The 40,870-nt window shown below is 70.4% G+C and carries 36 protein-coding genes; 22 read left to right on the top strand and 14 right to left on the bottom strand.

The window, feature by feature from the left end; all coding sequences use genetic code 11:
• Positions 1 to 87: 87 nt before the first annotated feature.
• From ACFVH5_RS29750 to ACFVH5_RS29725, 6 genes are all read right to left on the bottom strand, one after another.
• The gene (locus ACFVH5_RS29750; protein ID WP_384812080.1) at positions 88 to 1,077 is read right to left on the bottom strand and encodes a zinc-dependent alcohol dehydrogenase family protein; all 990 of its coding nucleotides are present in this window, start codon (positions 1,075 to 1,077) and stop codon (positions 88 to 90) included.
• Positions 1,074 to 1,955, bottom strand: a complete 882-nt coding sequence (locus tag ACFVH5_RS29745; RefSeq protein ID WP_385836789.1) for a carbohydrate ABC transporter permease — start codon at positions 1,953 to 1,955, stop codon at positions 1,074 to 1,076. Before ACFVH5_RS29745 ends, ACFVH5_RS29750 begins: the two co-directional genes overlap by 4 nt.
• On the bottom strand, positions 1,952 to 2,893 hold the full coding sequence (locus ACFVH5_RS29740) for a carbohydrate ABC transporter permease (protein WP_385836788.1): 942 nt from the start codon (positions 2,891 to 2,893) through the stop codon (positions 1,952 to 1,954). The genes ACFVH5_RS29745 and ACFVH5_RS29740 overlap by 4 nt, the downstream gene beginning before the upstream one ends.
• The gene (locus ACFVH5_RS29735) at positions 2,890 to 4,260 is read right to left on the bottom strand and encodes an ABC transporter substrate-binding protein (protein ID WP_384812070.1); all 1,371 of its coding nucleotides are present in this window, start codon (positions 4,258 to 4,260) and stop codon (positions 2,890 to 2,892) included. The genes ACFVH5_RS29740 and ACFVH5_RS29735 overlap by 4 nt, the downstream gene beginning before the upstream one ends.
• Positions 4,261 to 4,394: 134 nt before the next feature.
• Positions 4,395 to 5,165 (bottom strand): DeoR/GlpR family DNA-binding transcription regulator, encoded by a 771-nt coding sequence (locus tag ACFVH5_RS29730; protein ID WP_384812067.1) that lies wholly within the window; start codon positions 5,163 to 5,165, stop codon positions 4,395 to 4,397.
• A gap of 299 nt (positions 5,166 to 5,464) precedes the next feature.
• Complete coding sequence (locus tag ACFVH5_RS29725) at positions 5,465 to 6,301, bottom strand: NAD-dependent epimerase/dehydratase family protein (RefSeq protein ID WP_385836787.1); 837 nt, start codon at positions 6,299 to 6,301, stop codon at positions 5,465 to 5,467.
• A 298-nt stretch (positions 6,302 to 6,599) separates the two neighbouring features.
• On the opposite strand from ACFVH5_RS29725, the gene ACFVH5_RS29720 reads away from it, so the two are divergent.
• Both ACFVH5_RS29720 and ACFVH5_RS29715 read left to right on the top strand, forming a co-directional pair.
• Positions 6,600 to 7,541 carry a 5-dehydro-4-deoxyglucarate dehydratase gene (locus tag ACFVH5_RS29720; protein ID WP_384812061.1) on the top strand — a complete coding sequence of 314 codons (942 nt, stop codon included), beginning with the start codon at positions 6,600 to 6,602 and terminating at the stop codon, positions 7,539 to 7,541.
• Positions 7,538 to 8,707 (top strand): hypothetical protein, encoded by a 1,170-nt coding sequence (locus ACFVH5_RS29715; RefSeq protein ID WP_385836786.1) that lies wholly within the window; start codon positions 7,538 to 7,540, stop codon positions 8,705 to 8,707. The genes ACFVH5_RS29720 and ACFVH5_RS29715 overlap by 4 nt, the downstream gene beginning before the upstream one ends.
• A 36-nt stretch (positions 8,708 to 8,743) precedes the next feature.
• Here the strand turns inward: ACFVH5_RS29715 and ACFVH5_RS29710 are convergent, their stop codons facing one another.
• Positions 8,744 to 10,009 (bottom strand): MFS transporter, encoded by a 1,266-nt coding sequence (locus tag ACFVH5_RS29710; RefSeq protein WP_385836785.1) that lies wholly within the window; start codon positions 10,007 to 10,009, stop codon positions 8,744 to 8,746.
• A gap of 90 nt (positions 10,010 to 10,099) precedes the next feature.
• Entirely contained in the window at positions 10,100 to 11,071 is a 972-nt protein-coding gene (locus ACFVH5_RS29705) for an NAD(P)-dependent alcohol dehydrogenase (RefSeq protein WP_385836791.1), read from the bottom strand.
• Between the two features lie 247 nt (positions 11,072 to 11,318).
• Between ACFVH5_RS29705 and ACFVH5_RS29700 the strand changes: the two genes are divergently transcribed.
• Positions 11,319 to 11,933, top strand: coding sequence for a TIGR03086 family metal-binding protein (locus tag ACFVH5_RS29700; protein ID WP_384812053.1), 615 nt, complete (start codon positions 11,319 to 11,321; stop codon positions 11,931 to 11,933).
• Between the two features lie 32 nt (positions 11,934 to 11,965).
• On the opposite strand, the gene ACFVH5_RS29695 is transcribed toward ACFVH5_RS29700, so the two are convergent.
• The gene (locus ACFVH5_RS29695; RefSeq protein WP_385836783.1) at positions 11,966 to 13,087 is read right to left on the bottom strand and encodes a sensor histidine kinase; all 1,122 of its coding nucleotides are present in this window, start codon (positions 13,085 to 13,087) and stop codon (positions 11,966 to 11,968) included.
• Positions 13,080 to 13,784: a response regulator transcription factor gene (locus ACFVH5_RS29690; protein ID WP_385836782.1), complete on the bottom strand. Its 705-nt coding sequence runs from the start codon at positions 13,782 to 13,784 to the stop codon at positions 13,080 to 13,082. The genes ACFVH5_RS29695 and ACFVH5_RS29690 overlap by 8 nt, the downstream gene beginning before the upstream one ends.
• Positions 13,785 to 13,871: 87 nt before the next feature.
• Between ACFVH5_RS29690 and ACFVH5_RS29685 the strand changes: the two genes are divergently transcribed.
• The 18 genes from ACFVH5_RS29685 (at position 13,872) to ACFVH5_RS29600 (ending at position 34,371) form a co-directional block, all read left to right on the top strand.
• A complete protein-coding gene (locus ACFVH5_RS29685) occupies positions 13,872 to 14,570 on the top strand; it encodes a M15 family metallopeptidase (RefSeq protein WP_385836781.1) in 699 nt (232 codons plus the stop codon).
• 23 nt (positions 14,571 to 14,593) lie between these two features.
• Positions 14,594 to 15,679: an endonuclease/exonuclease/phosphatase family protein gene (locus ACFVH5_RS29680; protein ID WP_385836790.1), complete on the top strand. Its 1,086-nt coding sequence runs from the start codon at positions 14,594 to 14,596 to the stop codon at positions 15,677 to 15,679.
• 175 nt (positions 15,680 to 15,854) lie between these two features.
• Positions 15,855 to 16,511 carry a GntR family transcriptional regulator gene (locus tag ACFVH5_RS29675; protein WP_384812038.1) on the top strand — a complete coding sequence of 219 codons (657 nt, stop codon included), beginning with the start codon at positions 15,855 to 15,857 and terminating at the stop codon, positions 16,509 to 16,511.
• Positions 16,508 to 17,425 carry a dihydrodipicolinate synthase family protein gene (locus tag ACFVH5_RS29670; RefSeq protein ID WP_385836780.1) on the top strand — a complete coding sequence of 306 codons (918 nt, stop codon included), beginning with the start codon at positions 16,508 to 16,510 and terminating at the stop codon, positions 17,423 to 17,425. The genes ACFVH5_RS29675 and ACFVH5_RS29670 overlap by 4 nt, the downstream gene beginning before the upstream one ends.
• Positions 17,422 to 19,185 (top strand): L-arabinonate dehydratase, encoded by a 1,764-nt coding sequence (araD, locus tag ACFVH5_RS29665; protein WP_385836779.1) that lies wholly within the window; start codon positions 17,422 to 17,424, stop codon positions 19,183 to 19,185. The genes ACFVH5_RS29670 and araD overlap by 4 nt, the downstream gene beginning before the upstream one ends.
• Positions 19,186 to 19,315: 130 nt before the next feature.
• On the top strand, positions 19,316 to 20,254 hold the full coding sequence (locus tag ACFVH5_RS29660) for a carbohydrate ABC transporter permease (RefSeq protein WP_384812029.1): 939 nt from the start codon (positions 19,316 to 19,318) through the stop codon (positions 20,252 to 20,254).
• Entirely contained in the window at positions 20,251 to 21,156 is a 906-nt protein-coding gene (locus ACFVH5_RS29655; protein WP_385836778.1) for a carbohydrate ABC transporter permease, read from the top strand. Before ACFVH5_RS29660 ends, ACFVH5_RS29655 begins: the two co-directional genes overlap by 4 nt.
• Positions 21,153 to 22,319 (top strand): Gfo/Idh/MocA family protein, encoded by a 1,167-nt coding sequence (locus tag ACFVH5_RS29650; protein ID WP_385836777.1) that lies wholly within the window; start codon positions 21,153 to 21,155, stop codon positions 22,317 to 22,319. The genes ACFVH5_RS29655 and ACFVH5_RS29650 overlap by 4 nt, the downstream gene beginning before the upstream one ends.
• Positions 22,319 to 23,161 carry a PmoA family protein gene (locus ACFVH5_RS29645; RefSeq protein WP_385836776.1) on the top strand — a complete coding sequence of 281 codons (843 nt, stop codon included), beginning with the start codon at positions 22,319 to 22,321 and terminating at the stop codon, positions 23,159 to 23,161. Before ACFVH5_RS29650 ends, ACFVH5_RS29645 begins: the two co-directional genes overlap by 1 nt.
• Complete coding sequence (locus ACFVH5_RS29640) at positions 23,158 to 24,768, top strand: family 43 glycosylhydrolase (protein ID WP_385836775.1); 1,611 nt, start codon at positions 23,158 to 23,160, stop codon at positions 24,766 to 24,768. The genes ACFVH5_RS29645 and ACFVH5_RS29640 overlap by 4 nt, the downstream gene beginning before the upstream one ends.
• Positions 24,769 to 24,948: 180 nt before the next feature.
• Complete coding sequence (locus tag ACFVH5_RS29635; RefSeq protein WP_385836774.1) at positions 24,949 to 26,010, top strand: polysaccharide lyase family 1 protein; 1,062 nt, start codon at positions 24,949 to 24,951, stop codon at positions 26,008 to 26,010.
• The gene (locus ACFVH5_RS29630; RefSeq protein ID WP_385836773.1) at positions 26,007 to 27,374 is read left to right on the top strand and encodes an ABC transporter substrate-binding protein; all 1,368 of its coding nucleotides are present in this window, start codon (positions 26,007 to 26,009) and stop codon (positions 27,372 to 27,374) included. The genes ACFVH5_RS29635 and ACFVH5_RS29630 overlap by 4 nt, the downstream gene beginning before the upstream one ends.
• A gap of 140 nt (positions 27,375 to 27,514) precedes the next feature.
• Complete coding sequence (locus tag ACFVH5_RS29625) at positions 27,515 to 28,315, top strand: rhamnogalacturonan acetylesterase (RefSeq protein WP_385836772.1); 801 nt, start codon at positions 27,515 to 27,517, stop codon at positions 28,313 to 28,315.
• Between the two features lie 147 nt (positions 28,316 to 28,462).
• Positions 28,463 to 29,791: a polysaccharide lyase family 1 protein gene (locus tag ACFVH5_RS29620; RefSeq protein ID WP_385836771.1), complete on the top strand. Its 1,329-nt coding sequence runs from the start codon at positions 28,463 to 28,465 to the stop codon at positions 29,789 to 29,791.
• A 2-nt stretch (positions 29,792 to 29,793) separates the two neighbouring features.
• Complete coding sequence (locus ACFVH5_RS29615; protein WP_385836770.1) at positions 29,794 to 30,915, top strand: pectinesterase family protein; 1,122 nt, start codon at positions 29,794 to 29,796, stop codon at positions 30,913 to 30,915.
• A 1-nt stretch (position 30,916) separates the two neighbouring features.
• Positions 30,917 to 31,957, top strand: a complete 1,041-nt coding sequence (locus tag ACFVH5_RS29610) for a pectinesterase family protein (RefSeq protein WP_385836769.1) — start codon at positions 30,917 to 30,919, stop codon at positions 31,955 to 31,957.
• On the top strand, positions 31,941 to 33,188 hold the full coding sequence (locus ACFVH5_RS29605) for a dienelactone hydrolase family protein (protein WP_385836768.1): 1,248 nt from the start codon (positions 31,941 to 31,943) through the stop codon (positions 33,186 to 33,188). Before ACFVH5_RS29610 ends, ACFVH5_RS29605 begins: the two co-directional genes overlap by 17 nt.
• A gap of 73 nt (positions 33,189 to 33,261) precedes the next feature.
• The gene (locus tag ACFVH5_RS29600; RefSeq protein ID WP_385836767.1) at positions 33,262 to 34,371 is read left to right on the top strand and encodes a right-handed parallel beta-helix repeat-containing protein; all 1,110 of its coding nucleotides are present in this window, start codon (positions 33,262 to 33,264) and stop codon (positions 34,369 to 34,371) included.
• A 5-nt stretch (positions 34,372 to 34,376) separates the two neighbouring features.
• Here ACFVH5_RS29600 and ACFVH5_RS29595 read toward each other — a convergent pair whose 3' ends face one another.
• The 4 genes from ACFVH5_RS29595 to ACFVH5_RS29580 form a co-directional block, all read right to left on the bottom strand.
• Positions 34,377 to 36,599: a family 43 glycosylhydrolase gene (locus ACFVH5_RS29595; RefSeq protein WP_385836766.1), complete on the bottom strand. Its 2,223-nt coding sequence runs from the start codon at positions 36,597 to 36,599 to the stop codon at positions 34,377 to 34,379.
• A gap of 235 nt (positions 36,600 to 36,834) precedes the next feature.
• Positions 36,835 to 37,662: a pectate lyase gene (locus ACFVH5_RS29590; protein WP_384811989.1), complete on the bottom strand. Its 828-nt coding sequence runs from the start codon at positions 37,660 to 37,662 to the stop codon at positions 36,835 to 36,837.
• 116 nt (positions 37,663 to 37,778) lie between these two features.
• Positions 37,779 to 38,636 carry a hypothetical protein gene (locus ACFVH5_RS29585; RefSeq protein ID WP_385836765.1) on the bottom strand — a complete coding sequence of 286 codons (858 nt, stop codon included), beginning with the start codon at positions 38,634 to 38,636 and terminating at the stop codon, positions 37,779 to 37,781.
• Positions 38,633 to 39,211 (bottom strand): SigE family RNA polymerase sigma factor, encoded by a 579-nt coding sequence (locus tag ACFVH5_RS29580; protein ID WP_384811984.1) that lies wholly within the window; start codon positions 39,209 to 39,211, stop codon positions 38,633 to 38,635. Before ACFVH5_RS29580 ends, ACFVH5_RS29585 begins: the two co-directional genes overlap by 4 nt.
• Before the next feature lie 120 nt (positions 39,212 to 39,331).
• On the opposite strand from ACFVH5_RS29580, the gene ACFVH5_RS29575 reads away from it, so the two are divergent.
• Positions 39,332 to 40,783 carry an NCS2 family permease gene (locus ACFVH5_RS29575; RefSeq protein ID WP_385836764.1) on the top strand — a complete coding sequence of 484 codons (1,452 nt, stop codon included), beginning with the start codon at positions 39,332 to 39,334 and terminating at the stop codon, positions 40,781 to 40,783.
• The last annotated feature ends 87 nt before the right edge of the window (positions 40,784 to 40,870 follow it).

Genomic DNA, 40,870 nt, shown 5'->3' with positions numbered 1-40,870 from the left:
GCGCGGGGAACTGCGCAAAGGGGGGCGAGGGGGCGCAGCCCCCATGCGGTGACGGGAAGGGTAGGGGCGGCGGGGGCGAGGAAAGGGTTAGGGGATCACCACGATCTTTCGGCCGATGCCTGACGCGAACTGGTCCAGGGCCTGGGGGTACTGGTCCAGAGGGAGACGGTCGCTGATGAAGATGTCCGGGTCCAGGACGCCCGTCGCGAAGAGTTCCGCCGCACGCTCGAAGCTGTGGAGCACGGCCATCGAACCCGTGATCGTGATCTCCTGGTTGTAGATGCGGTACGGGTCGATGGACACCCGCGTCGCGTAGTCGGCCACCCCGAACTGGAGGAACGTGCCCGCCTTGGCGACCCGCTCCAGGCCGTCCTGGATCGCCGCCGCGTTGCCCGTGGCGTCGACCACCAGGTCCCAGCCCTGCGGCCGGTCCAGTTCGTCGGCGCTGGTCGCGGACGCGGAGACGCCCAGCTTCTGGGCGGTCGTGAGGCGCTGCGCGTTGATGTCGACCATGTCGACGCTCGCCGCGCCCGTCCGCTTCGCCAGCTCCAGCATCATCAGGCCCATCGTCCCGGAGCCGTAGATCAGGACGTGGGAGCCGAGGCGGGAGTTGAGGACGTCGTAGCCGCGTACCGCGCAGGAGAGCGGTTCGATCAGGGCCGCGTCCTGGGTGCGTACGTGCTCGGGGAGCTTCACGCAGTTCGCCACCGGTGCGACCGCGTACTGGGCGGCGCCGCCCGCCGTGGTGACGCCGATCGCGGCCCAGCGCTCACAGAGGTTGTTGTGGCCCGTACGGCAGTAGCGGCACTCGTAGCAGTAGAGGGAGGGGTCCACGGCGACCTGGTCGCCGACCGAGAGTTCGGTGACCTGCCGGCCCACGCCGACCACCTCGCCCGCGAACTCGTGGCCGGGGACGATCGGCAGCTTGGGGGCGAACTCGCCCTGGAGGATGTGCAGGTCCGTGCCGCACAGCCCGCAGGCGGACACCTCCACGACGACCTCGCGGGGGCCCGGCGTCGGGTCCGGGACCTCGGAGACGACGGCCTTTCCCACGGACTCGATGACTGCGGCCTTCATTTCACGGCTCCCAGCGACAGGCCCTGGACCAGTTTGTCCTGGGCGGCGAACCCTGCGGCGAGCACCGGCAGGGAGACGACGAGCGACGCGGCGCACACCTTCGCCAGGAACAGGCCCTGGCTGGTGATGAAGCCGGTCAGGAAGACGGGGGCTGTCTCCGCCACCACGCCTGTGAGTACCCGGGCGAACAGCAGTTCGTTCCAGCTGAAGATGAAGCAGATGAGGGAGGTGGCCGCGATACCGGGGAGGGCGATCGGAGCTACGACGCGGGTGAGGATGGTGGGGAGTTTCGCGCCGTCTATCTGTGCCGCCTCGATGATCGCCACGGGGACCTCGGAGAGGAAGGACTGCATCATCCACACCGCGATCGGCAGGTTCATCGAGGTGTAGAGGATGACCAGGAGCCAGATGTTGTCCAGCATTCCGGTGTTCTTCGCGAAGAGGTAGATCGGGAGGAGGCCCGCGACGACCGGCAGCATCTTCGTGGAGAGGAAGAAGAAGAGGACGTCCGTCCACTTCTTGACCGGGCGGATGGAGAGCGCGTACGCCGCGGGGAGGGCGAGGATCAGGACCAGGAGCGTCGATGCCAGGGACGCCACTGTGGAGTTGATCAGAGACGGCCAGGGGCTCGCTCCGCCGCCCGTGCCGAAGAACTCGCGGTAGCCGTCGAGGGTGAGGGGCGCCGCGAAGGACGGTGGATTCGTCGCCGCGTCCTCCTCGGAGTGGAAGGACGTCAGCGCCATCCAGGCGATGGGCAGGAAGAAGACGATGCCGGCCAGCCAGGCGAGCAGGCCGAGGCCCCGTCCCTTGGGGCGGCGGGGGCCGGGATCGGCGGACTTGGTGCTGCTGGGGCGTACACGTACGGCTGTGGCGCTCATGCGCGGCCCACCTCCTCGCGGAACAGGGACGAGACCACGCGCAGCGCGAAGGTCGCGATGATGATGGAGCCGATGACGACCAGGACGCCGGCCGCGGAGGCGAGGCCGTTCTCGTGGGCCTGGTAGAAGGTCTGGTAGACGGTGTAGGGGAGGTTCGCCGTGCCCAGACCGCCCGAGGTGATGGTGAAGACCGCGTCGAAGTTCTGCACGATGTAGATCGAGCCGAGCAGGGCGCCCAGTTCGAGGTAGCGGCGCAGGTGGGGCAGCGTGAGGTAGCGGAAGACCTGCCAGTTGCTCGCGCCGTCGACCCTGGCCGCCTCGATCTGCTGGTGGTCCCGGCTCTGCAGGCCCGCCAGCAGGATCAGCATCATGAAGGGTGTCCACTGCCAGACGAGGGACGCCTCGATGGCGAGCAGCGGGGTGTTGGAGATCCAGTCGGGCTGTGGGCCGCCCACATAGTGCAGCAAGCCATTGAGCAGGCCGTACTCAGGGTTGTAGAGCACATGCTTCCAGAGCAGGGCCGCTGCTACGGGCACCACCAGGAAGGGGGCGATCAGGAGCGTGCGGACCAGGCCGCGGCCCCGGAACTTGCGGTCCAGGAGGAGGGCGAGGCCCAGGCCCAGGACCAGGCTGGCCAGGACGACGCCGACGGTGAGCAGGATGGTCGTCCAGACGGACTTGCGCAGGGCCGCGTCGGTGAGGACCTCCGTGTAGTTGCCGAAGCCCGTGAAGCTGCGGGCGTCCGGGTAGAGGGAGTTCCAGTCGAAGAAGGAGATCACCAGCGTGGCCACGAACGGCAGCTGGGTCACGGCGATCATGAAGATCAGGGCGGGCAGGAGCGGGGCTCGGGTCGCCCAGGCGCGCATGCGGCCGGAGGGCTGCTTCTTCTGCGTGTGTACGGATGGTGCGGCCACGGGGGCTGTCGTTGTCGCGGTCATCGTCCCTCGTACTCCTCGGCGATCTCCTCGGCCAGCTTCTGGGACTTCTTCAGGGCCGACTCGACGGACTGGCGTCCGGCGATGGCCGCGCTGATCTCCTGCGAGACCTTGGTGCCGAGATCGGTGAACTCGGGGATGCCGACGAACTGGATGCCGGGCGCGGGCCGCGGCTGTACGCCGGGATCGGTGGGCCGGGCGCCCTCGATGGCTTCCTTGGTCATCTCCTGGAAGGCGCCGGCCTCCTTGCGGTAGTCGGCGTTCGTGTACGTCGAGGCGCGCTTGCCGGCCGGCACGTTGGACCAGCCGATCTCGTCGCCCACCAGCTGCTCGTACTCCTTGCTGGACGCCCAGGAGACGAACTTCCACGCCTTGTCGGGGTTGCGGGAGGCGTCCTGGATGCCCCAGGCCCAGGTGTAGAGCCAGCCGGAGGACTCGGTCTTGTCGACCGGCGCCGGCACGTAGCCGATCTTGCCCTTGACCGGGGACTTCGCCGACTCCAGGGAACCGGCCGCGGAGGTGGCGTCGTACCACATGGCGACCTTGCCCTGGGTCAGGTTGTTGAGGCACTCGGCGAAGCCGGACTGGGCCGCGCCGGACTCGCCGTGCTTGCGGACGAGGTCCACATAGAACTTGGTCGCCTTCTCGAACTCGGGGGAGTCGAGCCGTGCCTTCCAGTCCTTGTCGAACCAGGTGCCGCCGAAGGTGTTCACGACCGTGGTGAGCGGGGCCATGATCTCGCCCCAGCCGGGCAGGCCGCGCAGGCAGATGCCCTTCATGCCGGACTCGGCGCCGTCGGCCTCGGCGGCGAGGTCGGCGACCTCGTCCCAGGTCGGGTGGTCGGGCATCGTCAGGCCCTTCGCCGCGAACACGTCCTTGCGGTACATCAGGAAGGACGACTCGCCGTAGAAGGGCTGTCCGTAGAGCTTGCCGTCCTCCGCGGTGAGGGACTGGCGCATGGGCTTGAGGACGTCCTGCTCGTCGTAGCCCGGGTCCTTGGCGACGTACGAGTCCATCTCGTGCAGCCAGTCGTTCTTGGCGTAGATCGGTATCTCGTAGTTGGAGAGCGTCGCGACGTCGTACTGGCCGGCCTGGTTGGCGAAGTCCTGGCTGATCTTGTCGCGGACGTCGTTCTCCGGCAGCACGGTGAAGTTCACCTTGATGCCGGTCTCCTTGGTGAAGTGCGCGGCGGTGAGCTTCTGCAGCTCCACCATCTGCGGGTTGTTGACCATGAGGACGTTGATGGAGTTGCCACCGGAGCCCGCACCGCCCGCTCCGGCCCAGCAACCGGAGAGCAGCGGGGCGAGCAGCGTCCCTGCGGCGGCCGCGGCGAACATCGCGCGCGGCCTCCGTCGGCTCTGGGTTCGCATGGATCACTCCTGGATGTATCAGTACAAATGGGATGGCAAGGGGATGGCAGAGGGATGGACAGGGACTTGCGAGGGACTGGCAGGGGGAGGATGGTGCCGCTGTAGTGGGTCGGTCGGGTGTGCGGACTCCGGGGTCAGACCCGGATGACCTGAGGGCCCTGCATCGAATAGCGGTGGGCCTCGGAGGTGGGGAGGAACGTGCTGGTGACGATCGCCTCCAGGGCGCTGATCTCCGCGAAGCGGCAGAAGCTGACGGCACCGAACTTGGTGTGCACGCCCGCGAAGACCGTGCGGCGCGCGGCCCGGATGGCCTGTGACTTGACCTCGCTGACGGCCGGATCGGGGGTGGTGAGGCCGTGTTCGCGCGAGATGCCGTTGGCGCCGATGAACGCCAGGTCGATGACGAAGCCCGCGAGCATCTTCGTCGTCCAGTGGTCGACGGTGGCCAGCGTGCCGGGCCTGACCCGGCCGCCGAGCAGCAGGACCGTCTTGTTGTCGGCCTCGGCGAGCGCGCCCGCGGTGGCCAGGGAAGCGGTGACCACGGTCAGCGGTCGGTCCCTGGGCAGTGACTCGGCGATGAGCTGGGGGGTGAAGCCCTCGTCGACGAAGACCGTCTCCGCGTCCCCGAGCAGCTCGGCCGCCGCGGCGGCGATCCGGCGCTTCTCGGGTACGTGGCTGGTGGCGCGGAAGGCGAGCGTCGTCTCGAAACCGGCGCTCTCCACGGGGTAGGCGCCGCCGTGGGTGCGGCGGACGAGGCCGTGGTCCTCCAGGGCGCGCAGATCGCGGCGCACGGTCTCCCTGGCGACGCCCAGCTCGGCCGCGAGCTCGTTCACGTCGACGGCGCCCGTGCGTCGGGCGGTCTTCACGATCGCCCGCTGCCGTTCTTCCGCGCTCATGCCCGACACCCGCTTCCGCTCCCTTGCGTACGTGCCTACTGCCCGTTCGGGCCCGTTCGACCCATGGGGGAAGTTCTACAGCCGGTACGCGCCACTGACCAGGTCTGTTGCGGGTCCGATGACGCCCGTGTGTGCCCGTTGGGTGAGACGGGCGCCCGCGGCGGACCTGCGGCGGAGCGTAATTCGGGCAGGGGGCGTGCCCGAACGGCGGGGCGGACGGGCCCGTTCGGTGCCCGTCCGCCCTGTGGGGTCGTCCGTGTGGAGTGGCTTGAAGTGTCGGCGGGGCCCGCTGCGGCCGGCCGGGAGCGTCAGTGGGGCCACACCGGGGGGTTGGTGACGAAGGCGCCGCCGAGGCGGGCGTGGTCCGGGTTCGCCGGGTCCAGTTCGCCCTGGTCCGCGATCAGCTTCTCGGCGTACTGCTCGGAGTCGTCCTGCGGCTCGTAACCCAGCGCGCGGGCGGTCGACAGGTCCCACCACAGGCGGGTGTTGGCGGAGGAGCCGTGGACGACGCTGTGGCCGACGTGCTCGGCGGTCAGGGCCGCGTGGAAGAGGCGGGCGCCGTCGCCGGGGCTCATCCAGACCGACAGCATGCGCACGGTGGTCGGCTCCAGGAAGCAGGAGCCGATGCGCACGGAGACGGTCTCCAAGCCGTGCTTGTCCCAGTAGAACTGCGCCAGGTCCTCGCCGAAGGACTTGGAGAGGCCGTAGAAGGTGTCCGGGCGGCGGGGTGTGTCGATGGGGATGAGCGCGCCGGGTTCGTGGGGTGCCTCGCCCTCGGGGCGCGGGGTGAAGCCGACCGCGTGGTTGGAGGAGGCGAAGACGATCCGCCCGACGCCCTCCTCGCGCGCGGCCTCGTACAGGTTGTACGTGCCCTCGATGTTCGCCTTCAGGATCTTCTCGAAGGTGGATTCGAGGGAGATGCCCGCGAGGTGGATGACGGCGTCCACGCCGCGGACGGCCTCGCGCAGGGCCTCCTTGTCGCCGAGGTCCGCGGTGATCGCGTCCGGCTCGCCCTCGATGGGCCGCATGTCGAGGAGGCGCAGTTCGTAGCCGTAGGCGGGGAGCAGTCCGCGCATCAGGGTGCCGAGGCCTCCGGCGGCGCCGGTGAGCAGGACGGTGCGGGGAGCGGTGCGCGGAGCGGGCATCCTCGGGTCTCCTAGAATCAGCAGCCGTATGCATATGCGTAAGCGTGTACGGCATTCACATCCATGGACACGCTATGGATCGTTCGCCGCTCGCGTCAAGTGTCGCGCGAAGGGTGGGGATCCGCTGTCGGTCGGTTTGATTTCCGGTCCTTTCTTGCTCCGGAATTGCTCCGGGAATGCGGGTTTGCCCGCTTGACCGGTCCCGACGGCGAGCTCTAGCGTGGGCGAGTTCAGAGATATGGACGCAAATCAGAAACGTGCACGGGTGGCGTGTACGTACATGCTCTAGGGAGAGCCCGTGTCGTCAGCCCCCCTCGCCGCTCGACTCAGTATCCCCAGCGGGCCGCTGTTCTTCCCCGTCACCGCGTACGACCGTGACGGAGCCATCGATCTGGACGTCTACCGCGAGCACGTCCGGCGGGGCGTGGAGGCCGGTGCCGCCGCCGTCTTCGCCTGCTGCGGCACCGGCGAGTTCCACGCGCTCACGCCCGAGGAGTTCCAGACCTGCGTCCGGGCCGCCGTCGAGGAGACCGCGGGCCGGGTGCCCGTCGTCGCGGGCGCGGGCTACGGGACCGCCCTCGCGGTGCGGTACGCGCGGCTCGCCGAGGAGGCCGGCGCCGACGGGCTGCTCGCCATGCCGCCGTACCTGGTGGTCGCCGGGCAGGAGGGGCTGCTGCGGCACTACACGGAACTGGCCGGCGCCACCTCGCTCGACATCATCGTGTACCAGCGCGACAACGCCGTGTTCACCCCGGAGACCGTGGTCGCGCTGGCCCGTACCGAAGGGGTCATCGGCTTCAAGGACGGCACCGGCGACCTCGACCTCATGCAGCGCATCGTCAGCGCCGTACGGTCCGAGGTGCCGGGCGAATTCCTGTACTTCAACGGGCTGCCGACCGCCGAACTCACCGGCCTCGCCTACCGGGGCATCGGCATCACGCTCTACTCGTCCGCCGTCTTCTGCTTCGCGCCCGAGATCGCCCTCGCCTTCCACCGCGCCATGGGCTCCGGCGACGACGCGACCGTCAACCGGCTGCTCGACGGCTTCTACCGGCCGCTCGTCGAACTGCGCGCCCAGGGCCGCGGATACGCCGTCTCGCTCGTCAAGGCCGGGGTACGGCTGCGGGGGCTCGACGTGGGCGAGGTACGGCCGCCGCTGCACGAGCCGGCCGAGGATCACCTCAAGCAGCTCGCCCAGCTGATCGAACGCGGCCACGCGCTGCTGGAGGAGGCCAAGTGAGGGCGTCGGCCTTCGTCTACCCGTGGGACGTCAACGGCGACCCCGGGGCGGCGGCACGCGTCGCCGGGCTCGGCGTACGGCAGGCGACCCTCGCGTCCGCGTACCACTCCACGCGCGCGCTGACCCCCCGCCACCCCCGCCACCGCATCGTCACCGCGCTGCACGCCGCCGTCCTCTACCCGCCGGACGCCGGACGCTGGCAGGGGCGCAGACTGCGGCCGTACGCGGCCGGGGACTGGGCGCCCGGTGACGCGTACGGGGAGGCCGCCGAGGCGCTCGCGGGCGCGGGGCTCGACGTGCACACCTGGGTGGTCCTCGCCCACAACTCCCGTATGGGCGAGGAGTTCCCGGACATCTCCGTCACCAACGCGTACGGGGATCGCTATCCGTGGGCTCCTTGCATCGCGCAGCCCGAGACCCGCGCCCATCTGACCGACCTGGCCGTGGAGGCGGCCGTACGGCCGGGAGCGGCGGGCACGGAACTGGAGTCCCTCGGCTGGTACGGGCTCCCGCATCTGCACGCCCACGACAAGACGTCCGGTGTCGCACTCGGGGACGCCGGGACGTACCTGATGTCACTGTGCTTCTGCCCGTCGTGCCGCGACGGGTATACGCAACTGGGTCTCGACGCCGATGAGTTGGCGGCCTCGGTCCGGCGCGCCCTGGAGCCCGTGTGGCGGGGGGAGACGCCCGCCGGGGGCTGGGAGGCCGTGGAGAAACTGCTGGGCGGCGAGCTCGCGACGGCCACGCGCGCGTGGCGCGACACCGCTGCCCGCTCCCTCCAGACGGACGTCGTCGGCGCGGTCCGGGCGGCGGCCCCCGAGGGCTTCCGGATCCTGCTGCACGCGGACCCGGACTCGTACCACGTGGGCGCGAACGCCGGCGTGGACCCGCGGCACATCCTGACCGTCGCCGACGGCGTGGTCGTCCCGTGCGGGGGAGGGCCGGCGCTGCTCACCCCCTTCGCGGCGCACGCCGCAGAGGGAAACGTGCTGGCGGCCAACTTCCCCGTGGTGGCGGGAATGGGCGGCAGCCCGGCAACCCTCTACGAGGACGCGACGCGCGCGGTCGACCGAGGAGCCACTGAACTACGTCTCTACCACGCGGGGTTGGCGTCGGAGGGGGATCTGACGCTGGTGACGGAGGCGCTGAGGCGACTGGGCTGACGGCAGCGCTGAAAGGCAGGGGCGGAGCCCCGCCTTTCAGGGGCGCGGGGAACTGCGCGGCCAACCGCACCCGGGCAGCACCGTGACGAGCCGCGCAACCCCCACGGCCACCAACAGCCCCTGATACGGAACGAGTTCCACCAGCCCCGCGCCGAGCGCGAGCCCCACCGCGTTCGGCGCGAACAGCACCGTGTTCGCGGTCGCCGCCGTACGGCCGAGCAGCGCGCCCGGAGTCTCCCGCTGCACCGCGGTGAGCGCCGCGACCAGGACGCACGGCAGCCCGACCCCCACCCCCACGGCCGAGGCGAGCGCCACCGCGTCGTACGGGAGCGCGCGAGCCGTCACGGCCACGGCGGTCAGCGCGATGCCGTACCGCGCGAACCGGCGTTCGCCCAGCCGCCGCAGGAGCGGCCCCGAGACCAGGCCGACCGCCACCGAACCGGCGCCCTGCGCGACGTACAGCAGCCCCACGTACGCGGGGGAGTGGCCGAGGCCCTCCGCCACCGCGTAGACCGTCGCGCCGTTGACGCCCGCGAAGAGCATCGTCGTGCCGCCGGCGAGGACGAGCGGGCGCAGGACCGGGTGACCCCACAGGTGGCGGGCGCCCTCGACGGTCCGGGCACGCCATCCGTCGGCCCCCTCCGCGAGGTGCGGCGGCCGCTCGTGGACGCGCAGGAGTGTGTAGAGGCCCGCGGCGAGGACGAAGGTGACGGCGTCCAGGAGGGCGACGCGGGCGCCGCCGTACGCCGCGTACAGGCCCGCTCCGGCGAGCGGGGCGATCAGCTTCATGCCCTCGTTGGCGGTCATCCGCAGCCCGTTGAAGTCGCCGAGGAGCCGCTTGTCGACGGCGGTGGCCACCAGCGCCGCCTCCGCCGCGTCGTGGACGACGCCCGCCGCCCCGTAGAGGAGGAGCACGGCGAACAGGATCCACAGGGTGTCCGGTGAGCCGACCGCGAAGAGCGGCAGGAGGAGCGCGGCCAGGCCCAGGTTCGTCCACACCAGCAGCGGCCGGCGGCGGGTGCGGTCGGCGAGGGCGCCCAGGGCCGGGCCGATCAGCGTGGGCGCCCACAGGGCGAAGACGCAGAGGGCGGCCAGGCCGTCCGAGCCGGTCAGGTCCTTCACCCAGATCCCGGCCACCAGCCACATCGCCGACGAGCCGAACCCGGAGACCACGACCCCGCCCAGATAGAGGCCGGCGTTGCGGTCCCGCAGGACACGGACCACCGCCCACGTCGGCCGGGCAGCCCGGGACGGCCCGGCCGCACGAGACGTCCGCGGTGCCCGCGGTGTTTGTTCCGTCATGCCTGGTCATCGTGGGGCTAAGGCCCCGGGGCGGGGATCGGGCAGGTGCCTTAGGCGGGGTACGCGGCAGGAGCGCCGGGGGGACGGGCCCTAAGGGACGGTGATGACGAGTTTGCCCCGCGGGTGGCCCTTCTCCAGATGGCGGACGGCCTCGGCGGTCTCGGCCAGGGGGTAGGTGCGGTCGACGGGCGGGACGAGTGTGCCGCTCTCGGCGAGGTCCTTGAGGGCCAGCAGGTCCTCGCGGCGGATGACGGCGACGAGATTGCGGAGGTTCTGCCCGGTGAACGGCGAGAGCAGGACGGCCCGCAGTCCGCGGCTCAGCCCGCCGAACAGCGCGGTGCCGCCCTCGCCGCCGACGATCACGAGGGTGCCGCGCGGCGCCAGGACACGGCGCAGCACGGACAGGGGACGCTGGCCCGCGTTGTCGACGATGACGTCGTAGCGGTGCGGGCCGTCGGTGATGTCCTCGGTGGTGTAGTCGATGACGTGCGCGGCGCCCTGGGCCCGTACGAAGTCCGCGCCGCCGGGGCCGCAGACACCGGTGACCTCGGCCCCGTACATCGCGGCGAGCTGGACGGCGTAACAGCCCACCCCGCCGGACGCGCCGATGACGAGGACCCGCCGGCCCTGCTTCGGGCGGGCCGGGCCGCTCAGGGCCTGGAGGGCGGTCGCGGCCGACACGGGGAGGGCGGCGGCCTGCTCGAAGGTGAGGCCGACCGGCTTGAGGGCGAGCTTGGCGGCCTTGGCACGCGCGAACTCGGCGAACGAACCCTCGCAGTTGCCGAAGACCTCGTCGCCCGGCTTGAAGTCGGTCACCTTCGCCCCGACGGCCTCGACCCGTCCGGCGCCGTCCCAGCCCCGTACCGGGTTCTTGGGTTTGCGGAGCCCGAGCACGGCGCGTGCCACCAGCGGGCGGCCCGTCATGAGGTGCCACACCTCGGGGCCGAGACCGGCGGCGCGGATCTCGACCAGCACCTCGTCGTCGCGGGGGACGGGACGCTCGATCTCCCGCAGTTCCAGCAGGTCCGCCGATCCGTAGGCATCCTGGACGATCGCCTTCATGACGTGGCTCCCCTCGTGGTCCCCGGCGCCGGGAATCCCGGTCATCCCGAGCATCCCGGCGGTTCGGGCGTCTGGCCAGATTCCTGAGCACGATCTTGGGGGCGGAAGCGATGAGTTTCCGTACGGCCGACGGTCTACCCCCTGACGACCCCGATACGAGCCCCGAGGACTCCCCGATGAGTCCCTGACGACCCCCTGATCACCTCAGGACGACCGCATGACGACCCTGTGACGAGAGGAACCCACCATGGGCGACGGCGAGAGCACCGAGACGACCCTCGACCTGGGGCCGCAGGCCCTGATCGTGGCGCGCATCGCGGACGCGGTGCGCGAGGACCAGCTGGAGGACGCGACGCCGTGTCCGGATTACGCGGTACGCCATCTGGTCGGGCATCTGACCGGCCTCGCCGCGGCCTTCCGCGACGCCGGACGCAAGGAGCTCGGGGCCACGACGGACACCGCGCCCACCGCCGGTCTGCCCGACCTGACACCCGGGTGGCGCGGCGAACTGCCCAAGCTGCTGGTCGAGTTGGCCGAGGCCTGGCGTGACCCGGCCGCGTGGACGGGTCAGACACGGGCGGGCGGGGTGGACCTCCCCGGCGAGATCGCGGGCATCGTCGCCACCGACGAACTCGTCGTGCACGGCTGGGATCTGGCCCGCGCGACCGGACAGGAGTACGTGCCCGACGAGGCGGCCCTGCGGGCGGCGTACGGGATGCTGGCCGCGTCCGTCGACGACCCGTCGCGCGGCAGCATCTTCGGCCCGGTGGTGGCCGTCCCGGAGGGCGCGCCCCTGCTGGACCGGGTGATCGGGCTGAGCGGACGGGACCCGGGGTGGCGGGCTGCCGCCGGGGAGCGCTGAGGGATCTCAGGACCCGGCCTCAGCCTCCGGTCTCAGGCTCCGGCCTCAAGCTCCGCGCCCGTGACCCCGGGCAGTTCCACCGTGACGAGCAGTCCGCCGGCGGGGCGCGGGGTGAGGGCGAGCGTTCCGTCGTGTGCGTGGGCGATGGTCCTGACGATCGCCAGGCCGAGGCCGACGCCTCCGTGATCGGTGTGGACGCGTTCGGCGCCGCGCCGGAACGGCTCGGTGAAGGTCGACGCCAGTTCCGGGGAGATCCTCTCGCCGGAGTTCTCGACCGTGAGCACCACACCGCCGGGCCGGACGGCGGTCCGCACCCACACCCTGCCGCCGTCGGGCAGATTGTGGACGATCGCGTTCTGGACGAGGTTGGTGGTCAGCTGAAGGAGGAGCGCGGGCGATCCGACGGCGGGGGTGACGTCGCCGCGGGTCTCCAGGGTGACGCCCCGCTTCTCCGCGAGGGGCAGGAGCGTTTCGGCGGCCTCCTCGGCCAGGAGCGACAGGTCGACGTCTTCGCGCGCGAACGTCCGCTGCTCGGCGCGGCCGAGCAGGAGCAGTGCCTCGGTGAGGTCGATGGCCCGGGTGTTGACGGCGTGGAGGCGTTCGACGACCTCGCCGGGGTCGTGGTCCGGGTCGGTGCGGGCCACATCGATGAGGGCTTTCGAGATCGCCAGCGGGGTGCGCAGCTCGTGCGAGGCGTTCGCCGCGAACCTCCGCTGTTCGGCGACGTGTTCTTCGAGCCGGGCCAGCATCGAGTCGAAGGCGTCGGCCAGTTCGCGGAACTCGTCCTTGCGGCCCGGCAGCCGGATGCGGTGGGAGAGCGCCCCGGCCGAGGCCAGCCGGGTGGCGCCGGTGATGCGGGTCAGCGGGGCGAGCATCCGGCCGGCCAGGATCCACCCTCCGACCAGGCCGAACACCAGCAGGAACGCCAGTACCGCGGCTGCCCTCGGGGCGAACACGCGCAGCAGGCCGGACCGGATGGGGAAGACACCGTGCGTGGTGTTGTCCTCGGCGTTGATGAGCATCGCGCGGTCGGGGACGTACCGCAGGAGGAACAGCCACACCGCGGCGAGCAGCAGAACACCGGCGAGCATGAGGAATCCGGCGTAGCTGAGGGTGAGTCTGGCGCGCACGCTCAGACCGGGGGCCCTATCCACGTCCGTCTCCCTCGTGTTCGGCATCCGCCGCCTCCGGTCGTGCCTCGATGCGGTAGCCGACGCCCGGCACGGTGATGATGATCCAGGGTTCGCCGAGTCGTTTGCGCAGGGCCGAGACGGTGATGCGCACGGCGTTGGTGAACGGGTCGGCGTTCTCGTCCCACGCGCGTTCCAGCAGCTCCTCGGCGCTGACGACACCGCCCTCGGCGGCGACCAGGACCTCCAGCACGGCGAACTGCTTCCTGGTCAGCGCGACATAGCGGCCGTCGCGGTGGACCTCGCGGCGGAACGGGTCCAGGCGCAGACCCGCGATCTCCCGCACGGGAGGCCTGCTGTGGGCGCGTCTGCGGTCGAGCGCCCGGAGCCTGAGGACGAGTTCCTGGAGGTCGAACGGTTTCGTGAGGTAGTCGTCGGCGCCCAGCTCGAACCCTCTCGCCTTGTCGTCGAGGCGGTCGGCGGCGGTCAGCATCAGGATCGGCGTACCGCTGCCCGAGGCGACGATGACCTTGGCGACCTCGTCACCGGACGGCCCGGGAATGTCGCGGTCGAGTACGGCGATGTCGTACGCGTTGACGCCCAGCAGCTCCAGCGCGGTGGCGCCGTCGCCCGCGATGTCCGCCGCGATCGCCTCCAGGCGCAGGCCGTCGCGGATGGCTTCCGCCAGATAGGGCTCGTCCTCGACGATCAGCACACGCATGTGCTTGAGGCTACGAGCCGACGCCTGTCGTCGGCGTATCGAAAACCGGATACATGCGGGCAACATCGCGCCGCCTTGACTGGCGCCATGACTCGAACCCCACCACCTGCGCGATTACCGACCCGCCGGAGCCGCCCGACCCGCCGGAGCCGCCCGACCCGCCGGAGCCGCCGGATCCGCCCGATCCGCCGGCTCCTCCTCGTCGTCGTGGCGGGCGCCCTGACCGGCGTCGTCGCCGGCGTGGCGGCGATCGCCATGGCCCTCGGCCCCCGACTGCCGATGTCCTGGTTGTCGTCGAACCCCTCGTCGAAGCTCTCGTCGGATTCCCCGCTCTCCTCGGCCGACGGTGTCGTCCCCGACGGTGTGACGGTCTTCGACGACACCCTCGACGCCGTGACGAAGCTGGATCGGGAGCTGCTCGACGCCCTGCGCCGGGCCGCGACGGCCGCCGCGGCCGACGGGGTCGAGTTCTACGTCAACAGCGGCTGGCGTTCCCCGAGGTACCAGAACCGGCTGCTGCGCGAGGCGGTCGCCGCCCACGGGTCCGCGGACGAGGCCGCCCGCTGGGTGGCCACCGCGGCGACGTCTCCGCACGTGTCGGGGGACGCCGTCGACATCGGGCACTCCGACGCGGCGAAGTGGCTGTCCGCGCACGGCGCCGACCACGGGCTGTGCCAGATCTACCGGAACGAGCCCTGGCACTTCGAACTGCGCCCCCAGGCGATCGGCCGTCGTTGCCCACCCATGTACGCCAACCCCACCCAGGACCCGAGGATGCAGCAGTGACCGACAGCGAGCGGGGACGGACGATGACGCAGGTCGACACGGCTGACGTGACCGGCACAGCGGGCACAGCGGATAGAGCAGGCACAGCAGGCGCGACGGTCGCGGCCGGTGTCCGCCGCGTGATCCGCGCCGGCCTGCGCCCGGACCCCTGGAAGCGCGGCCCGTTCCTCGCGGCCCTGGCGCTGCTGCTCGGCCTGACCCTGCTGCTGCACGCGAGCATCCCGAACCGGATCGGGAACCTCGGCAGCCTGGTGGAGACCTTCCTGCCCTGGCTGGGCCTGTTCGTCCCGGTGCTGCTCGCCGGGGCACTGTGGCGCCGCTCCGCGTCCGCCGTGGTCGCGCTGCTGCTGCCGGTCACGGTGTGGCTGAACCTCTTCGGCGGGCTGCTCGGCGACAGGTCCCACCCGGGCGGCGACCTCACCGTGGCGAGCCACAACGTCGGCGCCGGCAATCCCGATCCGGCCGGTACCGCCCGCGCCCTGGCCGCCTCCGGCGCGGACGTGCTGGCGCTGGAGGAACTGACCCCGCGGGACCGGGGCACGTACGAGAAGGGGCTGGCGAAGACGTACCCGCACCACACGGTGCGGGGCACGGTCGGGCTGTGGAGCAGGCTGCCGCTGTCGGACACCCGGCCGGTCGACATCCAGACGGACGTCGGACCGCTGGCGGACACCAAGCCGGCCGCGGACAGGATGGCCGACAACCGGGCGCTGCGCACCACGGTGGCCACGGACCACGGGCCGCTCGCGGTGTACGTGGCCCACCTCGGATCCGCCCGGGTGAACCCCAGGTCGGGTTTCTGGACGGACTCGCGCGACAGGAACGCGAAGGCCCTCGGCGAGGCCGTCGCCGCCGAGCCGAACGAGCGGATGGTGCTGCTGGGGGACCTGAACGGCACCCTGGACGACCGCGCGTTCGACGGGATCACTTCGCGGTTGCACTCGGTCCAGGACGCGGCCGGGGACGCCTTCGGCTTCACCTGGCCGGCGAGCTTCCCGGTGGCGCGGATCGACCAGATCCTGGTCCGCGGAGTGGAGCCGAGGAGCGCGCGGGTCCTGCCGTCCACGGGCAGCGACCATCTGCCGGTGGTGGCCTCGATCGACTGGTGACCCCACAGCCGCCGGACGTCCACGGCAACTTCTTTTGTCGGAAGCATTGACGAAACACAGAGGCGCTTCTAGCTTCATCGCGTCGTACTTCGTACGTCATATATGAGACGCGATACGCGAGATCAGATACGCGAGCCCTCGATCCCTGGGGGCTCCGCGCCACCGAGAGGCGAGCATGACCTCTGTGCCCACGCCGATCCCCTCCCGCACGCAGTTCGTGCAGGAAGGGATCAAACACCGCATCCTCACCGGGCAGTTGACCCCGGGGCAGGCTCTGGTCGAGACCGAGCTCGCCGCACAGTTCGGGGTGTCCAAGACCCCGGTGCGCGAGGCGCTCAAGACCCTGGCCGGTACCGGGCTGGTCGTGATGAACCAGTACAAGGGCGTCACGGTGCGCATGGTGGACGCGGACATGGCGCGCGAGGTGTACGACGTGCGGCTGCTGCTCGAACCGGAGGCCCTGCGGCGTTCCGTCCTGCGCGGCACCTCCCTCGACACGGCGCGCGAGGCGCTCGAACGCGCCGACGCCGCCACCGACACCGCCCAGCGGTCCCTCGCCAACCGCGAGTTCCACCGCTCCCTGTACGTCCGCTGCGGCAACCCGCTGCTCGGCCGGATGCTCGACGAGGTCCGGGACCAGGCCGCCCTGGTCTCCGCGGTCGCCTGGGCCGCCGACCCGTCCTGGGAGCGCGAGGCCGCCGAGCACCGGGAGATCCTGCGGCTCGCCCTCGACGGCGACTCGGACGGCGCGGCGCGCGCCCTGCACTCGCACATCGCCTCGTTCGTGCAACGGGCCTTCCCCGAGGCCCAGGGAAAGGGTGAGCAGGAATGACCGCGACCACGACCACGTTCGAGGCCCAACGGGCCGCCCTCGCCGACGTGGTGGCGATCCCCGTGACCCCCTTCGCCGAGGACGGCTCCGTCGACCAGGACGTGCACCGCGCGCTGCTGCGCCGGGCGCTCGACGGCGGTGTCCGCATCGTCACCCCGAACGGCAACACCGGCGAGTTCTACGCCCTCAGCCCCGACGAGCGGCGCCTGGTCACGGAGTTGACCGTCGACGAGGCGCGGGGCCGGGCCACCGTCCTGGTCGGGGTCGGGCACGACCTGCCGACCGCCGTCGCCTCCGCCCGCCACGCCCGGCAGCTCGGGGCCGAGATGGTGATGGTCCATCAGCCCGTGCACCCGTACGTGTCGGAGGACGGCTGGGTCGACTACCACCGGGCGATCGCGGAGGCCGTTCCCGAGCTGGGCGTGGTCCCCTACATCCGCAACCCGGTGCTCGCCGGCGCCCGGCTCGCCGAACTGGCCGACGCCTGCCCGAACGTGATCGGCGTGAAGTACGCCGTGCCGGACGCGGCCCGCTTCGCCGCGTTCGCCCGGGACGCGGGACTCGAACGCTTCGTGTGGGTGGCCGGGCTCGCGGAGCCGTACGCGCCCTCGTACTTCTCGGCGGGCGCCACGGGCTTCACCTCCGGGCTCGTGAACGTCGCCCCGGCCGTCTCGCTGAACATGATCGAGGCGCTGCGCTCCGGTGACTACGCGGGCGCGATGAAGGTCTGGGAGCAGATCCGCCGCTTCGAGGAACTGCGCGGCGCGAACGGCTCCGCCAACAACGTGACGGTCGTGAAGGAGGCCCTGGCCTCGCTCGGCCTGTGCCGCCGGGACGTCCGCCCGCCGAGCAGGCAGCTGCCCGAGTCCGAACGGGCCGAGGTCGCCGCCATCGCCGGGGGGTGGTCCATATGACCGACGTCGGCCCATCGACGCCCGAGGCAGGTGAAACCCCGTCTCCGGAGCGGCAGTTGCGCAGCCACCAGTGGTACGGCACCGAGGGTCTGCGCTCCTTCAGCCACCGAGCCCGCACCCGTCAGCTCGGCTACCTCCCCGAGGAGCACCTCGGCAAGCCGGTCATCGCGATCCTCAACACCTGGTCCGACATCAACCCCTGCCATGTCCATCTGCGCGACCGTGCCCAGGCGGTCAAGCGGGGTGTGTGGCAGGCCGGCGGCTTCCCCCTCGAATTCCCGGTGTCGACGCTGAGCGAGACCTTCCAGAAGCCGACCCCGATGCTCTACCGCAACATGCTCGCGATGGAGACCGAGGAGCTGCTGAGGTCGTACCCGGTGGACGGGGCCGTCCTGATGGGCGGCTGCGACAAGTCCACGCCCGCCCTGCTGATGGGGGCCGCGTCCGTCGACCTGCCGACCGTGTTCGTGCCCGCCGGGCCCATGCTGCCGGGCCACTGGCGCAACGAGATCCTCGGCTCGGGCACCGACATGTGGAAGTACTGGGACGACAAGCGCGCAGGGCTCATCGGCGACTGCGAGATGACCGAACTGGAGAGCGGTCTGGCGCGCTCGCCGGGCCACTGCATGACCATGGGGACGGCGTCCACGCTCACCGCGGCGGCCGAGGCGCTCGGGGTCACCGTGCCCGGTGCCTCCAGCATCCCCGCGGTCGACTCGGGGCACGACCGGATGGCCGCCGCCTCGGGTCTCAGGATCGTCGAACTGGTCCGCAAGGACCGGAAGTTGTCGGACATCCTCACCCAGGAGGCCTTCGAGGACGCGGTGACGACCGTCCTCGGACTCGGCGGCTCCACCAACGCCGTGATCCACCTCATCGCCATGGCGGGACGCGCCGGAGCCCGGCTCACCCTCGACGACTTCGACCGCGTCGCCCGTACGGTGCCGGTCCTCGCGAACGTACGGCCCGGCGGTCGGAGGTACCTCATGGAGGACTTCCACTTCGCCGGCGGACTGCCCGGGTTCCTCTCGCGGATCACCGATCTGCTGCACCTGGACCGGCCGACCGTCTCGCACGACACCCTGCGCGAACAGCTCGCCCCGGCGCAGGTGCACAACGACGAGGTCATCCGCACCCGCGAGAACCCCGTCGCCGCCGAGGGGGGCGTCGCCGTCCTGCGCGGCAACCTCTGCCCCGACGGCGCGGTCATCAAGCACATCTCCGCCGAGCCGCACCTGCTCAAGCACACCGGCCCCGCGGTCGTCTTCGACGACTACCGGACCATGCAACGCACCATCAACGACCCGGAGTTGGGCATCACCGCCGACACCGTACTGGTGCTGCGCAACGCCGGCCCCAAGGGCGGTCCGGGCATGCCCGAGTACGGGATGCTGCCCATCCCCGACCATCTGCTGAAGCAGGGGGTACGGGACATGGTGCGGATCTCCGACGCCCGGATGAGCGGGACGAGTTACGGCGCCTGTGTGCTGCACGTGGCACCGGAGTCGTACGTCGGCGGGCCGCTCGCCCTGGTCCGCACCGGCGACAGCATCACGCTCGACGTCGACGCGCGTTCCCTTCAACTCAACGTTGATGAAGAGGAGTTGGAGCGGCGGCGGGCGCAGTGGACCGCGCCGCCCGAGCGCTTCGAGCGTGGCTACGGCGCGCTCTACAACGACCAGATCACCCAGGCCGACACCGGCTGCGACTTCGCCTTCCTGGCCCGGCCGGGCAAGGTGCCGGACCCGTACGCGGGCTGATCCGTACCACCCGGGACCGCTTCGCCCCTCGCGGTCCGGCTTCCGCACACCGTACGTGAAAGCGCTTGCCATCAAGATCGCGCGCCCGTACCACCGGCTCGACCCGCACACCCGAGAACGGAGAACAGTCATGGCACAAGCCGCAGCCGTGGCGAAGCAGCCCGCGCCACCGAGGCGGCGCCGTGGCTCGGCGACGCCCCGCAGGCTCCCGTATCTGCTGATCGCCCCGGCGGGACTGCTGATGCTGGGCTTCATCGCCTACCCGGTGCTCAGCGTCTTCTACTACAGCCTGCAGAACTACAACCCCACCAAGCCCTGGCGCAACGGCTACGCGGGCTTCGACAATTTCACCCGCATCTTCACCGAGGACCCGCAGTTCTGGGACACGCTGGTCTTCAGCGGCAAGTGGGTCGTCGTCGAGGTCGGGCTCCAGCTGATGTTCGGCCTGGCCCTCGCACTGATCGTCAACCAGACCTTCGTGGGCCGCTCGCTCGGCCGCGCCATGGTCTTCTCGCCCTGGGCCGTCTCCGGTGTGCTCACCTCCGCGATCTGGGTCCTGCTCTACAACTCCCAGACGGGCATCACCCGTTACCTCGCGGACATGGGCATCGGGGAGTACGGCACGAGCTGGCTCTCCGACACCTCCACGGTCTTCCCCGCGGCGGTGGTCGCGGACCTGTGGCGAGGTGTCCCCTTCTTCGCCATCCTCATCCTCGCCGACCTCCAGTCCGTGTCGAAGGACCTCTACGAGGCCGCCGAGGTCGACGGCGCCAGCCGCTTCCGGCAGTTCCTGCACATCACCCTGCCGCACCTCAAGGACGCGATCATCCTCTCCACGTTGCTGCGCGCGGTGTGGGAGTTCAACAACGTCGACCTGCTCTACACCCTCACCGGCGGCGGACCCGCGGGGGAGACGACGACACTCCCGCTCTACATCGCCAACACCAGCGTCGACGCACACAACTTCGGCTACGCCTCGGCCCTGACCACCGTCGCGTTCGTGATTCTCCTCTTCTGCTCGATGGTCTATCTGCGGCTGAGCAAGTTCGGAGTGGGTGGGGACAAGTGATCACCAAGGACATCGACACCATCACTCCGGCCGAGCGGTCCGTGCCGGTGGCCGACGAACCGCCGCAGCGCCCGCACAAGGGCAGGCGCGCCTGGGACGAGGCCCCGCGCTGGCAGATCTACCTCCCGCTCGGCATCTACCTCGTCTTCACGCTCGTCCCCTTCTACTGGATCCTCCTCTTCGCCCTGAGGCCGACCGGCTCCACCTCGCTCGTGCCCTGGCCGATGACGTTCGAGCACTTCGACAAGGTGTGGAACGACCGCAGCTTCGGCACGTACTTCGAGAACAGCGTGTACGTCGGTCTCGCCACGCTCTTCATGACGACGCTCGTCGCCCTGGCCGGCGGCTACGCCCTGGCCCGCTTCGACTTCAGGATCAAGCGTGCCTTCATGCTGGCGCTGCTCTGCTCTCAGTTCGTGCCGGGCGCGCTGCTCCTGGTGCCGCTGTTCCAGATCTTCGCCGAACTCCAGATGATCAACTCGCTGGGCAGTGTCATCATCGCCGAGACCGTCTTCCAGCTGCCGCTGTCGATGATCCTGATCAGCGGGTTCATCCGGAACGTGCCCTACACCCTCGAAGAGGCCGCCTGGGTCGACGGCTGCAACCGCTTCACCGGCTTCCGGGTCGTCGTCCTGCCGCTGCTGCGGCCCGGACTGATCGCGGTCGGCTCCTTCGCCTTCGTGCACTCCTGGAACCACTTCCTGTTCGCCCTGATGTTCCTCAGCAACCAGGAGAAGCAGACGATCCCCGTCGGCCTCAACAGCCTGATGAGCGCCGACAGCGTCGACCTCGGCGCACTCGCCGCGGGCGGCATCGTCGCCGCCGTACCCGTCGTGATCGTCTTCGCCTTCATCCAGAAGTGGCTGATCACGGGCTTCAGCGCCGGGGCGGTGAAGGGATGAGCGACCACGGGGGACCCCTTCCCGTCGTTCTCGCTGGCGCCCGCGGACACGGCCGCTGGCACCTGGAGAACATCCGGCGCCTCCAGGACAAGGGCCTGGTGCGGCTCGCCGGGATCTGCGAGCTGACTCCGCTCACCCCGGAGGAACTGGCCGGCTTCGCCACGGCCAATGAACTCCCCGAGCAGTCAGCCGACTTCGGGGCCCTGCTCGACTCCACGGGCGCGGCCGTCGCCGTGATCTGCACACCGATCCCCACCCACACCGACCTGGCGCTGACGGCCGCCGCCCGGGGCGTGCACCTGCTGCTGGAGAAGCCGCCCGCCCCGTCGTACGCCGAGTTCCGCCGGATGGCCGACGGGGTCGCGGCGGCCGGGGTGGTGTGCCAGATCGGCTTCCAGTCGATGGGCTCGCACGCCGTGCCCGCGATCCGGGAACTGATCGCGAAGGGCACCGTCGGCCGTGTCGACGGCATCGGCGGGGCCGGGGCCTGGGGCCGCGCCGAGGAGTACTACCGCCGCGCGCCCTGGGCCGGACACCGCAGGCTGAACGGCGCCGACGTCGTCGACGGTGTCCTGACGAACCCCCTCGCCCACGCCGTGGCCACCGCCCTCGCCCTCGACGGCGCCACCCGCGCCGAGGACGTCGCCGGCATCGAGACCGAACTGCTGCGGGCCAACGACATCGAGTCCGACGACACCTCCTGCGTCCGCGTCACCACCACGGGCGGCAGCCGGATCACCGTCGCCGCGACCCTGTGCGCCGAACACCCCGACGAGCCCTACGTCGTCGTGCACGGCAGCAGCGGCCGCATCACCTTCTGGTACAAGCAGGACCGCGTCCTCGTCCAGCGCTCGGGGCACGGCCCGCAGGAACTCACGTACGGCAGGACCGATCTGCTGGAGAACCTGGTCGAACATCTCGAAGGCCGGGCCGCGCTGCTGGTCACCCCCGACGAGACGGGCGCCTTCATGAAGGTCGTCGAGGCGATCCGGCGGGCGCCGGACCCGGTCGCGCTGCCCGGCGACGCCTGGTACCTCGACGCCGACGAGAACCGTCGGGTCGTGCCCGGGGTCGACGGACTCGTCGCCGCTGCCGCCGACACCCTCGCCCTCTACTCCGAACTGGGCGCGTCGTGGGCACTGTCGAAAGAGGTGAGCACCTGATGAACAACGAGTCGCTGGTCCTGCGCGTCGCGGGCCGCCCCGTCGGCCGCTACACCGCCCGGCCCGAACTGGCGCCGACGCTGTCACCGCGTCCGTACCTCCACCCCGTCACCACCCTGGCCGGCACGGCTGTCACCGAACTCAGCCCCGCCGACCACCTCCATCACCTCGGCGTCGGTGTAGCCGTTCCCGACGTCGAGGGTCACAACTTCTGGGGCGGGCGCACCTTCGTACGCGGCCAGGGGCCGACCGAGCTGGACAACCACGGCGCCCAGCGGCACACGGCGTTCCAGCTGTGCGACCCGGACGGCTTCGTGGAGGAGCTGCGCTGGGTCGCCGCGGGAACCGAGCTGCTGCGGGAGCGGCGTACCGTCGCCGCGACCGAACTCACCGACACCGCCTGGGCGCTGGACTTCACCTTCTCGCTCACCAACACCACCTCCGCACCCCTGTCGATCGGCAGCCCGGCGACCAACGGCCGCCCCGGCGCGGCCTACGGCGGCTTCTTCTGGCGGGCCCGCAAGGAGGCCGAGCCGCCCGCCGTGTTCACGGCGGACACCGAGGGGGAGGACGCGGCGCACGGCACCCGCGCCGGCTGGGTGGCGCTCGCGGGGGACGGCTGGACGCTGGTGTTCGCCGGGGCCACCGACCGCACCCGCCGCGACCCGTGGTTCGTGCGCAGCACCGAGTACCCGGGCGTCGGCTCGTCCCTGGCCCACGAGGAGCGGCTGCCGGTCCCGGCCGGGGAGACCGTCGTACGCCGGGTCGTCACCGTGGTCGCCGACGGCCGGCTCGACCGGGCCGACGCGGCGGCGCTCGTCCGAAAGGCAGTGAGTCCATGACCGGCCAGGAGAAGCCCGCCTTCACCGCCGACCTCGGCGACGGCACGTACCGCAATCCGGTCCTGAACGCCGACTGGTCCGACCCCGACCTTCTGCGCGTCGGCGACGACTACTACCTGACCGCGTCCAGCTTCGGCCGGGCCCCGGGTCTGCCGCTGCTGCACTCCCGCGACCTGGTCAACTGGACGCTGATCGGCCACGCGCTCCAACGCCTGGAGCCCGCACGGGAGTTCAAGAAGCCCCGGCACGACTGCGGGGTCTGGGCCCCGGCGTTACGGCATCACGACGACCGCTTCTGGATCTTCTGGGGCGACCCCGACCACGGTGTCTTCCAGGTCAACGCGCCCGAGATACGCGGCCCTTGGACCCGCCCCCACCTCATCAAGGCGGGCAAGGGACTCATCGACGCGTGCCCCCTGTGGGACGAGGACAGCGGCGAGGCGTACCTCGTGCACGGCTGGGCCAGATCCCGCTCCGGCATCAAGAACCGGCTCACCGGACACCGGATGCGGCCCGACGGCACCGGCCTGCTCGACGAGGGCAAGCTGATCGTGGACGGCGACCGCATCCCCGGCTGGTTCACCCTCGAAGGGCCGAAGCTGTACCGGCACGACGGCTGGTTCTGGATCTTCGCCCCCGCGGGCGGGGTCGAGACCGGCTGGCAGGGCGCCTTCCGCTCACGCGGCTTCTTCGGCCCGTACGAGGAGAGGGTCGTCCTGGAGCAGGGCGACACCGACGTCAACGGCCCCCACCAGGGCGGCTGGGTGACCACCCCGTCCGGCGAGCACTGGTTCGCCCACTTCCAGCACAAGGGCGCGTACGGGAGGGTCGTGCACCTCCAGCCGATGCGCTGGGGCCGGGACGGCTGGCCGGTCATCGGCGACGAGGGCACCCCCGTGACCGTGCACCGCAAGCCCGACCTGCCGCCGCAGCCGCTCTCCGCGCCCGCCACCGACGACGACTTCCCCGGCGGGCGGTTCGGCCGGCAGTGGCAGTGGACCGCCAACCCGCAGGACGGCTGGGCGACCCAGCACTCCGGCGACGGGCTGCGGCTGAGCTGTGTGCGCTCGGCGGACGCGGACGATCCGCGCAAGCTGGCGAACGTGCTCACCCAGCGGCTGCCCGGCACCCCGTGCACCGTCGAGGTCGAGCTGCGGCTCGACGCCGAGGAGCCCGGCGCACGGGGCGGACTGACCGTACTGGGCGACGCGTTCAGCTGGATCGGGCTCGAACGGGGGGCCGACGGGACGGTCCACCTCGTGCACCGGTTCGGCGACCCGGTCGCCGAGCGCGAGCGCGACGCCGCGCATCCGCGGATGGCACCCGAGGGACGGGCCCGGCTGCGGATCGAGGCGGGAGCGGGGGCGCGCTGCCGCTTCTCGTACGACCTCGGCGGCGGCTGGGAGTCCTCGGGACAGGTCTTCGCCGCCGCGCCCTGGCGCTGGGTCGGCGCCCTGCTCGGCCTCTTCGGGGTCGCGCCGTCCGGCGGGGGACACGCCGGGGCGGCCACGTTCACGCGGTTCCGCGTCACCGCCCGCGAGACCGGTGGTGGCACTGCCCGTGAGACCGGTGGCGGCACCGGCCGTACCACCGCGTCACCTGTCTGACCGCACCACGTCATCACCGTTGTAAGCCTGTGGGGAGCCGCAATGACGCACTTCCGGAGCAAGCGCTTGCCGAGACCGGGGCCCAGGTCGGGACCGAGGTCGGGGCCCGGGTCGGTACCGAGGCCGGGTGCCGGGTCGGGACCCGGCGCGGGACGGGTCCTGGTCACGGTCGCCGCGCTGGTGGCGGCGCTGGGGCCGGGGGCCCTGACCCCGGCCGAGGCGGCCTCCGAGACGATCTCCGAGGGAACTTCCGAGGCGGTGTCCGAGGGGTACCCGGCGGGGTCCGCCGACACCGCGCACGGCTTCGCCTCGCTCGAAGGCGGTACGACGGGAGGCGCCGGCGGCGAGGTCGTCACCGTGACCACCCAGGCCGACCTGGAGCGCTACGCGGCGGCCGAGGAGCCGTACGTCATCCGGGTGGCCGGGGCGATCACGGCGGAGCCGTTCGGCGCGAACATCGCCGTGGCCCCGGACAAGACGATCATCGGCGTCGGCACGACGGGAGAACTCGTCCAGGGCGAACTGCACCTGGCCCCCGGCACCCACAACGTGATCATCCGCAACCTCACGATCCGCGACTCGTACGTCGAGGGCGACTGGGACTGCAAGGACACCGACTTCGACGGCATCCAGATGGACACCGTCCACCACGTCTGGATCGACCACAACCGCTTCTCGCGGATCTGCGACGGACAGCTCGACATCCGCAAGGACAGCGAGTACGTCACCGTCTCCTCCAACCGCTTCGAGGACAACAACAAGACCTTCGGCATCGGCTGGACGCCGAACGTGAAGACGCAGATCACCATCGACCACAACTGGTTCCGCGGCACGAAGCAGCGCAACCCGTCCGCCGACAACTGCGCCTACGCCCACCTCTACAACAACTACATGACCGCGCAGGCGGACCCCGGCGACCCGGTGTGGACGTACGGCAACTGGTCCCGCGGCGCCACCAGGATGGTCATCGAGAACAGCTACTACGACGGCGTCCAGCACCCCTACCAGGCGGATGCCACCGCCGAGTTGGTGCAGCGCGGATCGATCCTCAGGAACACCACCGGGCGGCACGACGCGTGGGGCGCGGCCTTCGAGCCGCGGGACTTCTACGCCTACCGGCTCGACCCCGCGGCGGCCGTACCCGCGCTCGTGTCCCGATTCTCCGGGCCGCAGCAGCGGCTCGGTCACCACTTCACAGCGACACAACCCTCGTTGGATCCAGAAGAAGAGAGCCGATCATGAAGAGCAGCATTCGCAGCAGCAGAGGAGCGCGCCGCTCCGCAGCCGCCGTCGCCGTGAGCGCCGTCCTCGCGCTGACCGCCACCGCCTGCGGTGACGACGGCAGCGGTTCGTCGGGCGACAAGGGCGCCGAGGGCAGTGGCAAGGGCGAGATCACCTTCTGGGACAACAACGGCGGTGTCCGCACCGACATCTGGAAGGAGATCATCGCCGACTTCGAGAAGGCGAACCCGGACATCGACGTCAAGTACGTCCCGATCGCCGCCACCGAGTACCAGTCGAAGGTCGACACCTCCATCCAGGCCAAGGGGCTGCCGGACGTCGGCGGTGTCGGCGCGGCGATGCTCGCGGGCTTCGCCGCGCAGAACGCGCTGGAGCCGCTGGACGACCGCCTCGGCAAGTCCTCCCTGAACGGCAAGCTCAACGAGGACATGGTCAAGTCGCTGAAGGCCGCGGGGGGCGGCGGCGCCGACGACAGCACGCTGTACTCGGTCCCGACCTCCGCCAACAACGGCGTCCTCTACTACCGCACCGACCTGTTCACGTCGGCCGGCCTGGACGCGCCGACCACCTGGGACAAGTTCTACGACTCCGCCGACAAGCTCACCGACAAGGACAAGAACGCCTTCGGTTACACCATCCGCGGTGGCGCCGGTTCCATCGCCCAGGCGCTGGACGCGATGTACGGGCAGTCCGGCATCACCTCGTTCTGGGACACCGGCAACGAGAAGACCACGGTCAACGACCCGAAGAACGTGGCGGCCCTGGAGAAGTACACGGGCCTCTTCAAGAAGGTCACCCCCGCCGCCGACCTCAACAACGACTTCACCAAGATGGTCGCGCAGTGGGACTCCGGCACGATCGGCATGCTCAACCACAACCTGGGCTCCTACCAGGACCACGTGAAGGCGCTGGGCGCCGACAAGTTCCGCGGTATTCCGCAGCCGATCGGGCCCGGCGGAAAGCGTGTCCAGGTCTCCAACCCCGTGGACGGCCTCGGCATCTTCAAGACCTCCAAGAACAAGGACGCGGCCTGGAAGTTCATCGAGTTCGCCACGGAGAAGGCGCAGAACTCCAAGTTCAACGAGTCCGCGGGGCAGGTGCCGTCGAACAACGACGCCGCGAAGGACGCGTGGGTCTCCGAGGCCGAGCCGACGAAGCTGGCGGCCGAGGCGTTGACCGACGGTTCCACGACCATCGTTCAGCTGCCGTACTACCTGCCCGACTGGAACACCATCTCGAAGACCGACAACGAGCCGGCCTTCCAGAAGGTGCTGAACGGGTCGCTGAGTGAGAAGGAGTTCCTGGACACGTTGGCCGATCAGCTCAACACGGCTCAGACGGAGTGGAACGAGCAGAAGGGCTAACCCTGGCCGGGGTTGGCTTGCTGGTCGGGGTTGTGGGGTGACTGCGGGGCCGTCGTGGTTGGTCGCGCAGTTCCCCGCGCCCCCAAAGACAGAAGACTGCGCTGTTCCCCGCGCCCCCAAGAGATGAAAGGCATCCTGACGTGAGTCTCAGTCGTAGACAGGTCGCCGGCGCCGCGCTCGCCGCCGTACCGCTCGCCGTTGCCGGGACCGGGCCCGCCGTCGCCGCCTCGCGGGGGCGGCCCCGTGGGCGCACACTCTTCATCGCCGGTGACTCCACCGCCGCCCAGAAGTACGCCGATGCCGCGCCCGAGACCGGGTGGGGGATGGCTCTGCCGTTCTTTCTGCGGGAGGGGGTCGCCGTCGCCAATCACGCGGTGAATGGGCGGAGTTCGAAGAGCTTCATCGATGAAGGGCGTCTTGACGTCGTTCTTGCCGCTGTTCGGCCCGGTGATCTTCTGCTCGTGCAGTTCGGGCACAACGACTCCAAGGTCGCCGACCCCACGCGGTACACCGAGCCGTGGACGACGTATCAGGACTATCTCCGGCAGTACGTCGACGGGGCGCGGGCGCGGGGAGTGCGGCCCGTGCTCGCCACATCCGTGGAGCGGCGGAAGTTCGACGCCGACGGGAATGCCGTGGCGACCCACGGCGCCTATCCGGCGGCCGTGCGGGCCCTCGCCTCGGAGGAGGGGGTGGCCCTGCTCGACATCCAGGCGCTGTCGATCGCCCTCTGGCAGGAGTTGGGGGTCGAGGAGACGAAGAAGTACTTCAACTGGACCGATGTCGAGCAGGACAACACGCATTTCAATCCGCCCGGGGCGATTGCCGTGGCCCGGATGGTCGCGGGGGAGTTGGTGCGGCGAAGGGTGCTTTTGCCGCGGGATGTTCGGCGGCTCGGTGAGGTGATTCCTGAATCGTGGATCACCTGGCCCGCGGCCTGATCCGTCGGCTGGATCGTTCGTATGTGCCGGTCCGTCGTGGCTGGTCGCGCCGTTCCCCGCGCCCCTCAAGGCAAAAGCAAAAGACTGCGCCGTTCCCCGCGCCCCTGGGTAAGTCGCCCCACTCTCCGCTTGGAAGGAACCGTACTCATGCGTGCTCATGGATGGCATGTACATGCCATAACCGTCTTCGCCGGATGCACCGCGCTCGCTCTCGGAGCGACAGCGACCGTCGCCCATGCCCAAACCGGACAGGCCTCCCAAGTTCGTGATCTCGGGCGGGAGACCCTTGCCGTCGGGGACGGGTGGGGCGCCGAGGGGGCCGGGACCACCGGAGGTTCGGCCGCTGACGCCGCGCACGTCTACACCGTCACCACCTGGGACGCGTTCAAGGCCGCACTGAAGGCCGGCGGGGACGCGCCCAAGATCGTCAAGGTCAAGGGCGTCATCGACCCGGTCGCCGAGGGGTGTGCCTCCTTCGCCGCCCCCGGGTACGACTTCGACGCCTATCTGGAGAAGTACTCGCCCGAGAACTGGGGCCTGGACACCGATCTGTCCGGGGAGCCCGCCGACAGTCCCGAGGGGCTGCGGGCCGCCTCCGCCGCCGGTCAGGACGCCGCCATCAAGGTGAACGTGCCCGCCAACACCACCATCGTCGGCGTCGGCAAGGGCGCCGGCATCAGAGGGGGCAGCCTGCAGATCAAGGGCGTCGACAACGTCATCCTGCGCAACCTCACCATCGAGGCCCCGCTGGACTGCTTCCCGCAGTGGGACCCGACCGACACGGCCACCGGCGCCTGGAACTCCGAGTACGACGCGGTCGTCGTGTACGGCTCCACCCATGTGTGGGTCGCCGACAACACCCTGACCGACGGCCGTTACCCGGACAGCACCCTGCCCACGTACTTCGGCCAGATCTACCAGCAGCACGACGGCCTGCTCGACATCGTGCGCGGCGCCAACTACGTGACGGTGTCCTGGAACGCGGTCGAGGACCACGACAAGACCATGCTCATCGGCAACAGCGACAGCGCCGGAGCGACCGACACCGGCAAGCTCAAAGTCACCCTGCACCACAACAGGTTCGAGGGCATCGTCGAGCGGGCGCCCCGGGTCCGCTTCGGGCAGGTCGACTCGTACAACAACCACTTCGTGGTGAGAGAGGGCCAGTCGTACGGCTACACCTTCGGCGTCGGGATCTCCTCACAGCTGTACGCCTCCGACAACGCGTTCTCGCTGCCCACCGGTGTCAGCGCCGCCAAGACCCTGAAGAAGTGGAGCGAGGCGCCGCTCACCGCCGAGAACAACTACGTCAACGGCCGCAAGACCGACCTCATCGCCGTCCACAACGCGGAGATCCCCGCCGAGACCCTCCGGTCCGGCGCCGGCTGGACACCCACCCTGCGGACCAGGGTCGACCCGCCGCGTGCCGTGCCCGGCATCGTCGACGGCCGCGCGGGCGCCGGAAAGGTCTGCTGACCATGACCCTGCCGACAAGGGCGAGCAGACGGTCCTTCGTCGTCGCGAGCGTCGGGGCCGCCCTCGCGCTGGGCGCCGGAGGAACCGCCCACGCGCGCGGCCGGTCCCCCTTCGGACGGTACGGTTCGCCGACGGCCCGGCTCGACGAGCGGACCCTGTACGTCCACCCCGGCGGCCTCGGCGACCACACCACGGTCCAGGCCGCCGTGACCGCCGCGAGCGGAACCGGACACACACTGGTCATCGCCCCGGGAACGTACCGCGAGACGGTCGCCGTCAGCGCCGCGCGTACGGAGCTGACCTGGCTCGGGGCCTCCGAGGACGCGCGTGACGTCGTGATCGTCTACGACAACGCCAACGGGACCCAGAAGCCGGACGGCTCCGGCCCCTACGGCACGACCGGCTCGGCCACCACGACCGTGCAGGCCGACGGGTTCACCGCCCGCGACATCACCTTCGCCAACGACTGGCTGCGCGCCGACCACCCCGAGATCACCGGCACCCAGGCCGTCGCCATCAAGGTGCAGGGCGACCGCTCGGCGTTCCTCCACTGCCGTTTCCTCGGCCATCAGGACACGCTGTACGCCGACTCCATCGCGCTCACCGCCTTCGCCCGGCAGTACTTCGCGCACTGCTACGTCGAGGGGGACGTGGACTTCGTGTTCGGGCGGGCCACCGCCGTGTTCGAGCACTGCCACTTCCGCACGCTGGAGCGCACGGACCTCGCCGGGGCCCCGTACGGCTTCGTCTTCGCGCCCTCGACCGCGGTCGCCAACCCGCGCGGCTGTCTGGTGACGGACAGCCGGGTGACGAGCGAGGCCCCGGACGCCTACTACAAGCTGGCCCGGCCCTGGGTGCCCGGCTCCGACAGCACCGCACGGCCCATGCTGACCGTGCGCGAGACCCGCCTCGGTGCCGGGATCGACGCCGTGGAGCCGTACACCAACATGTCGGCCGGCTATCCGTGGCAGAGCCAGCGGTTCGCCGAGTACCGCAACAGCGGTCCGGGCGCCGAGATCACCGTCCCCGCGAACCGGCCCCAGCTCACCCGCGCCGAGGCCGCCTCGCACACCCGGCGGACGTACCTCGGCGACTGGGCCCCCTGGTCCCGGGAGGGGTGCTGAGATGCGGCGGCGGAGCCTGATCACCGGGGCCGTCGGCGTGCTCGCGGCGGCCGGTGCCTCACCGGCCGCCGCCGAGGGCCCGCGCCGCCGGGTGCTGCACGTCCGCCCCGGCGACGCCGTCCAGGCAGCCGTCGACGCGGTCGACGGCCCCGGCCGGACGATCGTCGTGCACCCGGGCACCTATCGCGAGACCGTCAACATTCCCTCAGACGTACGGGACTTGACGCTTCTCGGCGCCTCCCGCGACCCCCGGGACACGGTCGTCGTGTACGACAACGCCAACGGGACGCAGAAGCCGGACGGCACGGGCACCTACGGCACCGCGGGCTCCGCCACCTTCACCTCGGCGGCGCCCGGACTGACCGTGCGGGGGCTGACGATCGCCAACGACTGGCTGCGCGCGGACCACCCGGAGATCACGGGGACCCAGGCGGTGGCCGCGTACGTCACGGGGGACCGGTCGCGCTTCGAACGGGTCCGGTTCCTCGCCCACCAGGACACCCTGTTCGCGGACACCACCGCACTGGACTCCTTCGACCGGCAGTACTACCGGGACTGCTACGTCGAAGGAGACGTGGACTTCGTCTTCGGGCGGGGGCGGGCGGTCTTCGACGGCTGCCACCTCCACACGCTCGACCGGGACGTGACCTTCAAGCCGGAGGGCATGGTGTTCGCCCCCGCCACGGCCCGCGCGAATCCGTACGGCTTCCTCGCCGTGCGGTGCCGTGTCACCTCCGGTGCCGAGGACGGCGCGTACAAGATCGCCCGGCCGTGGGTGCCGTCGTACGAGACGACCGCCTGGCCGTCGCTCGTCGTGCGGGACACCTGGCTCGGGCCGGGCATCGACGCGGTGGCGCCGTACACCGACATGCGCGAGGCGTACCCCTGGCAGACCATGCGCTTTCGCGAGTACGCCAACTCCGGTCCGGGGGCGGTCATTCCGGTGCCGGACAACCGGCCGCAGCTCACGGCCGCGGAAGCCGCGGAACACACCCACGGAACGTATCTCGGGGACTGGAGGCCGTATGAACAGCGGTACTGAACCCGCGCCCCTGGGCCAGTCGCCCCTGGGCCGGCGGTCGTTCGTGGCGGGTGCCGGGGCGGCGGCGCTGCTGGGTGTGGCGGGAGCCGGAGCGTCCACGGCCCATGCCACGCAGGCCACCACCCCCGCCGCACAGGCCACCGCCCCCGCGGCACAAGTGACGGGCATCGTGGAGGGCAACCTGCCCGACTTCCACCCCCTCCTCAAGGACGAGCTGCGCTTCCCGCTCGCCTGGGGCACCTCCCCGGTCCGGGACTTCCGGGCCTGGCGGCGGGCGGCCCGCTCGAAGGTCGAGGAGCACCTGCTCGTCGAGCGGGACCACACCCCGTACGAGCCCGTGTTCGACGAGGGTGATCGCGTCGAGGCCGACGGGTACACGCGGGAGTCGGTGACCCTCTCCCTCACCCGGTACGAGCGCGTCCGCGGCTCCCTGCTCACCCCGCACGGCACCGGGCCCTTCCCTGCCGTCCTCCTGCTCCACGACCACGGCGCCAAGTTCGACATCGGGAAGGAGAAGCTGGTCAGGCCCTGGGACGACGACACACGGCTGGCCTCCGCGCAGGCCTGGGCGGACCGCTGCTTCAGCGGGCGGTTCGTCGGCGACGAACTGGCCCGGCGCGGTTACGTGGTCCTCGCCCTGGACGCGCTCGGCTGGGGCGACCGCGGCCCGGTCACGTACGAGCAGCAGCAGGCCCTGGCGAGCAACTTCTTCAATCTGGGGTCCTCGCTCGCCGGGCTGATGGCCCGCGAGGACGTGCGCGCCGCCGGTTTCCTGGCCGGTCTCGACCGGGTGGACCGGCGGCGGGTCGCGGCCGTCGGCTTCTCCATGGGCGCCTTCCGCGCCTGGCAGACGGCCGCCCTCAGCGACGACATCGCGGCCACCGCGAGCGTGTGCTGGATGACCGGGCTGAAGGAGGTCATGGTGCCCGGCAACAACATCCTGCGCGGCCAGTCCTCGTACTGCATGCTCCAACCCGGGCTCGCCCGGCACCTCGACTTCCCCGACGTGGCGAGCATCGCCGCGCCCAAGCCGTCGCTCTTCTTCCACGGCGCCCAGGACACCCTGTTCCCCGCGGAGGGTGTCCGGGTCGCCCACGAGAAGCTGCACGCGGTCTGGCGCTCACGCCATGCCGGGGAGCACCTGCGCACCAAGGTCTGGCCCGACCTGGGCCATGTGTTCACCGCACCCCAGCAGGACGAGGTCTTCACCTGGCTCGACGCCGTCCTGTGACCGACGCACCCCCCACAGCTCCACAGCACCTGAGAACAACACCACCCGCCGAACGACGAAAGGTCCCCCCACCATGTCCCGTCGTACCGCTCTCTCCTTGACCGCAGTCCTCGCCCTCGGTGCCGGACTCGCCGTGATCCCGACCCAGGCGCAGGCCGCCACCGTGGTCGTCAGCACCACCACCGACCTGACCAACGCCATCAAGAACGCCACCGCCGGTACGGTCATCCAGGTGCGTGCCGGTACCTACTACCCGACGGCGACCCTCCAGTCGACCGCCAACGGCAGCTCCTCCAGCCGCATCTACCTGCAGCCCTACGGCTCCGAGACCGTGAAGATCGACGGCTCGAACCTCCCCGACGGGGACTGGATCTTCAAGCTCACCGCCGACTACTGGACCGTCTCCGGCATCACCTTCCAGAACTCGCCGGACAGCGCGGTCGTCTGCCAGTCGTGCGCCTCTACGGTCTGGGAGAACATCAAGACGATCAACGGCGGCGACTCCGGTTTCACGCTCACCGGTGACAGCACCACCAACAACACGGTCCGCAACATCGACTCGTACGGTCACTACGACGCCGCCACCCACGGGGAGAACGCGGACGGCATCGCCGTGAAGTTCGGCTCCGGCAGCGGCAACCTGATCACCGGGGCCCGCCTCTACAACAACTCGGATGACGGAATCGACTTCTGGTCGTTCTCGTCCCCCGTCACCGTCGAGCACACCTGGGCCATGGGCAACGGCAAGAACCGGTGGTCGGACTCGGCGTTCGCGGGCGACGGCAACGGCTACAAACTCGGCGGCGACGGCGAGGTGGTGGCCCACGTCGTCAACAACTCGGCGGCCTGGGACAACGCGGGCAGCGGCTTCACCGAGAACAGCAACACGGGCGCCATCGTCATCAACCGCACCACCGCGTACGCCAACGTCAAGTACGGCTACTACTTCGCCACCGGCGCGGCCAGGCTCGGCAAGAACCTGGCCGTGAGCAACGGGACCTCGGTCAGCAAGGGCGGTTCGGTCGTCTCGGCCGGCAACAACTGGGACTCCGGCATCTCGACGCCCTCGTTCCGCTCCACGGACGCCTCGACGACGTACAACAGCCGCCAGTCGAACGGCGCGCTGCCCGTGACCACGTTCCTGACCACGGGCAGCACGACGATCGGCGCGACGATGGACTGAGGGCGTCAGCCCTTCCGTACCGGCCGGACCGACTCCAGGGTCGGTACCACCGGGTCGATCGTCCCGTCGGCCGCGAAGGTCATACGGTCGACGGTCGTCTCCCGGTGGGTGCCGTCCCCGCCGGCCCGGCCGGGCCCGTTCAGGCCGAACCGGTGGTAGACGATGTACCAGTCGTCCGTGCCGGGGGTGTTCACCACCGAGTGGTGACCGGTGCCCTTGATGCCGTACTCCGGGCGCTTGGACAGGATCGTGCCCCGCTCGGTCCACGGGCCGAGCGGGGAGGGCCCGGTCGCGTACGCCACGTGGTAGTTCTCGCTGCGGGTGTCGTCCTCGGACCACATGAAGTAGTACGTGCCCCCGCGCTCGACCACGAAGGAACCCTCGCGGAAGTCGCCCTGGGTGATGTCCCGCACCTTCGACGCGTCGAAGGACACCATGTCGTCGTTCAGCGGGACCGCATAGGCGTGCCCGTTGCCCCAGTAGAGATACGCCCGACCGTCGACGTCCGTGAAGACCGCCGGGTCGATCATCTGGCCCTGGAACGAACCGCCCTTCGCCACCAGGGGTTTGCCGAGGGCGTCCTCGAAGGGACCCGCGGGGGAGTCGGCCACCGCCACGCCTATCTGCTGCTCGGCGCAGAAGTAGAAGTAGTACGTGCCGTCGCGCTCGGCGATCGCGGGCGCCCACGCGTTCTTGTCCGCCCAGGACACGTCGGGGCCCAGGTCGAGGATCTCGCCGTGGTCCTTCCAGTGGACCAGATCCTTCGACGAGAACGCCTTGAACTTCGTGCCGCTCCAGCCGGGGAAGCCGTCCGTCGTCGGGTAGATCCAGTAACGGCCCTCCAGGTACTGGATGTCGGGGTCGGCGTACAGCCCCGGCAGGACCGGGCTGCGGGTGGACACGGCCTCGAACGTCCAGGTGCGGGTCGTGCCGTCGGCGGCCGTCACCCTGTACTTCTGCGGTGTGCGGAAGTCGCGCCGCGTCCCGGAGGCGGGGCTGACCCGGGCACCCTCACCGATCCACAGCTTCGGCGCGAGCCTCGACAGGTCCTCGCCCGGCTCCATCGGCAGGACGACCTCGGAGGCGGCCTCGATGACGACCGCGTACCCCTTCTGGCCCCTCGCCGTGGCGTCCACGACCGAGGTGCCGCTCTCGGGATACGCGGCGAGCAGCCGGTCGTACTCCGCCCGCGTCACCGGCATGACCGTGCCGTGCCGGGGACTCGCGGGCAGCTGGTAGTTCGCCGACGGCGTCCACCGGCCCGAGTCGAGATCGGTCGTCTCGAAGGGCACATAGCCGCGCCCGCCGTACTCGTCGATGAACAGGTACCACTTGTCCTCGGTGTTCGACTTGAAGACCGTCGGCCCCTCACCGCGATCGATCGACCCGCTGCCGACGCAGTCCGCCACGAAGTCGTACGAGGTGTCCGTGAGCGAGGTGGACTTCTCCGCGGTGATGAACTTCGAGCAGGGACTGGAGGAACTCGGGTCGCGCTCGTCCTTGGTGAAGCGGTGGTAGGTGCCCTTGTGCTTCACCACGGTCGAGTCGATGACCGAGTGACCGGGGTCGTCCCAGACCTTCGGCTCACCGAACGCGCGGAAGTCCTTCGTGGTCGCGTACAGCATCTTGTTGTACGTCGAGCCGGTGTGGTCCGGGTCGTCGTCGGGGTACAGCTTGGACGCCCAGAAGACGACGAACTCACCGAGGCTTTCGTCCCAATACGCCTCCGGCGCCCAGGTGTTGCCCGCGTTGTCGGGGGCGACCTTCACCAGGCGCCGGTCGGTCCAGTGGACCAGGTCGGTGGACTCCCAGACCATCACCGACTTGCTGCCGTGCCGCTGGACGTGGTCCCAACTGCCGCTGGAATTGCGGTACATCCGCAGATCGGTCGCGATCATGTAGAACGTGTCGCCCTCGGGGGAGCGGATCACGAACGGGTCGCGCAGGCCCTTCTCGCCGGTCGTCGAGGTGAGGACCGGCTTCCCGGCGTTCAACTCCCGCCAGTGCAGGGGGTCGTTGCCGCGGCTGAGGGCGTAACGGATCTGCTCGCCGTCCGCCGTGCCCTCACCGGTGAAGTAGGCGAAGAGATAGCCGGCGTACTTCTGTCGGGCCGTGTCGGTCGCGTTGCTTGAGTCGCTTGCGTTGCTCACGTCGGTCACGCCGCTCAGGAGGAGGGTGAAAAGGGCGAGAATCGGGATCAGGAGTGCTCGGGCTGGGCGGGGGCGCATGACACATCCTGTGGGGGTCTGGTGGATTCTGTTGGGATGGATCGCCCTCGGAGTGTCACCAGGTGCGGACGGTGCGTCAATCGGCGCAAGCCCGGCCGGAGCGAGCGAAAGTTTCGGTGCGTTTCGCGGGGAGGCATGCGAACGCCCCTCGCGGTCGTCACCGGCGAGGGGCGTCGCCCTGACTGGCCGAGGGGGGCTCAGGCCAGCAGATCTGTGGCGTCCAACGACCCTGTGGTCACTGGTACGTGATGTCAGATGCCGTGTAGTTGCAATAGGTTCCGTCCGGGCCCGAACCGTTTGTCGTCGGCTCGGCGCCCGTGCTGTTGCCGATGTACTTCTGGCACGGCACGATCTTCTTGCTGCTGTCGCCGACGACCGTGATGTTCCGCAGGGCCGCGGTGTCGCCGTAGTTGGTGTTGATGCCGACCAGCCGCGAACCCGGCGCGGTCACCTCGACGGTGTTGAAGATCGAGGTGCGCTTGTACTGCGTCGAGCAGTTGCCGCAGGAGCGGTACAGCGTCTTGAAGTCCTGGACCGCGAACTTCGAGACGACGAGCTTGCCGCCGCCGTTGTGCTGGAACACCTTGTCCGCGGCCTTCTTCGCCCCGCCGCCGTACACGGTGTAGACGGCGGAGTTGCCGCCCTTGAAGGTCGCGGCGTCCTCACCGACGTCCTCCCACCAGACGTTCTGCAGGGTGCAACTGCCCTGGCAGTGCACGCCGTCGGCGCCGGGCGCGCCGATGATGACGTTCTTCAGCGTCGCTCCGTCCGCGAGCTGGAAGATCGGGTCCTGGCCCTCCTCCTGACCGTCACCGGCCAGATCGCCGCTGCCGTAGTAGCGCTTGTAGCCCCCGTCCCGGGTGCCCGAGACGGCGATGGTCGACGAGACGGCCTCGCTGCCGGTGGCGGTCGGCCAGGTGGTGGCGGCGCTCGCCGTCGACATCATCGTGCTGGTGAACATCGCGGCTCCCGTCAGGGCGAGCGCGGACACGCCACCGAGGAGGGCGCGCTTGCGGTCGGTCCTGCGGCGGTGACGTGCACGGGGTTCCACGCGTGAGGTCATGTCCCGTTCCTTCAGGTGGGGAGAGATCTTGCGTCTCCTGGTCGCCACCCGGACGGCATGGGTTGCCGCGTGCGCCGATTCTTCTCGACCTTCGGTCCTGCGGGGCGCGCCCGCTCCTACGGGTCGCCGTCGCCGGAGCCGGCGCGGGCGAAGCCGCCCGCCACGGCCAGTACTCGGCCGCCGGCCCGGGCGTCGGCCGTATACGTGTCGTCCCCGGCGTCGCGGCCACCGCGGTCGTGGTCGTACTGGCCCGCGAACACCCACTCGCCCGGCCACACCGTACGGCCCGGCCTGAGCGTCCATGTGTAGGTGAGGAAGCCGTCCCTCTCGGCGACGGACGCCGTGAAGTCGTCCTCGGGGGCGGAGCGCCAGGAGCCCGTCGAGGTGACTCCGCCGGTCTGCCTGACCTTCAACACGACCGTCAGCGCGGTGAGTTGCTTCTCTGTCTTCACCGTCACGTTGCTCTGCGCCCAGAAAGCGTTGCTGTGCGGGTCGACCGATCCGTCCGACCACAACGGCCCGTCCTCGGCAGCGGTACCGGTGCCGCCACCGGCGGTGGGGGAGGCCGGAGGGCTCGAACGCTCCGGCGGGGCCGACGAACCGGCCGGGTCCGGCGGGAGCGGGGCACGGCTCGACGCCTCCTGCTCCGGCGAGGGAACCGGGCTGGGGCTGACCGCCACCGTCTGGTCGTCCGGCGCCTCGGCCTTCAGCGCCGACGCCACGGCGTAGCCGCCGACCGCGAGCACGCCCGCGACCGCGGCCGTGGCACCGACGACACGGAACCAGCCGAGCGCGGTCGGCCGCGGGGCGGGACCCGGCGCGCTCTGCCCACCGGCCATACCGCGTTCGACGCGGGCCAGGATGCGGGCGCGATCGGGCTCGTACGACTCCGCCGAGTCCCGCAGCCGGGCCCGCAGTTCGTCGCGCGACTCGTCGTGGAGTCCGCCACGCGGTTCGCCGTGCACGTCCTTCATCGGCCCCTCCCCCCGGTGATCCCCCCGGTGCCACCGGCACGCAGCGCCGCCGCGTGCATCCGCCGCGGAGCGTCCCGCGACCCCAGCAGCCGCTGCAGCTCCGCCATCCCCTTCGACGTCTGGCTCTTCACCGTACCCACCGAGATACCGAGGGCGAGCGCGGTGTCCTTCTCCGAGAGGTCGAAGGAGTGGCGCAGGACGACACACGCCCGCTTGCGGAACGGCAGCCTGCGCAGCGCCTCCTGGACGTCCACCATGCCGGGCACGTCGGGGTTCTCGGTCCTGTCCTCGCGCTGCGACCAGAACAGGGTGATCCGTCGTCGTTCGCGCACCGCGCTGCGGATCCGGCTGCGCGCCATGTTGGCGACCACACCCCGTGCGTACGCCACCGGGTGGTCCGCGGCGCGCACGCGGTCCCAGCGGTGCCACAGTGCGAGCAGCGCGTCCGCCGCGAGGTCGTCGGCGGCGTCCGACTCACCGGTCAACAGATGGGCCAGGCGGGCCAGTTCGGAGTAGTGCCGCTCGAAGAAGTCGTGGAACTCCACGGAGGCGGCGTCGTCGACGACAGTGCCCACGGGCGACCTCTCCCTGTCGGTTCATTCTGTAACACGATGAAAACCTGAAACTGGTTCAACGCGGGAACAATCCAGCCAGCATCCGCTCACCAGGCACGCAGGCAACGAGGAGCATCCGCCATGTCCGAAACGCAGCAGGTGGAGGACCGGCCAGGCGCCGGACCGCCCCAGGCCAACAGTGTCGACCGGTTCTTCAAGATCTCCGCCCGGGGCTCCACCGTCGGCCGGGAAGTGCGCGGCGGATTCGCCACGTTCTTCACGATGGCCTACATCCTTGTCCTGAATCCCATCATCCTCAGCAGCGCGAAGGACAAGTTCGGCGACCAGCTCGACAGCGTCCAACTGGTCACCGCCACCGCCCTGGTGGCCGCCGTGATGACGATCGTGATGGGTGTCGGCGGCAACCTGCCGCTCGCGCTCGCCGCGGGGCTCGGCCTCAACGCCGTCGTCGCCTTCCAGATCGCCCCGCTGATGAGCTGGGACGACGCGATGGGCCTCATCGTCCTCGAAGGCCTGCTGATCTGCGTCCTGGTGGTGACGGGACTGCGCGAGGCCGTCATGTACGCGATCCCGCAGCCGCTCAAGCAGGCGATCAGCGTCGGCATCGGGCTGTTCATCGCGTTCATCGGCTTCGTCGACGCCGGGTTCGTGAGCCGCATACCGGATGCCGCCAACACCACCGTGCCGGTGCAGCTGGGGGCCACGGGCGCGCTGACCGGCTGGCCGATCCTGGTGTTCTGCCTCGGTGTCCTGCTGACCATCGGACTGCTCGCCCGCAAGGTCAGGGGCGCGATCCTGATCAGCATCGTGACCATGACGGTCGTCGCGATCGTCATCGACGAGATCGCGGACGTCAAGAGCTGGGGCCTGACCACGCCCCAGGTGCCCGACGACGTGGTGGCCTCGCCCGACTTCGGACTGCTCGGCGACTTCAGCCTGTTCGGCGCGTTCGGCGAGGTCAGTGTGATCACCGTCGTGCTGCTGGTGTTCACGCTGATCCTGTCGGACTTCTTCGACACCATGGGCACGGTCGTCGGCATCAGCGCCGAGGCGGGGCTGCTGGACGAGGAGGGCAGGGTGCCCAACCTCGGCCGGGTCCTGCTCATCGACGGCGCCGCCGCGGTCGCCGGCGGCGCGTCGTCCGCGTCCTCCGCCACGTCGTACATCGAGTCGGCGGCGGGCGTCGGCGAGGGGGCCCGTACGGGGTTCGCGAACCTCGTCACGGGCGGGCTGTTCGCCTGCGCGCTCTTCCTGACGCCGCTGCTGACGATCGTGCCGATGCAGGCGGCGGCGCCGGCGCTCGTGGCGGTCGGGTTCCTGATGATGACGCAGGTCAAGCACATCGACTGGGACAAGTACGAGATCGCCATCCCCGCGTTCCTGACGATCGCCGTGATGCCGTTCACGTACTCGATCACGAACGGGATCGGGGCGGGGTTCGTGTCCTACGTCCTCATCAAGACGGTGCTGGGCCGGGCGAAGGAGGTGCACTGGCTGCTGTGGGGGGCGTCGGCGCTGTTCCTGATCTACTTCGCGATAGACCCGATCGAACAACTCCTGAACGTGAAGTAGCCACGACCGCCACGATCCATTCGACTGCAGCCCCGGTGGGGGTCACCCGCGCAGTTCCCCGCGCCCCCAATCAGGGGCGCGGGGAAC

The sequence above is a fragment of the Streptomyces sp. NPDC127119 genome (genome assembly GCF_042677425.1).
Taxonomy (GTDB): domain Bacteria; phylum Actinomycetota; class Actinomycetes; order Streptomycetales; family Streptomycetaceae; genus Streptomyces.
This window is presented reverse-complemented; position numbering and strand designations above follow the sequence as displayed.

Coding starts and splice junctions, on each gene's coding strand:
- ACFVH5_RS29690 (WP_385836782.1), bottom strand. CDS start 13,784: ATGCGTGTGCTGATCGTCGAGGACGAGCCCTATCTGGCGGAAGCCATC.
- ACFVH5_RS29620 (WP_385836771.1), top strand. CDS start 28,463: ATGCGTGCTCATGGATGGCATGTACATGCCATAACCGTCTTCGCCGGA.
- ACFVH5_RS29605 (WP_385836768.1), top strand. CDS start 31,941: ATGAACAGCGGTACTGAACCCGCGCCCCTGGGCCAGTCGCCCCTGGGC.
- ACFVH5_RS29590 (WP_384811989.1), bottom strand. CDS start 37,662: ATGACCTCACGCGTGGAACCCCGTGCACGTCACCGCCGCAGGACCGAC.
- ACFVH5_RS29740 (WP_385836788.1), bottom strand. CDS start 2,893: ATGACCGCGACAACGACAGCCCCCGTGGCCGCACCATCCGTACACACG.
- ACFVH5_RS29700 (WP_384812053.1), top strand. CDS start 11,319: ATGGGCGACGGCGAGAGCACCGAGACGACCCTCGACCTGGGGCCGCAG.
- ACFVH5_RS29645 (WP_385836776.1), top strand. CDS start 22,319: ATGAACAACGAGTCGCTGGTCCTGCGCGTCGCGGGCCGCCCCGTCGGC.
- ACFVH5_RS29680 (WP_385836790.1), top strand. CDS start 14,594: ATGACGCAGGTCGACACGGCTGACGTGACCGGCACAGCGGGCACAGCG.
- ACFVH5_RS29585 (WP_385836765.1), bottom strand. CDS start 38,636: ATGAAGGACGTGCACGGCGAACCGCGTGGCGGACTCCACGACGAGTCG.
- ACFVH5_RS29600 (WP_385836767.1), top strand. CDS start 33,262: ATGTCCCGTCGTACCGCTCTCTCCTTGACCGCAGTCCTCGCCCTCGGT.
- ACFVH5_RS29745 (WP_385836789.1), bottom strand. CDS start 1,955: ATGAGCGCCACAGCCGTACGTGTACGCCCCAGCAGCACCAAGTCCGCC.
- ACFVH5_RS29710 (WP_385836785.1), bottom strand. CDS start 10,009: ATGACGGAACAAACACCGCGGGCACCGCGGACGTCTCGTGCGGCCGGG.
- ACFVH5_RS29675 (WP_384812038.1), top strand. CDS start 15,855: ATGACCTCTGTGCCCACGCCGATCCCCTCCCGCACGCAGTTCGTGCAG.
- ACFVH5_RS29610 (WP_385836769.1), top strand. CDS start 30,917: ATGCGGCGGCGGAGCCTGATCACCGGGGCCGTCGGCGTGCTCGCGGCG.
- ACFVH5_RS29615 (WP_385836770.1), top strand. CDS start 29,794: ATGACCCTGCCGACAAGGGCGAGCAGACGGTCCTTCGTCGTCGCGAGC.
- ACFVH5_RS29660 (WP_384812029.1), top strand. CDS start 19,316: ATGGCACAAGCCGCAGCCGTGGCGAAGCAGCCCGCGCCACCGAGGCGG.
- ACFVH5_RS29735 (WP_384812070.1), bottom strand. CDS start 4,260: ATGCGAACCCAGAGCCGACGGAGGCCGCGCGCGATGTTCGCCGCGGCC.
- araD (WP_385836779.1), top strand. CDS start 17,422: ATGACCGACGTCGGCCCATCGACGCCCGAGGCAGGTGAAACCCCGTCT.
- ACFVH5_RS29575 (WP_385836764.1), top strand. CDS start 39,332: ATGTCCGAAACGCAGCAGGTGGAGGACCGGCCAGGCGCCGGACCGCCC.
- ACFVH5_RS29650 (WP_385836777.1), top strand. CDS start 21,153: ATGAGCGACCACGGGGGACCCCTTCCCGTCGTTCTCGCTGGCGCCCGC.
- ACFVH5_RS29685 (WP_385836781.1), top strand. CDS start 13,872: ATGACTCGAACCCCACCACCTGCGCGATTACCGACCCGCCGGAGCCGC.
- ACFVH5_RS29750 (WP_384812080.1), bottom strand. CDS start 1,077: ATGAAGGCCGCAGTCATCGAGTCCGTGGGAAAGGCCGTCGTCTCCGAG.
- ACFVH5_RS29670 (WP_385836780.1), top strand. CDS start 16,508: ATGACCGCGACCACGACCACGTTCGAGGCCCAACGGGCCGCCCTCGCC.
- ACFVH5_RS29640 (WP_385836775.1), top strand. CDS start 23,158: ATGACCGGCCAGGAGAAGCCCGCCTTCACCGCCGACCTCGGCGACGGC.
- ACFVH5_RS29725 (WP_385836787.1), bottom strand. CDS start 6,301: ATGCCCGCTCCGCGCACCGCTCCCCGCACCGTCCTGCTCACCGGCGCC.
- ACFVH5_RS29705 (WP_385836791.1), bottom strand. CDS start 11,071: ATGAAGGCGATCGTCCAGGATGCCTACGGATCGGCGGACCTGCTGGAA.
- ACFVH5_RS29630 (WP_385836773.1), top strand. CDS start 26,007: ATGAAGAGCAGCATTCGCAGCAGCAGAGGAGCGCGCCGCTCCGCAGCC.
- ACFVH5_RS29595 (WP_385836766.1), bottom strand. CDS start 36,599: ATGCGCCCCCGCCCAGCCCGAGCACTCCTGATCCCGATTCTCGCCCTT.